Raw genomic sequence first — 53,866 nt, 5'->3', positions numbered from 1 at the left:
TTTAAACCGTTCGCTTCGCTCACTGGGACGGACTAAGGCCCGCCACTTAACCAAACGTCACACCGAGAAGGAAACCCCATGAGAATCATACTTCTTGGAAATGCAGGCTCAGGAAAGAGCACGCTCTCTAAAAGAATCATCGACAGAGAACCCGCTGCGCGATTATCACTGGATGAAGTGGCATTTCATCACGGCGCAGAGCGACGCCCACTTCAAGAAAGCATTGCTGATGTTAAGAGTTTTATACAGTCACATGACAAATGGGTCATCGAGGGCTGTTATGCCGACATAATCAAAGCCATTCTAGATGAATGCGAAGAGCTTATATTTCTAAACCCAGGAATAGATACATGCATAGCTCACTGTCGCTCAAGACCTTGGGAGCCTGAGAAGTTCAATTCCCTCGAAGAGCAAAATGACAACCTGAATAATCTAATCGAATGGGTTCGATCATATGAACATCGAACAGATGAATATGGCCTTGGCAGCCACAGACATTTATATGATTCATTCAACGGAAAGAAGCGTGAACTAAAAAACACAGCCGAGTATGAAAACGTATAACAATTGTTTCAAAACCGTTAATTTCACTCACTGAGACCAGCTAAACCCCGCGCCTTAGCAAAGGCTGAATAATTCGACCGCCGCACCCGCCCCAGGCTCATATTCAATGCCCACTCCCCAGCTCTTCACCCTGACCCTCCTCACCCTATTCGCCTTCGCCGGCAACTCGGTGCTGTGCCGCTTGGCGCTGGCGCAGAGCGCCATCGATGCCGCCAGCTTCACCGGCATTCGTCTGCTTGCCGGCGCGCTGGTGCTGGGGGTGTTGGTCAGGGCCAAGGCCAAGCATGGCCCTCGGCAAGGCAGCTGGCTGTCGGCGGCGATGCTGTTCCTGTATGCCGCGGGCTTTTCCTATGCCTATTTGAGCCTGCCGACCGGCACCGGGGCGTTGCTGTTGTTTGGTGCGGTACAGGCGACCATGCTCGGTTGGGCGATGTACCGCGGCGAGCGCATGCGGCCGTTGCAGCTGTGCGGCCTGGCGGTGGCGCTGGCGGGACTGGTCGGGTTGCTGTTGCCGGGGCTTTCCGCGCCGCCGCTGTTCGGCTCGCTGTTGATGCTGCTGGCCGGGGTGGCCTGGGGCGTGTATTCGCTGCGCGGCAAGGGCGCCAGCGACCCGACGGCGGTGACGGCAGGCAATTTCCTGCTGGCGGTGCCGTTCGCCGTGGTCTTAAGCCTGCTGATGTACCGCGACACGTCGCTGGACCTGGCCGGCGTCCTCTATGCCATCGCCTCGGGGGCGATCACCTCCGGGCTGGGCTACGCCCTGTGGTATCGCGTGCTGCCGCTGCTGCGATCCACCACGGCGGCCACCATCCAGCTGAGCGTGCCGGTGATCGCTGCGCTGGCCGGCGTGGTGTTTCTCGGCGAGGCCATCAGCCTGCGCCTGGCGCTGGCCTCGCTGGCCATCCTCGGCGGCATCGCGCTGGTGATTTTGAACAAGCAGAGCTGATTACGTAGGTTGGGTTGAGGCGCAAAGCGCCGAAGCCCAACGCGGGCCTCGTTGGGCTTCGCTGCGCTCAACCCAACCTACATGATCAACCTACGGCCTAGCCCTTCTGCTCGCGCTTCATCAGATGCAGGGTGACGATAAAGCGCGCCGGCACCAGGATCAGCACCGCGAGCCTGCCGAGTCCGGCCATCAGGAGGATACCTTCCGGGGTCTGGGTGAGGTGGGTAAACATGGCCAGCAGAATCGCCGCCAGCCCGAGCGCCACGCCCCGCCATAGCGGGTACTGCACCCAGCGAAACAGGGGATTCGAGGGTGTCGCGCGCCTCGCTCGGTGTGCATTTGCGGATAGGCGCCGATGGCGGATTGTCATAGCCTAGCCGGCCGCCACAGGAGCCCGCCCCATGTTCAGACGCAGCTTCAACTCCATCGCCACCACCTGGCTGGCCGGTTTGCTGGCCCTGTTGCCACTGGCCCTGTCGTTGGCCTTTCTGGCCTGGCTGGTGAGCCTGCTCAACACCCTGGTCGGCCCTGGCAGCTTTGTCGGCAGGCTGTTTGCCGAGCTGGGCCACCCCTTCGTCAACAGCCACCTGCTGGCCTGGCTGCTGGGCACCCTGGTGTTGCTGGCTGCGCTGTATCCGCTGGGGCTGGCCGTGCAGCTGGGGTTGAAGGGCCCGCTGCGTCGTTTGTTCGACCGCACGCTGCGGCGCATTCCGCTGCTGGGCAATCTGTATGGGCTGGCGGATCGCTTCGTCGGCCTGCTGGACCAGAAAGACAGCGCCGACCTGGCCGCCATGAGCCCGGTGTGGTGCTTCTTCGGTGGCGACGGTGCCGCTGTGCTGGCCCTGCGTCCCAACCCCGAGCCGCTACAGATCGACGGCCGCGATTACTACGCCATCCTGGTACCAAGCGCGCCGGTGCCGGTGGGCGGCGGCCTGCTGTATGTGCCGGTGGAATGGGTCAAGCCGGCGGAAATAGGCATGGACCGCTTCACCAGCATCTATGTGTCGATGGGCATTACTCCGCCCAAGCCCTGAAAATATTTTTCGCCGACTGCATCCAGATCGCCCCCTGGCGGGTAGTCAGTACAGCGACCGCGTGGTCGCCTGGCTGATTTCACTTTTCAGGAGCGAATCGAATGAACGCTAAATCTCTGCTTCGCCTTACCGGCACATCCCTGGCTGCGTCCTGCCTGCTGGCGGCGCTGCCAGTGGTCGCGATGGACGTGCCTGCCAGCATCCAGGTGCCCGAGGGCAACCAAGTGGCCCTGGAAACGGTCGGGGTCGGCGAAATCACCTACGAGTGCCGCTCCAAGGCCGACGCCGCCGACCAGACCGAATGGGTTTTCGTCGGCCCCAAAGCCGCGCTGAACGATCGCAGCGGCAAACAGGTCGGCACCTATTACGGCCCGCCGGCCACCTGGCAGGCACTGGATGGCTCGAAGATCACCGGCACCCAGCTCGCCGTGGCGCCCTCCTCGCCAGACAGCATTCCCTTCCAGCTGGTCAAGGCCAACCCCGCCGAGGGCAAGGGCGCGATGGAGGGCGTGACCTACATCCAGCGCGTGGCACTCAAGGGCGGCGTGGCGCCGGCCACCCCCTGCACCAGCGCCAACAAAGGTGAGTCGCAGGTGGTGAAGTACCAGGCGGACTACATCTTCTGGACGGCCAAATAGGCTGAAGCACCTGAGCCTGGGCGTCATGCTGCTCACACAAGCGGCAGCTGGCGCGAGCAGTCCCCTCTCTCCTTAGGGAGAGGGGAAATGCTGAGCGGTTTCTCGGCTTTCGGCTCTCTCCCCCACCCCCTCTCCCGTAAACGGGAGAGGGGAGATAAAGGTTGGTGCTGCATGACGGGCCTGGCCGACCTCGCGCGGGGTCATCTAAGCTCCTTTGACCCTTTGCCGGCGCATTGCCGAGCAACCTGAATGGCGACCCGAACTTGTCCCTGCCCGAGCCCGATCCGTTCGATTACGAAGCCTGCCTGGGCGCCTGCGCGCGCGGCGAGCTGCACGCACTCAAGCGCCTGTACGAGCATGAAGGCGGCCGCCTGCTGGGCGTGGCCAAGCGCATCGTGCGTGACCACGCGCTGGCCGAGGACATCGTGCACGACACCTTCATCAAGGTCTGGGCTGCCGCTGGCAGCTTCGACGCCAAACGCGGCAGCGCGCGCGGCTGGATCTACAGCATCGCCCGGCACCTGGCCCTGAACTTCGTGCGCGACCACGCCAGGGAGCTGCCGCCGGCCGACGACGAGGGACTGGCGCAGGCCGATGCCACGGAGGCGCTAATGCACAGCGGCCGCCTCGACGGTTGCCTGCAGCAACTTGAGCCCGAACGACGCGAGTGCATCGTGCACGCCTATGTCGAGGGTTACTCACACGCGGAAATCGCCCACAAACTGGGTACGCCACTGGGCACAGTGAAGGCCTGGATCAAGCGCAGCCTCACAGCACTGCGGGAGTGCATGGGATGAACACGTCACACCCCGATGACCGGCAACCGGACCTGGATGCGCTGGCCAGTGAATACGTACTGGGCACGCTGGAAGCGGAGCAGCGCCGCGAGGTACAGCGGCGTTTGGGGCAGGACTTGGCCCTGCGCGATGCCGTGGATGCCTGGGAACGACGCCTGCACCACCTCACCGAGCGGGTGCCGCCGCAAACGCCATCGCCCTATCTGTGGGCACGCATCGCCCGTAGCCTGGAAGCGACGACCAGCAACACTGCTACGCCCTGGTGGAATCTGCTCGGTTTCTGGCGCGGCCTGGCGGCAGCGGGCCTCGCGGCCAGCCTGGCGCTGCTGGTAACGATGCTGGCCTTGCCGCCCCAACCCGCTGCCCCGAGTTTTGTGGTGGTGCTGGTGGCGCCGCAGGACAAAGCGCCCGGCTGGGTCGTGCAGGCCAGCGATGATCGGCAGATTCAGCTGATCCCCCTGGCCAGCGCGGAAATCCCCGCCGACATGGCCCTGCAGTTCTGGACCAAGGCCGACAGCTGGCAAGGCCCGGTCTCCCTCGGCCTGGTGCAACCGGGCCAACGCCTGGAGGTGCCGCTGGATCAGCTGCCGCCGCTGGAGTCGAACCAATTGTTCGAGCTGACGCTGGAGAAGAGTACTGGCTCGCCCACCGGCAAGCCGACCGGGCCGATCCAGTTCATCGGCCGCGCGGTGAAAGTGATCTGAGTGGCGCCCGCGCTCAAAGCTTGCGCGCACAGCCATGCTCTGGCCGCGGGAGGGCTGGTCGGCAATCACCGTGAAGTCACCGAACTTGGCGTCGAGACGGAGGTTGTCGAGAAGTTGGCCCTGATGGCCATGGGGCCAGCGGGCGCAGACGAAACGAAAAGGTCGCCCTTATCCGGCTTTATGCGGGCAGCCTTGTGTCAGGCCATCAACACCGCCGGCCGGCATATTCCGTAACAGATTTGCTCACCGCACTTTCATCTTTCGTTAACCCCCGGCTGTCTAGAGTGGCCCGGGTTTGCGGCATTGCGCAGGGAATAGCTCCTGCCGCCCCTCGTTGATACTTTCTGGAGCGGCCGATGCCAATCATTCCTCATGCCAATGCAACCAAGGCTGCAACGTCTTTGCGCAAAAAACACCTGTTCATTCTCAGCGCCACCCTGGTGGCCCTGGGCGCTCTGATGAGTCTGTGGCTGCAGCGCGAGCCGCTGGAGAACCTGGGCGAAGAGAACCGCATGGGCAAATCCGGCCTGTTCGCCAACTGGGATGAGGGCGACGTGGTGGTGCTGGTACGCCATGCCGAGCGTTGCGACCGTTCCAGCGACCCCTGCCTGGGCGACAGGAGCGGTATTACCGTTTCGGGCAATGCAGCGGCCGATGGCGTGGGCAGCGCCTTCAAAGCCCTCGGCCTGGGCAATGTCGATATCTTCGCTAGCCCACGGCTGCGCACGGTGCAAACCGCCAACTCCATGTTCGACATCAGCATTGCCACCCGCGACTGGTTGGCCAACTGCCGCAGCACCCTGACGCAGAACATGCTCGACCATAAGCAGGCGCGCCGTAACCTGTTGCTGGTCACCCACAGCGGTTGCATCGAGGGCGTGGCCAAAGCCCTGGGTGACTCAAGGGCCGAACACGACAGCGAATACGCCAGTGCCCTGTTCGTCTTCGTCGACAGGGCCAGTGGCCGCCCGCGCCTGCTCGGCTACATGAATGCCGAAGACCTGCAGCGTTTTGTCGGGGAAACCCAAGGCTAGAGGGCGTTACAATGGCGACCCCGTCGCCCTGCCCGGAGCCCGCGTCCCGATGTTCACCCTCAGCCACCTGACCACCCCGCCGCCGGAATCGCTGAAGAGTCAGGTGCTGCAGATGGTGGTGGACTACTTCACCGACATCAGTCCGGCCCCGCTGACGCCGAGCAACCCGCTGTACCAGCTGTACCAGTACGTGATCGGCTTCGAGGTGCATCTGTATCTGCAAGCGATGGGCAGCGATGCCGCCAGCAGCGCCCGGCTGGTCCTGGCGCTGGACGATGAAGACCCGTCCCAGGTGCTGGGCTTCGCGCTCTACCTGCCCAGCCCGGATGATGCCGACGCCTGCACCCTGGTCTACCTCGCGGTAGTCGCCAGCCACCGCCGCCGGGGTATCGCCCGCGCCATGCTGGGGCTGATTCTACTGCTGCACCCGCATGCCGCACTGGCCTGCGTGGCCAGCCGGGTGCCGACCTTCGAAGCGCTCGGTTTCGGTGTGCTCGGCGCCCGCGGTCCGCAGGTCCTGATGAACACCCGCAACCACGCCTCCGACGGCTGGGTGGCGGTGCAGGATCTGGCGCCGATATTCCAGTCCAAGGAAGTCCGGCAGATCCATGCCTACCTGGTTAAACAGCACGGCGAAAAAGCCCTGCGCGATGCCGAGAAGCAGCGCGACTACCTGCTCGACCAGTTGGCGCGGCAGGCCGAGAGCCTGGCCAATGAGCGCCTCGGGGCACGCCAGCTGCATTGAACGAATCGCAGAACAGGAGCCTCAACGACTCCTTATTCTGACTTTTACGCTTGCATTTCAAGGCGTTGCCGCTAATGTGGCGACCGCTGGCACATTGATGGCATGCCAGTCATTACCAACACTCAGGAACGAGTCATTCATGTCCAAAAAATTGATGTGTGCAGCTGCGCTCGGCGTGGCGCTGCTGTCGGGTTGTGCATCCGTCCCCATGGAATCCAACGAGAAGGATCAGGCACTCAAGGCCTTCCCGAATCCGCCTCAGGACCAAGCCGGCCTCTATATCTTCCGCGACTCCTCCCTCGGCCCAGCGCTGAAGAAGACCGTCAAAGTGGACGGCGAAGTGATCGGCGAAACCGCGATCAACACCTATTTTTACCGCACCCTGACTCCAGGCGAGCACGTGCTGGCTACCGAGTCCGAGTTCAGCGACAACACCCTGACGCTGAACGCCGAAGCCGGTAAAAACCACTTCGTGCGGCAGTACATCAAGTTCGGTGTCTTCGTCGGTGGCGCCAACCTTGAGCAGGTTTCCGAAGCCGAAGGCCGCAAAGGCGTTCTGGAAACGGAACTGGCGCGCTAAGCCGCGCAGGGCGGGTTGGCGTGCAGCCACCCGCCACATTTTCTCGTGCAATTCCCTTGCTGCGCAGCGCACTGAGCATGGCTCCAGGCCGAGTCCCGCGGCCTTGGTGCATCCAGCCAGCGCCGTAATATGTGGTAACTGTTACTTGGTCACCTGCACATGCCGCCGCCAGGCGTTTGCGGTAAAAGGGGCGCCTGCCGCCTGCCAGTCGTTGTCCGTCATGCCACCTTTTCTCGCCCGCCACCTGCCCACCCGCGAACAGCTTGCCCGCAATCGTTTCCTGCGCTGGCTAGAGCCTTTCCTGCATCACACCCACCTGTGGGTGTGGTCGCGTCATGGCGTGGCGCTGGGGGTGAGCATCGGCATCTTCTTCGGCTTGTTGATCCCCATCGCGCAGATTCCCTTCTCGGTCGGTGCCGCCGTGGTACTGCGCGCCAACGTACCGGCCGCCGCGGCCAGTACCCTGGTCACCAACCCGGTGACCTTTGCCCCGGTCTATTACGCCGCCTACCGGGTCGGCGCCCGCCTCACCGGCGCCGAAGTCGAGGCCGCGCCAGACCTGCCGGTGCCGCTGGAGGCGGATACGGACAGCCGCTCGCTCTGGCAGCGGCTCAGCGATGTGGGTGCGCCACTGATCACCGGCCTGGCGCTGTTTGCCTGCATCGGTGGCCTGGGCATGTACCTGCTGATCAGCCTGATATGGGCGCTGGTCGAGCACCTGCGCGAACGGCGCCAGCGCCGGGCCTGAGCACCGCCCGGCACCTTCTGCTGCCACCCTCTGCTCAGGCCGCTACAATGCGCGCCTCACAGTGCCGCGCCTGATAAAGAAGAAACACCATGTCCCTGCCCAAGAATCATCTGGAACTGCTCAGCCCTGCCCGTGATGTGGCCATCGCCCGCGAGGCCATCCTGCATGGGGCCGATGCCATCTACATCGGCGGGCCGAGCTTTGGTGCGCGGCACAACGCCTGCAACGAGGTCAGCGATATCGCCGAGCTGGTGAAGTTCGCCCGCCGCTACCACGCGCGGGTGTTCACCACCCTCAACACCATCTTCCACGACGACGAACTGGAGCAGGTACGCACGCTGATCCACCAGCTCTACGACGCCGGCGTCGATGCGCTGATCGTGCAGGACATGGGGGTGATGGAGCTGGATATTCCGCCGATCGAGCTGCATGCCAGTACCCAGACCGATATCCGCACCCTGGACCGGGCCAAGTTCCTCGACCAGGCCGGCTTCTCCCAGCTGGTGCTGGCCCGCGAGCTGAACCTGCAGGAAATCCGCGCCATCGCCGATGCCACCGACGCGGCCATCGAGTTCTTCATCCACGGCGCGCTGTGCGTGGCCTTCTCCGGCCAGTGCAACATTTCCCACGCGCAGACCGGGCGCAGCGCCAACCGTGGCGACTGCTCGCAGGCCTGCCGCCTGCCCTACACCCTGAAGGACGAAAAAGGCGGCGTGATCGCCTACGAAAAGCACCTGCTGTCGATGAAGGACAACAACCAGAGCGCCAACCTGCGCGCGCTGGTCGAAGCCGGCGTGCGTTCGTTCAAGATCGAGGGGCGCTACAAGGACATGGGCTACGTGAAGAACATCACCGCCCACTACCGCCGCGAGCTCGACGCCATCCTCGAAGACCGCCCGGACCTGGCCCGCGCCTCCAGCGGCCGCACCGCACACTTCTTCGTGCCCGATCCGGACAAGACCTTCCACCGCGGCAGCACCGACTATTTCGTCCAGGACCGCAAGATCGACATCGGCGCCTTCGACTCGCCGACCTTCACCGGCCTGCCGGTAGGCCATGTCGAGAAGGTGGGCAAACGCGACCTGATCGCCGTCACCGACACACCGCTGTCCAACGGCGACGGCCTCAACGTGCTGGTCAAGCGCGAGGTGGTGGGCTTCCGCGCCAATATCGCCGAACTCAAGGGCGAATTCGAAGAAGACGGCAAGCAGCGCTACCGCTACCGCGTCGAACCCAACGAGATGCCCGAGGGCCTGTTCCGTTTGCGCCCAAACCACCCACTGAGCCGCAACCTGGATCACAACTGGCAGCAGGCGCTGCTCAAGACCAGCGCCGAGCGCCGCATCGGCGTGAGCTGGAAGGTTTCGCTACGCGAAGAGCAGCTCAAGCTGACCGCCACCAGCGAGGAAGGCATCGCCGTCGACGTCGCCCTGCCCGGCCCGTTCGGCGTGGCCAACAAGCCGGAGCAGGCGCTCGATGGCCTGCGCGACCTGCTGACCCAGCTCGGCACCACCGACTACCACGCGCTGGATGTGGCGCTGGACGCCCCGCAGGCCTTCTTCGTGCCCAACTCGCAGCTCAAGGCCCTGCGCCGCGAGGCCATCGAGAAACTGACCGAAGCACGCGTCGCGGCTCACCCACGCGGCAGCCGCAAGGCCGAGACCACCCCGCCGCCGGTGTATCCGGAGTCGCACCTGTCGTTCCTCTACAACGTCTACAACCAGAAGGCCCGCGACTTCTACCACCGCCACGGCGTGCAGCTGATCGACGCGGCCTACGAGGCCCACGAGGAAGCAGGCGAAGTGCCGGTGATGATCACCAAGCACTGCCTGCGCTTCTCCTTCAACCTGTGCCCCAAACAGGCCAAGGGCGTCACCGGGGTGAAGACCAAGGTCGCGCCCATGCAGTTAATCCAGGGCGACGAGGTACTGACCCTGAAGTTCGACTGCAAGCCGTGCGAGATGCACATCATCGGCAAGATGAAGGGCCATATCCTCAATCAGCCGCAGCCGGGCAGCGCGGCGCACAGCAAGATGGTCGCCAGCATCAGCCCGGAAGACCTGCTCAAGACCATCCGCCACAAACCAAGCGGCTACAGCCACTGAGGCACCCACCTGGAGCGCGCCGGCTCGACCGGTTATCCAGCGCCGCTCCGCAGCCTCCCGAAAGGCGTATGGTGAACCTACAGCCCAACGGAGGAATGCTCATGTTCCAGGTAACCCGTACCGGCGAAAACCGTCTCGACGTGGACTTCGCCGGCAAGCTCGACAGCACCGAGATGCGCAGCGCACTCGATGAGCTGGAGCAAAAGGCGCAAGGCATCGAACACGGTCGCATGCTCTACCGCATCGGCGAGTTCCAGTTGCCGACACTCGGCGCCATCGGCGTGGAAATGTCGCGCCTGCCGCAGATGCTCCGCTTCGCCCGGCGCTTCGAGCGCATGGCGGTGATCGCCGACAAGCCCTGGGTACGCAAGGCCAGCCAGATCGAAGGCGCGCTGATTCCCGGCCTGACGATCAAGGCCTTCGAGCGTGGCCAGGAAGCCAGTGCCGAAACCTGGCTGCTAAGCCCAATCAAATAGCGGCCTATGCACGGCAATACCCCCTAAACTCCTTCGCCAGGCTCTCTGGCGAAGGACGAGTGATGAACGCATCCGGGTATCTGGCCGCGCTACTGCTTGGCGGCATGTTGAGTGGCTGCACCAGCCAGCACCAAGGCGGCGCGGACAGTGCCGCGGTGCAACTCGTCGCCACCTCGCACAATGCCGGCAGGATCGGCCAGGCCACGCTCAGCGCGCGCGGCGAGCAGACCGATTTGTCGGCCTTCGTCAGCGGCGTGCCCTTCGGTATCACGCTGCCGCCGCGCCTGGCCGTCTACATCTACCCCGGCACCTGCGCGCAGCCGGGCGCCAACCCGACCTACGCACTGAACCGCACCCTGACGACCTCGCGTCTGGGCGCAGTCGATGGCTGGCGTTTGTCGCGCAGCGCCAACGTGACGCTAGCCACCCTGCGCACCACACCTCACGCGCTGGTACTGCGCACAGCCCCGGCCGATGGCGCACTGGACATCTTCTGTGGCGACATCAACTGACGCAGCCCAGGTGACTCAGCAACCAGCCCGAGAGATAGAGCCCCAGCCCGAACACCAGATGCGTCAGCAAGGCGCGACGCCGGGCCAGCCAGGGCTTGGGCGTACGCCTGGCGGCGATGCCCATGCCAAAACCCGGCTGCATCAGCAGCATGGGTAGCAACACCGTGACGGCACCAAAGCCCAGCGCAGGCAGCAGGTGCGGCTGGCACAGCCATGGCGCGCCGCTGAGCCAGACGAACAGCGCGGCAAACACCAGCCCGGTCAGGTAGTGAAACACCCAACCCAGCACCCGCTCGCCGGCCACCGGTCGCGCCTGGGCAATGGCCGGGTGACGAAAGCGCCCCGCCGGCATATGGCCCAGCCAACGCCCTACCAGCGCGTAGTCCAGCGATGCCAGCCCCCAGAGCCGCTTGCGCAGCAGCGCCCACGCATCCATCACCAGGGTGGCTCCCAGGCCCAGTAGAACTATCTGTAGCAGCATGATCAGACTCCTCGTAAAGTCAACGGAAAGCAGCCTGCCAGTTCAAGTCGACTTGAGGTCAAGGGATGAAAGAGTTGGATATCGGCAAGGTCGCGCACTGGTCCGGCCTGCCGGCCTCGACGCTGCGCTACTACGAGGAACGCGGGCTGATTCGCTCCATCGGCCGTAATGGCCTGCGCCGGGTATTCAACGAGTCGGTGCTGGAGCGCCTGTCACTGATTGCCCTGGGCCGGGCGGTGGGGTTTTCCCTGGACGATATCGCCAGCATGCTCGCCGCCGACGGTCAGCTGGCCATCGACCGCAGCCAGTTGCGGTCTCGCGCCGATGAACTGGACCGCACCATCCGCCGCCTCAGCGCCGTGCGCGACGGCTTGCGCCACGCGGCCGAATGCCCAGCGGAAAATCACCTGCAATGTGCCAAGTTCCAGCGCCTGATGAGCCTGGCCAGCAAAACGTCCAGCAGGCGCAAACCGACCGGCGGGCGCTGACGCCAGGCAGCACGCAGAACTTGATGTAGAGTTTCCCGGGTTCACTCACACGGAGCAGATGGACATGGCACTTCGCATCAACGACAGCGTTCCCGACTTCACCGCCGACACCGATCAGGGCAGCCTGAAGTTTCACGACTGGATTGGCGACAGCTGGGCAATCCTGTTCTCCCACCCCAAGGACTTCACCCCGGTGTGCACCACCGAATTTGCCGCCGTGGCCCAGCTGGCCGGTGAATGGCAGAAACGTCATACCAAGGTGATCGGTGTCTCGGTCGACGGCGTGGACGATCACCGTAAGTGGAAGGCCGATATCGAGCACTTCGGCGGCTGCGCGGCCGATTTTCCGATCATCGCCGATGACGACCTCAAGGTATCCAAGCTCTTCGACATGCTGCCGGCCGAGGCCTACCTGCCGGATGGCCGCACCCCGGCAGACAGCGCCACAGTGCGTTCGGTATTCATCATCGGCCCGGACAAGAAGCTCAAGCTGTCGATGACCTATCCCATGAGCGTGGGGCGCAACTTCGCCGAAGTGCTGCGCGCCCTGGATGCCCTGCAACTGACCTACAACGTACCACTGGCCACCCCGGCCAACTGGGCGGTGGGCCAGGACGTAATCGTCGCCCTGGCGCTGAACAACGAGCAGGCCGAACAGAAGTACGGCGCCCTCGACATCAAGCTGCCCTACCTGCGTACCGCCAAGGCGCCGACCTGAGCGTATGTCGTTCAGTTAGGCGCCAGCCCGTGTCTCCCCTCTCCCGTTTACGGGAGAGGGGCTGGGGGAGAGGACCGAACAATCGAGAAATAGCCCTGCCCCTCTCCCCACAGGGAGAGGGAGCAACCCGAGCCGGGTTTCGCTGATGTGAACAGCATTAGCGATCTGAGCAGTTGCCTCGCCCCACGAGCCGGCCCCCGCCTCACGGCGCGCCGAACAGTGCCGTCCAGTAGATCCCCGCGTTGCTCTTCGGGTCGACCGCATAGGCCGCGCCCAGCTCGCGGTACTGAGCATTCATCAGGTTGGCGCAGTGGCCGGGACTGGCCAGCCACCCGCTAACCACCTTCTCCACCTCATCCAGGCCGGCGGCAATGTTCTCGCCAATGAGCTGACCGCTGTAGCCCGCCAGTTCCGCCCGGTCACCCGGGGTGCGACCATCCGGGTCGCGATGATCGAAGAAATTGCCATTGGCCATGGCCCGGCTATGGCCCTCGGCCGTGCCCGCCAGGGTGGCGTTCCAGGTCAGCGCCGGAGCTGAAGGATAATCCTTGCCGCCGCACTGGCGGGCCTGACTGCGGGCGCGATTGACCCGTTCCAGCAGCTTCTCGCCCTCCGCCTGGCTGTTGCCCAGCCGCCCGCCGAGCAATGGCCGCGCCAGCACGATGCGCCAATCGCGCTCGGCGCGACTGACGCCGATGTCGACGAACTGCGGGTCCAGCACCACCTGGCAGAAGCTCTCCTGCAACGCCTGCATGGCCGCCGCCGCATCCCGCGGCCCGGACAGGGTGATGGCCTGCACATTGACCATGGGGTAGGCGGCGCGCGCCAGGGCATCCTGCAGGTCGATACCACCGCTGGCCGGCAGGATCAAACGCGCATCGACCGCCAGCGGCGGCAACTCCGGCGACGCCTGCTCGCCACAAGGCTGGGCCTGATTGCGGTAGGCATTGATCGCCTCGATCAGCTGCGCCTCATCGGCGGCCTGTACAGCCGAACTGAACAGGCCGAGCACGAGCAGTGCACAGCCCAAAACGGACGGGTTTGAATGCATTGAAATCCCCCAAATGTTTCTTATGAGCCATCATGCCGCGTACCAAGGCGACAGGAAATGCCGAGCTTGTCGGTTGAAGACCCACAGACTACCGTCTGCGTTCCCAAGCAATGGAGTGCCTACATGAACAGGTCTCAGGAATTGAACTCGTTCGCTCTGAATCGCGCCAACTGGGATGATCGCGCCGAGCTGCACGCCGCCTCACCGGATTACCAGGCCGAAGTCTTCGTCGCCGACCCCAGCCATCTCTCATCGGTGGTGCGCTTCGACCTGCCGCGCCTGGGGGATATCGCCAACCTGCGCGCCGTGCACCTGCAGTGCCATATCGGCACCGACACCCTGTCGCTGGCCCGCCTCGGCGCACGGATGAGCGGCCTGGACTTCTCCCCCGTCTCGCTGGCCCAAGCACGCACGCTGGCGCAGCGCTGCAATACGGCTATCGACTATGTCGAAGCCTCGGTCTATGACGCCGCCACGGCCCTGACACCAGCCAGCTTCGATCTGGTCTACACCGGCATCGGCGCGCTGAACTGGCTACCGCGCATCGACGATTGGGCGCGCAGCGTGGCCGCCCTGCTCAAGCCGGGCGGGCGCCTGTTCCTGCGTGAAGGGCATCCGCTGATGTTCAGCCTGGATGAAGAGCGCGCGGACGAGCTGGTGATTCGACACCCCTACTTCGAGCATGTCGCGCCGATGGTCTGGGACGACGCCCACACCTATGTGCAAACCACTCGCCCCTTGAGCGCCCGAACAACCCACGAGTGGAACCACGGACTTGGCGAGATCGTCACTGCCCTGCTCCGCCACGGCCTGGAGATCAGCGCACTGGAGGAGCACGACAGCCTGCCCTGGGAAGCGCTGCCAGGGCAGATGGAAATGGGACCGGACGAAGAATGGCGCCTGCGCAGCGGCCGCGAACGCGTGCCGCTCAGCTATACGCTGCAGGCAAGACGAACCCGTTAAGGGCCTTCTGTATCAGGGCCAGACAAGGCCTAGGCGACCCCACAAAAGCGGCTGAGGAAGCGCACTGGGCTCGCGGTTGTAAATGAGCATGACTCACTTCGCTCGCCCCTGCGGGCCGCGCTGAAGTGCGTTAGCCGCAAGCGGCTTGCCGAAGCCGCTTTTAACGCCGTATGGCCGACCGTCAGCAGAGCCTTAACGGGGTCTCAAACGTAGACGCTGATCCCGCCGCGCTCCTGCAGCCAGTCGCGGTAGGTCGCCAGCGAGTCGGTCTGCTGGCCATCGTTGAAGCCGACGAAGCGGGTGCTGTCGCCCAGGCCGGCATCGATCAACTTGTCGACCTGCACCAGCAGTTTGGCGGCATCGTCGCGATCCATGACCGAGACATCGGGCAGCTGGATCTGGGCGGATGAGCTGGTCAAACCGCTGCTCTGGTCGACCCGATCACTGCGCAAGGCTGAAGGCGACGCCTGATTGCTGCTGTTCAGCGCACGCAGCAGGCCACCCTCGCTGCGCGCCACCATCTGCGCAGCCAGGCGCCGCACCTCGGCAACCGGATCGCTGTTGGTATTGTCTTCGGCACTGCTCGAACTGCTGGCAGCCGACTTGCTGATGCCGGCCAGATAGCTGGTCAGCGGCGAAGTGCTGTTGATAGTGGTCATGGCCGAGTTCCTGAAAATTCAACGCATGCCTATCAAGCAGGATGCGCGCCACTTCTACGCAGGCCTTGAAAATACTGGGCCACAGCCATTACGCCAACTGTTTTCAAGGCAGTGTATTGCCGCTGGCGGGAAGGGCCTTGCCGCCCTGTCCGGAGTGCCCGTCCACCGGCGCCGTCCAATGGCATCGGTGCGAAATGCCAAGGGCCATACACCCGCCCCGCGCTGCCACAGGCCGTGGAAGACGCAACCTGACTAGACCACAAGGATGATTGCAACACGCGCTCTCATGACCACATGCCGTCAGGTGAACAGCAGCCATCAATGCGCCGGGCTGAGCATCTCGATCTCGCGGATCTCGAACTCGCGACTCAGGTACTCCATGCGCCGCTCATGGAACTCGCGCATATGCGGCAACGCACTGTGCTGCGCCAGATGCTCACGGGACTGCCAGACCTCGTAGAAGATGAACAGGTTGGGATCCTGGGCATCGCGCAGCATGTGGTAGGCAATGCAGCCTTCCTCAGCTCGGCTGGGCGCCACATAGGCCAGGAACAGTTCGGCGAAGGCCTCGGCCATCTCCGGACGGACGTGGGCGTGCAGGATGAAGCCATAGGGCATGGTCATGACGGACTCCATTAAGGTTTTTATCAACCCTAGCGCAAGTCAATTCTTCGAATTCATGCTTTATCGGCAAATATCATTTGCCACTGCCTGGGTTTTTCTGTGCCCGCCGAATCCGTAGCCTGCCGTCCATTGTTTACGGAGGCCCATGCCATGAAGAAAATCCTGCTCCTCAACGGCGGCAAACAGTTCGCCCACTCCGACGGCCGCTACAACGCGACATTGCACGAGGCTGCTCTCGCCCACCTCGACCGCGCCGGCTTCGAACTCAAGCAGACCTTTATCAATGGCGGCTACGACGTTGCCGAAGAGGTCGAGAAATTCCTCTGGGCCGACGTGGTCATCTACCAGATGCCCGGCTGGTGGATGGGCACCCCCTGGACAGTGAAGAAATACATCGACGAAGTGTTTACCGCTGGTCATGGCAGCCTGTACGCCAACGATGGCCGCACCCGCTCCGATGCCTCGCAGAAATACGGCAGCGGCGGCCTGGTGCATGGCAAGCAGTACATGCTGTCGCTGACCTGGAATGCCCCGCAGCAGGCCTTCGACGACCCCACCGACTTCTTCGAGGCCAAGGGCGTGGACGCGGTCTACTTCCCCTTCCACAAGGCCAATCAGTTCCTCGGCATGAGCGCGCTGCCGACCTTCCTCTGCGTCGACGTGATGAAGCGCCCGAACATCGAGGCGGATGTACAGCGCTACCAGCAGCACCTGAGCCAGGTACTCGGTAAGCAGGCCTGACAATCATCCTTGAGCGGCCAGCCCTCGGCATCTAGATTGGGCCCCTTGCCACGGATAGGCCCCGCCTCAAGGAAAGACCATGCACCTCCCCACCTTCAGCACCGCGCGGCTGCTCCTGCAACCGCTGGAGTTGGCCGACGCCCCGGCCATCCAGCGCATCTTTGCGCAGTGGCAAATCGTCCGCTACCTGGCCAACCGGGTGCCTTGGCCCTAACCCGCCGACGGTGCGCTGAAGTATGTGCGTGACATGGCACTGCCTGGAATGGAGCGCGGCAGCGAGTGGCACTGGACCCTGCGCCCGCTGGAGCAGCCCGAACAACTGATCGGCCTGATCAGCCTGTACGAAGAAGCCGGCAACAACCGCGGCTTCTGGCTCGACCCGCAGTGGCAAGGCCGGGGCCTGATGCAGGAGGCCTGCACGGCGGTCACCGACTACTGGTTCGAGACGCTGCAAAAACCCTTGCTGCAAGCCCCGAAAGCTGTGGCCAACGCCGCCTCGCAGCGCCTGTCCGAGCGTAGCGGCATGCGCCTGGTGGCCACCGGCGAGAGCAATTATGTCTGCGGCCGCTTGCCCAGCCAGGTATGGGAGATCAGCCGGGAAGAGTGGCAAAAGCAACGCCAGCAGACGGAGTTAGATGCAGCGAGGCTCGCCCTGAGCTAGTCTCTGCACCTTTCTTCAAAGGAGATACTCCCATGCCACGCGCCTCTGCCCGTCACATCCTGGTTGCCAGCGAAGCCAAGTGCAACGAACTGAAAGCCGCCATCGAAGGTGGCGCCGACTTCGCCCAGGTCGCCAAGGACAACTCCACCTGCCCGTCCAGCCGTGACGGCGGCAACCTCGGCTCCTTCGGCCCCGGCCAGATGGTCCGCGAATTCGACCAGGTGGTCTTCAGCGCCCCGGTCGGCGTGGTGCAAGGTCCGGTGAAAACCCAGTTCGGTTACCACTTGGTGGAAGTTACCAGCCGCCAGGACTGATAGCCGCCCAACAAAAAGCCGCCGGTAGCAGAGCCACCGGCGGCTTTTTTATGCCTTTGAAATAGTTAGGCGCTACGTTGCAGCTGCTGGGTCATGAAGTCTTCTTCCAGCATCTGGTCCTGGGCGCTGCTGTTGCCGCCCTCCAGCGTATCGCGGTGACTCGGCCCGCGCCGCTGGCGCAGCTTGCCGATCTGGTGTTCGAGGGCGTGGGTGAGTTTTTCCATGGCGCCATCGAGAGCGTGCTCAAGGGATGCGGCATGGTGGGTCACCGAGATCGGCGCCAGGCCCTTGGGCCGCGCTTCGATCTGGCAGCGCTTGTCGTGGCTGCCGGTCTTGTGGCCATTCTCGTCGTTGAAGTGAACGACGATGCGAGTCAGTTCCTCTTCGAAGCGTTGCAGTTGGCTGTTGATGGTGGCGCTGACCCAGCTGACGAGACGGGCGCTGCCTTCGATGTGGTTATCGCTATGAACCTGGATTTGCATAAAGCCTTCCTTATTCAAACGTTCAGCCATGTGTCGCCTTGCAGCGACGACTCCAGCCTACGCCTCCTCGCAGCAAAATGGATAGCCCGAAGCACCGAGAAACACTCTTGACTGAGCCAGGTCAATATTCCACAGCCACCTGAAGAGAGCTTCCCGGTCGACAGCAGCCGCTCTATCTGGCATCTTCCAGCCTCATCGAGTCATCCATGCAAGGAATGCAGATGAAAGGACTCACCGCATCCATGCTCCTGGCCAGCACCCTGCTCGGCGGCTGCGAGCAGCCAGGCGAGCAATACCTCGGCACCTGGCAGGACACCCGCTCGACCACTATCACCCTGAATATCGTGCGCAACGAAGATCAGTTCATGGTCAACGAAACCCGCTTCACCATGAGCGACGATCAACCCGAAACCAGACAGATCCCCGCGCTCTATCGCCATGGCACGCTGATCCTGCGCAACGGCCAAAGCCCGTCGCGGCTAAATATCGACCAGGCCAGTGGCCACCTGAGCAACGGTCTGGATGAATTCCGCCGCATCAACTGATGACTACAGCACCATGAACTAAGCTCCCCTTCCACATCATGACAATGGAGGGAACCCCCATGGGCCTGTTCAACAAGATTCTGCAAGTGCTTGGCTTTGGCGACGAAGCGCAAGCGGCCCCCACCTCAAGCGCAGCCCCCGCGCCCGATGCACCCAGCGCAGCGCCGGCGCCACAGGCCATCGCGGTAGTCGATGTGGTGACCAAGCTCGAAGGACTGGCCGCCAGCCACCCGGAAAAACTCAACTGGAAAGTCTCCATCGTCGACCTGCTCAAATTGCTCGGCCTGGACAGCAGCCTGGGCGCTCGCAAGGAACTGGCCACTGAGCTGGGTTGCCCCGCCGAGAAAATGGGTGACTCGGCGCAGATGAACATGTGGCTGCACAAAACCGTATTGCAGAAACTGGCCGACAACGGCGGCAATGTGCCGGCCGACCTGCTCGATTGAGGTAATACCGGGAAAGGCGCACCTGCGCCTTTCTCCGATAAGCGCCTGCTCAGGCGCCGTTCGGTGTTACTGTCGATAAGCACGGGCGCGGTGACCGGCAAGGGTTTCTGCGCCGCAAAGTCGCGAGAGCCCCTGCCGGCCTCTACCTGCCAATGTCCACCATCGCCCTCTGAAAGCAGACCCGTTAGAATCGGCTCCCTTTAGTTCGCCTCGCCTGTGCGGGGCTCCGTTAGACGCAACCTGCGAGAACACCGCCATGGGCGCACAGTGGAAAGCCAAACCTAAAGAAGCCGCAGCCAACGCCAGAGGCAAGATCTTCGGCCGCCTGGTCAAGGAGATCATGGTCGCTGCACGTAACGGCGCCGACCCGGACACCAACGCCAAGCTGCGCGTGGCCGTGCATGCCGCGAAAAAGGCCTCGATGCCCAAGGACACCCTGGAGCGCGCTATCAAGAAAGGTGCGGGCCTGCTGGGTGAGACCGTCAACTTCGAGCGCACCACCTACGAAGGCTTCGCCCCACACCAGGTGCCGGTCATCGTCGAATGCCTGACCGACAACCTGAACCGCACCGTGGCCGAGATCCGCGTGCTGTTCCGCAAGGGCCAGATGGGTGCCTCGGGCTCGGTGAGCTGGGACTTCAACCACGTCGGCCTGATCGAGGCCTCCACCGACAGTGGCGCCGACCCGGAACTGGCCGCCATCGAAGCCGGTGCCCAGGACTTCGAGCCGGCCGAGGAAGGCGACACCCTGTTCATCACCGACATGACCGACCTCGACGCCGTGTGCAAGGCCCTGCCGGAGCATGGCTTCACCGTCAACTCGGCGAAGATCGGCTACGTGCCGAAGAACCCGGTGAGCGGCCTGAGCGACGCGCAGATGGAGGAAGTCGAAGCCTTCCTCGAAGCCCTCGACAACCACGACGACGTGCAAAACGTCTACGTCGGCCTGGCCGGCTAAGCCATCGGCGTGAGCCGCAGCCAGTTCCACCAGCAGCACGCTGCACGCGCCGAGGCGGAAGCCCGGCGCCTGCTGGCCGAGCGCGCCAACCTTGGCGCGCGCTGGCTGGACTGGGTGGCCGCCGAGCTGTACCGCCTTTCCCCGCCCGAATACGCAGCCATGGTGCGCCGCGATCTGCAGCGCCTGAGCGACACATGACCTTGCTGACCATCACCGCCGCCTGCCTGCTGGATCAGGACGGTCGCCTGCTCCTGGTGCGCAAGCGTGACACACAAGCCTTCATGCTGCCCGGCGGCAAGCTGGAGCCTGGTGAGTCGGCCATCGCCGGCCTGCTGCGCGAACTGCATGAGGAGTTGCAGCTGAGTCTGCCCAGCGACCAGTTGCAGCCACTGGGCAACTTCCGCGCGCCTGCCGCCAACGAAGCCGACACCGAGATTCAGGCTCAGGTATTCATCGCCGCCCTTCCCCACGCAGTAGCCCCCGCCGCCGAGTTGGAGGAACTGCGCTGGCATTGCCCCGCCAGCCATGACAGCGACGACCTGGCACCTCTGCTGCGACGGCATGTACTGCCCAGGCTGCGCGAACTGACACGCGGCTGAACCCTTCGCCCCGTGCGGAGCTATGCTGCAAACAGTACGCAACGCAGGCTGGCGCAGTCTGGGAGGTGGTGATGACCGTTGAAAAACGCTGTTTCTGCTGAATCTTCAATGCGGAGGACATCACCATGAGCAAAGGTCTGGACAGGCACAAGGAGGCGAAGAAAAAGCCCCTGAAAAGCGCCCAGGAAAAACGCATGGCCAAGCGCAACAAGAAGTCCGGCAGCACCTTGCTGGGCAGCCATGCTCCCTCACCTTGACCCAAACCCGCACCCGGCTCCCGCCGGGTGCTTTGTTTCAGCCTGGCCCCCCCAGACTGCCGGTATTCACACCGGCAAAGTGACAGCAGTGCACGCCAGTAGGGCCCCGTGACCGGCTCACATTCGGAAAACGCCCGCTGGTGCTACACGCCGCTCGCCTTAAAGGCCGGCGCTTGTGTTCAGAACAACAGCCGCAGCTAAGACGGCAGCGCCACCTTCTCCCCCCTTGATCCCCCTCATACCCTCGCCTGATCGGCCGCTTGATCCAGAGCAACACGCCCAGAAACGGGCATGCCTAGGATGGCCGGCAAACAAGATGTGCCTGGCGTGTAGCCCCACTCACCAACAGGAGGTTCGTATGAGCATTACATCGTCCACCATCTGCTGCGCCGCCGATGCGCTGCAGGGCCTGGTCGGCTACCACAGCAAACAGCAGCAACATATCGTGCGTTTCAGTGAGGACTCCTTCGGCCTGGACGTTGAAGAAGACAGTATCCAGCCCTGTAGCGAATTCGTCTGGCAACCACTCCAGGGGGACTTGATGACCCTTAGCCGGGTAAGGCTGGGCCTGCTGCTTGAGCAAAGGGTCGATGAGCGCCTGAACATCTCCGAACCGCTGCGGGTATACCTGCAGCGCAGCGACCTGCCAGAAATCATCGCCGAACGACGCAAGGCAGGGATCGTACGGAGCTAATGCACGGCAACAGCAGCTGGGAGACTGGCATAATGCGCGCCTCGGCGCGCCACGCCACGATTGAAAGGATTGCAATCGATGCTCCTGCGGCTCTCTCACTGGCTGCTCATTCTGTCCCTGAGTGCGACCTCCTGCCTGGCGGCTACAGGCGAACTGCGCTATCCGCGCGCGCCACTGGGCGAAGAGTTTCGCCCGCGCTATCCGCTGGCACTGCTGCAACTGGCGCTGGACAAGGCCGGCAGCCCTCTGCGCATCAAACCCTCGCGCCACCACATGGAGCAGGATCGTGCCCTGCTTAACCTGGAGCAAGGCACTGCAGTCGATGTGGTCTGGACCATGACCAGCATCGAGCGTGAGCAGCGTCTGCTGCCGGTGCGCATCCCCATCGACAAGGGCCTGTACGGCTGGCGTATCGCCTTCGTGCGCAAAACCCGCAGCGAGCTGTTGAACAACATCGACAGCCTGGCCGAACTACGCCAATTGCGTGCCGGCCAGGGGCACGACTGGCCTGATACGGACATCCTGCGCCACCATGGCCTGCCGGTGGAGGTGAGTTCCAGCTACGACAGCCTGTTCCTGATGCTGCGCGCCGATCGCTTCGACTACTTTCCCAGGGCGGTGCTGGAAGCGCGCGATGAACTGGCCCACATCAACGCCAGCGATCTGGTCATGGACCGCCACCTGGTCCTGCACTACCCCACAGCCCTGTACTTCTTCTTCGCCCGCGAGCGTCCGGAACTGGCTGAAACGGTGCGCCAGGGCCTCGAACTGGCCATTGCCGATGGCAGTTTCGAAGCGCTGTTCCAGCGCTATCACGCAGCCGACCTGGCCCTGGCCCACCTGCAACAACGCCAGGTCATCGAACTGAGCAACCCCTTGCTGCCACCACTGACGCCCCTGCAGCGCCCGGAGCTGTGGTATCGCCCCTGAGCCTCAGTCTGCGCCAAGGGTTCCACGCAAGGCATTACGGCTGTGGCTGCCGAAGTGCCGAAAGAACTCGACCAGCAAGGCATCCAGTGCAGGGTCAGGCGTTACCGGCCGCAGCTGATTGCCCTCGCTGAAACCCTGACCGGCCACGCCACGTGCCAGCCATTGACCGATCACGGCATCGAATTCATCGGCACGCGCATTGGACTCGGCAGCCACCACATCGGCGGCGTAGTCCACATCGAACACTGGATACCCGGCATCTCTCTCCGGCTCGGCATAGGCCGCCAACAAAGGTACGCGCAGCTGTCCACGTGCCAGCAAAGCCTGCATGCGCTCGAACTGATACTGCTCGACCGCCGTGTGCCGGTCGGCGACACGCTTGATCGCCGCCTCACGCGCCTCACTCAGCCCCACCAGGGCCTTCGCCTCAATCAACACCATGCCAGCCAGATCGACACCCGGCAGCACGCGGCTGTGATAGGGCTGGGTCAGATCCTGCAGGTAGTGCATGGCCCAGCCGAGGAAGCGGTAACCCCAATAGTCATGCCCCCTGCTGAAGGCCAGTCGCGCCAGGCCGGTGTACTGATAGATGCGCCAGTGCGGCAGGGTCTGCCCCAGGTAAGGCGCCGCTGCGTACACCAGCGCCGACTCGTGGTAGTAGCCGATATGGAAAGGCGCCTGCGAGGAGTACTCGAAGCGTGCATCGCCAAAAGGCTGCGGGCCGAAGTTGTAACGCTGGCCGGCCTCGCCGGGATTGTCGTTGAACAGATTGATGTCATGGCCGTAGTCAGGTTCGTCGGCCGCGCTGGCCAGCACCTGCAGGGCCGCAACCTGCTCTCCGGGCTGCAACGCCAGATAGCGCCAGTGCGTCCAGGGACCGACCTTGCGAAACACCAGTACCTGCTCGCTGGGCAGCACCGGGCGTCCGCCTGCATCCTGCCCCGGTAGCTGCTGGATGAAACTGGCCAGGCGTATCTCGGGGTTGATGCGCAGCGCGGCGAGGAAGGCCGCTCGCCGGTCGACCTTGGCATCAGCCCGCCAGCGCAGCGCCTCAGGGCGCGGCGGATAGTAGACAAAATGCTCGCGGGCGTAGCGCTCCTGCTCATCCAGCAACTGCTCGATGGCAGGCGCCTGTCGCTCGAGAAAGGCCTCCAGGGGTTCCACCGTTACCGCCTTGCGCAGCTGCGGCTGATCGCGCAGAGCCAGCAGACTGCCCAGGGAATGATTGGACCAGGCCAGTGCCTGGCAGGACAGGGCCAGCAGGCCGATGCCGGCCAGCAATACGGAAGCTCTCACGCAGACATCTCAAATGGCACGAAGAGCAGCAAGCCTAACGAGACAACGCGCGCCCGACACTGTCAGGTCGCGCCAGAGACATTCACCAATCGGGTAACCGCGGGTTCAGGCGAGAAACACCAGACCTGCCGCGATGACCAGCACCAGCCCCAGCGCCACAGCCGCAGCGCGTAACAGACTGTTGCGCGCTGGCGTGGCAGCGGTTTGTGCCTGCGCCTGAGCCGCCGCATGCAGGGGGTTGATGGTAGGTGCTGCCGCCACCCCTGAGCGCGGCGGCTTGGCCGGCTTGGGTAGCGGCAGATCGACGGCGCGCACGAACAGGGTTGCGTCTTCGTCGACGTGCTCCACGGGCTCGATCTCGACCTTGGGCCCGATCACCAGCAGGGTCACCGAACCCATGCGCAGCTGGTCGCCCGGCTTGAGCTGCGCATGACTGACTTTCTCGCCATTGACCAGCAGGCCATTGGCTGAGGCCAGGTCCTTCACTTCCAGTACATCGTCGCGCAGAAAGAATTCACAGTGCCGGCGCGACAGCTGTGCATCGCTGAAGCACAGTTCGCAGCGCGTCGAGCGGCCAAAGGTCATTGCGCCGCTGACGTGGAATTTCTTGCCTTCGTGCTCGCCCTGCATCACCTGCAGAAACCAGCGCTGCGTAGCCTCATCACGCGCCTGGGTGCGGCTGGGGTCGCTCAGCGACAACTCCACGCTGCCCAGGCGCAGGTGGTCACCATGGCGTAACTGGTAACGCGCCGTGATGCGCTCGTCGTTAACGAATGTACCCTGTTCGCTGTCGCAATCAGCGATGAAGTAGAGCCCGTCTTCCTGGCGAATTTCGGCATGGAAGGCACCGATGCCGGCGTCGTGCAGGACCAGCTGGTTGCGCCGGTCGCGCCCTAGGGTAATGCGTTCCTCGACCAGCCAGACCGGGGCCTGTCGCCCGTCCTTGAAATGCAGTTTGAGCATGATGCGGATCCTGTCGATCAACGACCGAAGATGTTGTTCCACGCGCGCTTGAGGGGGTTGCCTTCACGCTCCTCGCGGGCGGCGGCACGCGCCCTGGAGGCTCGGGCAGCGTCGAGCAATTGCTGATGCTCGGCCTGCATGTTCAGTAATTCCGGGTTATTCGGCTCGGCCTCCAGGCCACGCTCGATCATCGCCAGCGCGCCGGGAAAGTCGCTGCGCCGATACTCGGCTTTGGCCATGTCGCGATACAGCAACGCCACGCGGTTGAGACCCTCGATGGCCGCCGGATTATCCGGCGCCCAACCGAGAATCTGCCGGTAATAATGCACCGCACTGTCCTCTTCGGGCAGCAGCAGGCGCTTGTCGGCGATGCTCTGCTCGGCCAGTTGCAGGTAGCGCTCGATGCGCGCATCCAGTACCCGCTGCAAGCCCGCCAGCGCGGCCGCATGCTGCTCGTCGATGGCCAGGGCCTGGCGATAGTAATAGTCGGCATTATCGCTTGCCGGTTCGGTCAGCAGACCATCGGCCAGACGCTGCTCGGCCAGAGCGATAAAAGCCTCGATGCGCGTCGTGCGGATGCGCTGCAAACCGGCCAGCGCCTCCTGACTGTCGTCATCGAGCTGCAGTACCTGGTTGAAGTAATGCTCGGCGCTGTCCTGCGCAGGCTCGATCAATTGCCCCGTCGCAAAACGCTGCTCGGCCTGGGCCAGCAGCGCCTCGATCTGTCGGCGTTCCTTGAGGTAAAGCACGGTCGAGGTCAGCGTCCCCATCAACACCAGCACGCTAAGGCCCAGCAACCAGGGCATGACTGAGCGGCGACGACGCGGCGCGGGCTCAGGCACAGCCACCGGTACAGCGGGGCGCAGCTGGGTCTCGTCCAGATCGCTCAGCTCCACCTCATCCAGGGCCACCAGCAGCTCACGACAATCGTTAAAACGCTGCTCCGGCGCCTTGGCCAGCATGCGCGCCAGCAGGCTCTGGAACGCCACGAGGCTGACCGGCAGAGGCGGCAGTTCCATCTGCACATGATTGACCACGGTCTGGGTGTAGTTGCCGCCCCGGAAAGGATTGGTCCCGGTCAGCATCTCCAGCAGGATCACGCCCAGGCTGTAGATGTCGCTGCGCGCATCCAGCGCCTGGCATTGGGCCTGTTCCGGGCTGCTGTACGCCGGGCTGCCAACGGCCACACCGAACTGGGTCAGCTCGCTGTCGATGTCCAGATCCTTGGCCACGCCGAAATCGGTCAGCACGGCCGTGCCGTCTTCGCGGAACAGGATGTTGGCCGGCTTCACATCACGGTGCACCAGGCCCTTGTCGTGCACCACGGCCAGGCCGCTGGCCACCTGGCGAACGATCTGCAGCGCCCGCTCCGGCGCGAACAGCTCGCCCTTGTGCCGCGCCAGATCCCCTCCGGAGAGAAACTCCATGGCCAGGTAGTCGCGACCATCGGGCAGACGGTCGACGTCATAGATGGTGATGATCGACGGATGAGTGAGTGAGGCGACTATGTGCGCCTCACGCACGAAACGCTTGCTGAAGGCTTCGTCCTCGGCGTTACGCAGCACCTTGATCGCCACCTTGCGATGCAGGGATTGCTGGGTTGCCAGATAAACCTCGGCCATCCCCCCTTTGCCCAGTTGCCCGTGTACGCGATAACCAGGTATTTCAAGCAGAGTGTTGCTCATCGAGTCGATCTGTCAGTGCTTGCGGGAGGTGAGCCAGCGGCTAATGAAATTGCGCGATTTGGTGGCGATTTGCGCGGAATCGGCCGGCGTGTGAGCCAGTGCGATGCAGGAGATATTGTCTCTGCCGCCCAGCTGATTGGCTAGCCCCACCAGCTGCTCGACCAGCTCGTCGAGGGTGGCCGCGCCGGCACAGACCGCCTGGATCTGCTCATCGCTTAATTCGCCGGTCAGGCCATCACTGCACAACAGCAGCAACTCACCAGCTTGCAGGCTGCCACGCACTCGTCCGACCTCAAGCTCCTGCTCACCCAGGCCCAGGCACTGAGTGACGATATTGCGCCGCGGATGCTCGCGCGCCTGCTCGGCGCTCAGCTCACCGGCATCAACCATCGCCTGTACCCAGCTATGGTCGCGGGTCAGCCGTACGATGCCTTCCAGGCTCACGCGGTAGGCCCGGCTGTCACCAACCCAGGCCACCTCGAACTCGCCGTCGACAAACTGTACGGCCACCACCGTGCTGCCCATGGCGCGTCCGTCTGTATCCCTGCTGGCAGCCAATACCTGACGATGGGCACTGAGAATCGCCTGATCCAGCGCCATGCCGGTTGCGACCTCACGCCCCAGGGTCTCGATCACCAGCGCGCTGGCCACCTCGCCGCACTGATGCCCACCCATGCCATCGGCCACCGCCCATAACCCCAGCTGGGGCTGACACAGCACGGCATCTTCGTTGTGCCCGCGCACCTGACCGGCGACGCTCTGCGCCGAATAACCGAGGGACTGCTGAGTGAGCGACAGGCTCATGGGGCGAACGACCTCCTGACTACATGAGCGCATGATGCGGCGCCAGCTCACGCCTGTCAGCCCGGACCAGTCGAACTGTTAAGCAGTCGGCGCTTGCTCTGCTGCTGCAAGCCCATCGCCAGCATGGCGCCAGGTATGATGCCGCGCTTTTCCGGGATGCCGTATCCATGCCCCTGCGCTGTACCCTGCTATTGCTGCTCTGCATCACCCTGCCCGCCCTCGCCGCCCCACCGCGCACCTTCAGCGAAGCCAAGAAGATCGCCTGGCGGCTCTACGCCCAGCAGTCGATCGAGTTTTATTGTGGCTGCCGTTACCAGGACAACCGAGTGGATTTGCAGAGCTGCGGTTACCAGCCACGCAAAAATCCCAGGCGCGCCGCACGCATCGAATGGGAGCATGTGGTGCCTGCCTGGGTCATCGGCCATCAGCGTCGTTGCTGGCAACAAGGTGGCAGACAGAACTGCGCCCGCAACGACGAAACCTTCCGCCGCGCCGAAGCCGATCTATTCAACCTGGTACCGGCGATTGGCGAGGTCAATGGTGACCGCAGCAACTACGCCTTTGCCTGGCTGCCACAGCAACCCCATCAGTACGGGGCCTGCCCCATGGTGGTCGACTTCAAGGCACGCAAGGCCATGCCTCGGGCACGTGTACGCGGCATGATCGCACGTACCTACTTCTACATGAGCCAACGCTATGGGCTGCGCCTGTCGAAGCAGGAGCGCCAGCTATTCGAAGCCTGGAACCGCGCATATCCAGCGCAGCGCTGGGAGCGCCAACGCAATCAGCGCATCGCCTGCATCATGGGCTGGGGAAACGCCTTTGTGAGCGAGGTTGACCTGCGCCAATGCCGTTAACTTCGACCGCCATGCCACTCCGCACCCAGACCGCCCGCCAGAAAAAAGCAGAAACCATTAGGTAAAAACCAGCTTTACCTGTAGGGTGATCGCACTGTGCTGCATGTGTCACCGCAAATCGACCGGTTTAGATCTCGGTCCGACCCACCTCGGTTTCTTTACTCTTTGCACTCAGTCATGGCCTGGGCTGTTCCAGTGCTATGTTCACTTTGTTCAAGGAGATATCCCATGTCCGTACGTCAAACTGGCACCGTCAAGTGGTTCAACGACGAGAAAGGCTTCGGCTTCATCACCCCGGAAAGCGGTGCTGACCTGTTCGTTCACTACCGCTCCATCCAGAGCACCGGTTTCAAGAGCCTGCAGGAAGGCCAGAAGGTTTCCTTCATCGCCGTCCAGGGCCAGAAAGGCATGCAAGCCGACGAAGTTCAGGCAATCTGACCTTCCCGGCTCCAAGAGAACCGGCCCACGGGCCGGTTTTTTTATCTCTGAATTCTCCCAACGAGGTAACCCATGAGAGCCAAGAAAGCCACCCCGCAAGCCAAGCCAGCACCGGCCGTGGAAACCCGCGAGTCTCTGGAGGCACAGGTTGCCGCCTTCCTCAAATCCGGCGGAGAAATTGAGCAGATTGCCAAAGGCGTCAGCGGCCAGTCCTGGTCCGCTCCCTCGCGCCACATCAGCCTGGGCAAGAAGTAGGCTAAAGCGCCGCGCGGCGGAAATACTGGCACTTTGCCAAGCACTTCCTTGCCGCGCCCGCCAAAGCCCTGCATGCTTGCGCTCATAAGAACTATGAGCCCGTGCGGATGTTCAAACGTCTACGCAACGACTTCCAGCTATCCATCATTGCCCTGATGGGCATCATCGGCGTACTTGGCATCAGCCCCTACGCCATCTACCGCCTGCTCCACGGCAACTACCTGGTTGGCATTGCCGACTGCATTATCGTGTTCTCCACGATTGCCGCCGTGATCTACGCCTGGCGCACCGGAGACACAGACAAACCAGGCCTTTACCTCTGCGCCGTATTCTCCGTGGGCGCAACCCTGATCGCCATCAACCTTGGGGTCAACGGCCTGTTCTGGATCTATCCACTGATCCTCTTCAACTTCTTCATGGTCTCGCCAGGCAAAGCGATAGTAGCCAGCCTGCTCGTGCTGACGAGCCTGGTCGCCCACTCAATCTGGGTTCCGGGCAGCGTGTTCGATAGCCATTACCAGATGGTGTCTTTCCTGGTCACCAATGCAATGGCCGGCGTTCTGACCTTCATCTTCGCCTACCGTACGCGGACACAACGCGATCAGTTGCAGGTACTGGCCATCCACGACCCGCTGACGGGGGCTCGCAATCGCCGCGCCATGAACGAAGAGCTGAAAATCGCCGTGTCCAGCCAGCGCCGCCACGGGCGCCAGTACGGCGTGCTTGTGCTGGACCTGGATCACTTCAAGCAGATCAATGACCAGCACGGCCACCACACAGGCGATCTGGTGCTGGTCGAGTTCGTCGAACTGATCAAAAACCACTCTCGCAAAGAGGATCGCCTTTTCCGCTTCGGCGGCGAAGAATTCCTCCTGCTCCTGCCGGATACCGATCCACAGGGGCTGAAAACCGCTGCAGACCATCTGCGCGAATGCATCCGCAGCCATCTGCGAAGCCCAGGTGGCACGGTCACCGTCTCAATAGGTGGCGCTATGCTGCGCCGCGACGAAACCTGGAGCCACTGGCTGCAACGCGCCGACCAGTGCCTTTACCAAGCCAAGAGCAGCGGACGCAACCGCTGCATCATCGACAGCACTCAGGAAGCCCCAAACGCTGTAGCAGTCGGCAAATAGCTCCAGATCAGCGCTGTGTAGCAGCCTGAATGATCAGCTGCTTCATCTCCGCCACAGCCTCCTTGAAGCCGACGAACAAAGCATGTGCCACGATGGCGTGACCGATATTCAGCTCGTTTACGCCAGCAATCGCGGCAACCGGCTCGACGTTGTGGTAGTGCAGGCCGTGACCGGCGTTAACGATCAAACCCTGGGCCAAACCGCAGGCCACGCCTTCGCGGATCCGCGCCAGCTCATGAGCAGCCTCCTCGGGCGTGCGGGCATCAGCGTAGCGGCCGGTATGCAGCTCGATAGCCGGCGCACCAATGCGGCGGGCCGCCTCGATCTGTCGCGCCTCGGCATCAATGAAGAGCGACACCTCACAGCCCAGCTTGGCCAGGCGCTCTACGGCAGCCTTGATCCGCTCTTCCTGTCCCGCCACGTCCAGACCGCCTTCAGTGGTCAGTTCCTGGCGAGTCTCCGGAACCAGGCAGACGTGCTCGGGACGAATCTGCTCGGCGAAATCGAGCATGAAGTCGGTCACGCCCATCTCGAAGTTCATGCGTGTCTGCAACACGTCCTTGAGCAAGCGCACATCGCGCTCCTGGATATGTCGCCGATCCTCACGCAAGTGCACGGTGATACCGTCAGCACCTGCCTCCTCGGCATCCAGAGCAGCCTTGACCGGATCCGGATAACGAGTGCCGCGAGCCTGACGTAGGGTCGCAACGTGGTCGATGTTGACGCCGAGCAGAATACGAGTGGCTTCAGTCACGGGCAGGTTCCTTGAAAGTCATGAAAAGTTCGCGGCTGGCCAGTGGTCGACCACCCAGATGAGGGGCCAGAGCCTGACGCATCAGGCGCTTGGCTGCGGCCAGAGCGCCCGGAGAAGACCAGTCGGCCTCGGCCATCGCCAACAGGTCGGCGCCCTGAAAAAGACCGGGCTGTAAATGCGCCACGGGTTCCAAGCCAGCATCCGGCTGCAGGCGATAGAGTCCGTCAGCGGTTATCGGCTGGCCAGCTATATCGAAGGCAAGGGCGAAACCATAGCCCAGCTCGTCCAATAAACGCCACTCGAAAGCACGCAACAGCGGCTCCAGCGGGGGGTTGGCCGCCAGCGCCTGCAGCGTCAGAGCGTAATATTCGAACAACGCGGGATGCGGATCTTCCCCCGGCAATAGGCGCAACAGCAGCTCATTGAGATACATGGCACTGTATAGGACCTGCCCCTGAAACCAGTGGGAGACACCATCAGGTTCAAGCCGCCCGACATTGCGCAACTCGCTACGACCGCGCAGCTCAAGCTCCAGCGGCACAAACGGTCGTGCCAGGCTGCCTGCCTTGCCTCGCGCATTGCGCAATACGGCGCGCAGGCGCCCTCGGGGAGTAAGAAAATCGACCAGCGCGCTGGTTTCCTTGTAGGGCCGACTGTGCAGGACGAAGGCCGGAAGCGCGCCGGAAAGCATGGATCAGAAGTCGGTGTAGCCCAGCGAGCGTAGGGCTCGCTCGTCGTCGGACCAACCACCCTTCACCTTGACCCAGAGGTTGAGCATGATCTTGGAGTCGAACAGCACTTCCATATCCTTGCGCGCTTCCTGACCAATGCGCTTGATCCGCTCACCCTTGTCGCCAATGATGATTTTTTTCTGCCCATCACGCTCGACCAGAATCAGGCCGTGAATGTGGAGCACACGCCCTTCCTGCTTGAACTCCTCGATCTCAACGGTGATCTGGTAGGGCAACTCGGCACCAAGCTGACGCATGATCTTTTCGCGAATGAGTTCGGCAGCCAGGAAGCGGCTGGAGCGATCGGTAATCTGGTCTTCCGGGTAGAAGTGCTCCGACTCCGGCAGGTTGTCTGCCACCAAGCGCTCCAGGGTATCGAGGTTCTGCCCATGCAGAGCGGAGATCGGCACTACCTCGGCCTGCGGCAGCTGGCCGGCCAGCCACTCCAGGTGCGGCAATAACTCGCTCTTGTCTTCCAGACGATCAGCTTTGTTCACCGCCAACAGAATCGGGCATTTCACATGCTGGACTTTCTCCAGCACCATCTGATCCTCGTCGGTCCAGCGCGTACGGTCCACCACGAACACCACCACATCGACATCCTTAAGGGCGGTCGAAGCACTGCGATTCATATAGCGATTAAGCGCTTTGTCGTTATGTTTGTGCAGGCCAGGAGTGTCGACATACACGGCCTGCACCTCACCCTCAGTCTTGATACCGAGCATGTTGTGACGCGTGGTTTGCGGCTTGCGCGAAGTGATCGCCAGCTTCTGCCCTAGGATATGGTTCAGCAGAGTCGACTTACCCACATTGGGGCGGCCGACGATGGCGACGTAGCCGCAACGAGTAGGAATATCAGTCATGGCTGTTCTCCACGCCCAGGGCCACCAGCGCGGCAGCAGCGGCTACTTGTTCGGCGATACGGCGACTGGCGCCCTGCCCTTGGGTCTTGTCGGTAAGCAGCGCGACTTCACACTGCACGAAGAAAGTACGGCAATGCGGCTCGCCCTGAATATCCACCACCTCGTAGCGCGGTAACTCCGCGCCACGCGACTGCAGGAACTCCTGCAGGCGGGTCTTGGGATCCTTGTTGGTGTCAACCAAGGTGAGCCCATCAAGCTCACCCGCTAACCAGGCCAGCACCCGGTCACGCGCCACATCCATACCAGCGTCTAGATAAATGGCACCGATCAGGGCCTCCAGCGCATCGGCCAAAATCGACTCCCGCCGAAACCCGCCACTCTTGAGCTCACCGGAGCCAAGACGCAAGTAATCGCCGAGATCGAAACCGCGCGCGAGTATTGCCAAAGTCTCGCCTTTGACCAGACGAGCGCGCAAGCGCGAGAGCTGCCCTTCGCGCGCCTGCGGGAAACGCTCGAACAGGGCCTCGCCCGCCACAAAATTGAGAATGGCATCGCCAAGAAATTCCAGACGCTCATTATTGCGTCCGGCAAAACTACGGTGGGTAAGTGCCAGGAGCATCAGCTCCTGGTTCTGGAAGACATGGCCGAGCTGACGCTCTAGACGAGAAAGGGACTGGCTCACTGGGCTCTGATTCGGAATTCTTTATCGAAATTGGCAACAAGGTCGAGGTTTTCGATCAGATGCTCACGCTTCTCGTACTGAAGGTGAACCAGAAAATCACCCCCATCTAGCTTGATATCCAACACATCCTCAAGCTTGAGATCACGGATACCGTTAACTGCCATCCCTTTCTCAACATGCTCATAAAAATCTCGGGTAGTTCTGATCCCTAGCGACGGATCAGTTTCGACTTTCTCGATCATGCCTTCCAAGGTCATGTAATCCATATAGTGCGGAAGCACCTTGAAGCCTGTACTAGCAAAGAAGGCGACCAAAGCCAGCACCACCATCCACCCCAGCATAGACATGCCCTTCTGCGAGCGCGCAAGTGTCATGATCAACCTCAATTATCAGTGTTGTTTTCAATGCCCGTAGGCGAAGGGCATGACTATATATAAGCAGGCGGTTCGGGATTGAACAGCACGCCACAGAATCACGGATTCAATGAATCAGACCAACCCGCGAAAGATTCGGCAAATGGTTCAGCTTGGGGTCAGGCCAGCTCAGCCAGACAGCAAAGGCCTTACCGACAATGTTCTGGTCAGGAACCATGCCCCACAGCTCTTGGGGGATATGAGTATCGTGCCAATAGCGACTGTCATTGGAGTCGTCGCGATTATCGCCCATCATGAAGTAATGCCCCTGCGGGACAGTCCACTGGCGCCCCGGCATGATGTTGCGACGCAACTGCTTGCGGATCATGTGCTCGATCTCACCCAGCTTTTCCTTGTAGAGAAGGCTGCGCCCTAGCGAACCCTCCTCTTCCCCCAGGAACTGCTCGGCTACTGGCTGGCCATTGACCAATAGACGCTTGTCAGCGGTATAGGTGACGGTATCGCCCGGCAACCCTACGACGCGCTTGATGTAATTGATGCTCGGATTACTGGGATAGCGGAACACCATCACATCGCCGCGCTGAGGGTTACCCACTTCAATGATCTTGGTATCGATTACAGGCAAACGGATACCGTAGGCAAACTTGTTGACCAGAATGAAATCACCCACTTCCAGAGTCGGCTTCATCGAGCCTGATGGAATCTGAAAGGGCTCCAGAAGAAAAGAGCGCAACACCAGAACAATCGCCAACACAGGGAAGAACGACTTACCGTACTCCACCAGCAGCGGCTCCCGATTGAGTCCTTGCAGAACCTGCTCATCAGGCTCGCCTACCTGGCCCTCGTAGGCAGCGATAGCTGCTCGTCGGCGCGGGGCCAATACCAGCAGATCCAACAGAGCCAGAGCGCCGCACACTGCAACGGCGATCACCAGAATCAACGGGAAATTGAACGACATAGGACTTAACTATCCACCTTGAGTACGGCAAGGAAGGCTTCCTGGGGAATTTCCACGCTGCCGACCTGCTTCATCCGCTTCTTACCGGCCTTCTGCTTCTCCAGCAGCTTTTTCTTACGACTCACGTCACCGCCGTAGCACTTGGCCAATACGTTCTTGCGCAGCGCCTTGACCGTGGTCCGGGCGATGATCTGGCCACCAATGGCCGCCTGGATAGCCACGTCGAACATCTGCCGCGGAATCAGTTCTTTCATCTTCTCGGTCAGCACACGGCCTTTCTGGTGAGCACGATCACGATGCACGATCAGCGCCAGCGCATCGACCTTCTCGCCGTTGATCATCACGTCCAGGCGCACCAGGTTGGCCGACTGGAAGCGATCGAAACTGTAGTCCAGCGAGGCATAGCCACGGCTCACCGACTTCAGACGGTCGAAGAAGTCCAGCACCACTTCGTTCATCGGCAAATCGTAGGAGACCTGCACCTGGCTGCTGAGGAACTGCAGGTCACGCTGGACTCCGCGTTTCTCGATGCACAGGGTGATGACGTTGCCCAGGTGTTCCTGCGGCACCAGGATATTGGCACGCACGATCGGCTCGCGCATATCGAGGATGCCGGCCGGATCGGGCAGTTTGGACGGGTTGTCGACGTAGATCGTCTCGCCGTTCTTCATCTCCACTTCGAAGATCACGGTCGGCGCGGTGGTGATCAGGTCCAGGTCATATTCGCGCTCCAGGCGCTCCTGGATGATCTCCATGTGCAGCATGCCGAGGAAACCAATGCGGAAACCGAAGCCCAGGGCATCGGAGCTTTCCGGCTCGTACTGCAGGGCGGCGTCGTTGAGAGTCAGCTTCTGCAGGGCCTCGCGGAAGTCCTCGAAGTCGTCGGAGCTTACTGGGAACAGGCCTGCGTAGACCTGCGGCTTGACGCGCTTGAACCCCGGCAGCACATCGACGTCCGGCGAGGTGGACAGGGTCAGGGTATCGCCCACCGGCGCGCCATGAATGTCCTTGATGCCGGCGATGATGAAGCCCACCTCACCCGCCTTGAGGTCTGCAGTCTCGGTGTGTTTCGGCGTGAATACGCCGACGCTGTCGACCTGGTGCAGCTTGCCGGTCGACTTGACCAGGATCTTGTCACCCTTCTTCACCCGTCCGTGCTTGACCCGTACCAGAGAAACCACGCCCAGGTAGTTGTCGAACCAGGAGTCGATGATCAGCGCCTGTAGCGGCGCATCAATTTCGCCTTCCGGCGCAGGAATCACCTTGACCAGATGCTCGAGCACGTCAATCACGCCCATGCCGCTCTTGGCGCTGCACGGCACCGCGTCGGTAGCATCGATGCCGATGATGTGCTCGATCTCGTCCTTGACGCGCTCCGGCTCAGCCTGGGGCAGGTCCATTTTGTTCAGCACTGGCATGACCTCAAGGCCCTGCTCAATAGCGGTGTAGCAGTTGGCCACGGACTGAGCCTCAACGCCCTGACCTGCATCCACCACCAGGATCGCGCCCTCACAGGCCGCCAGCGAGCGGCTGACCTCGTAAGTGAAGTCGACGTGACCGGGTGTATCGATGAAATTCAACTGGTAGGTCTTACCGTCCTGCGCCGGATAGTGCAGGGTCACACTGTGCGCCTTGATGGTAATGCCGCGCTCGCGCTCCAGGTCCATGGAATCAAGAACCTGGGCCTCCATCTCGCGATCGGAAAGACCGCCACAGATCTGGATGAAGCGGTCAGCCAGGGTCGACTTGCCATGATCGATGTGGGCGATGATGGAGAAATTGCGGATATGACTCAGGTCACTCACGGATCAACACTCAAAAATGCGCAGGCAGGCTGCCCGCCGAAAAATAGCCGGGAATTCTACCCGATCGACGACTTGGCCGTCACGCACACCGCGCATCCTGCGCGCACAAAAAAGGGCGACCGTAGTCGCCCTCTGGAGATAGCCCAGGCTACTCAGCCAGCTTGAAGGTGATGAAACTCGCACGCCCCTGACGCAGCACACGCATCGATACGGAACGGTTGGCAGGTAGCTTGCTAGCAACCTGATCGAAGGCCTTGGCCGAATCGATAGCCTGATTGTTCAGATGCGTAATGACATCACCAGGACGCAGACCAATCAGCGCAGCCGGCCCATTCTGCACCTCTTTAATCACCACACCACCACGAAGATCGAGCGCCTTCTTCTGCTCGGCACTCAACTCCACGACCGACACCCCTAGACGATTGCTGCTGCGCTCGACACCAGAGGCGTCTCCGATGGCGATTTCATCGCCATCCTCCGGCAAAGCACCGATTTCCAGCTTGATGGTTTTACGATCACCATCGCGGACCACCTCCAGCTCGGCCCGACTGCCGGGTTTCAACGCGCCCACCAAGTGCGGCAAGTCTGCCGACATGATGATCGGCTGATCGTTGAGGTTGAGAATCACATCGCCTACCTGCAGACCGCCCTTCGCCGCCGGCCCACCCTCCAAGACCTGAGCCACCAGAGCGCCTGCGGGTTTATCCAGGCCAAAAGACTCCGCCAGGTCCTTGTTTACTTCCTGAATCACTACCCCCAGCCAACCGCGACTGACCTTGCCATCGGCCTTGAGCTGATTGGCGACATCCATCGCTACGCTGATTGGAATGGCGAACGAAAGCCCCATGAAGCCACCGGAGCGGGTGAAAATCTGCGAATTGATGCCTACCACCTCACCCTCCAGATTGAACAGCGGACCACCGGAGTTACCCGGATTGATCGCCACATCGGTCTGAATGAACGGCACATAATTCTCATTAGGCAGGCTGCGCCCCTTGGCCGAAACGATGCCGGCCGTCACCGAATGATCGAAACCAAATGGCGAGCCAATCGCCAGCACCCACTCGCCAACCTTTAGCTCGTCGGATTTACCTAACTTGACGGTCGGCAAACCCTTGCCGTCCACCTTGAGCAGGGCGACATCCGTGCGCGGATCAGCACCGATCAGCTTGGCCTCCAGCTCACTGCGATCCGACAGACGCACGATAATTTCGTCAGCATCAGCCACCACATGATTGTTGGTCAGCACGTAGCCATCATCGGAAATAATGAACCCGGACCCCAGAGATTGAGCTTCACGCTGGCGACCGCCCGGACTACGCGGCATCTGCGGAATGCTGCGCTCAAAAAACTCGCGGAACATGGGCGGCAACCCTTCCAGATCGGGAATCTGCCCCTGCACAGCCACGTCACGCTGAGGCAATTTCTGCCGCGTACTGATATTGACGACTGCCGGCGAGGCCTGTTCAACCAGCTCAGTGAACTCCGGCAACTCGGCCCTGGCCAGAGACACCTGCCCAAGAAGCAACAACGCCAACAGACCGGACAACGGGGATTTCAGGCTCAACATCGACTTCAGCTCCATCCACTCAGAACACTTGAATTCACTCGACCGCCAGCAGCGCTCGCAGTACCACAGGCTGCGAGTCTGGGTCGTCCACAGTTTGCCGACTGCGCCAGCGCACCAGAGCCCACCCCAACGCCAACCCAGACAGTCCCGCCACGATGATGCCAGGCTCACTGGCACCAAGTGCCTGCACCAACAGAGCCATAGTGAAGAGGCCAGCAAGAGGCAGCAGGTATAGGAGCAGCGATCCGCGCACCAGCAGGTCCTCGCGAACACCGATAATCACGGCATCGCCGACCTGAAGCTGAAGCCCGCACAGCGCGCGCACCAAGCCGCGACCACGACCAACGCCTAGCTTGTCCATCAGACCCTGGCCACAACCCGCACTGGCCGAACAACTGGAACAGGTCGTTTGACGCAAGGTTTCTACCCAGACAGCGCCTGCCTCGACAGCGACCACACGCCCCTGCTCCTCGATCACTGAGCGGGCTCCTGCATGGAAAGAGCCACACGCTCAGCAGTACCCATAGGTACCTCCCCCACCACGGTGACCATCATGTCACCACTGCCGGTACTGATTCGCCTAGACACCACGGCAGTCGGCCCCAACTGGGTACGTGCATCCTCCACACCCGCACCATCGAGCGGCTCGATAAATACGGTAAAGCGGGCCAAACCATCCTCGTACAAGAGACTGACCAGTGACTGGGAGGAATCCAAGGCCGTTCGCTGCAATGCCCGATTGAGCTGAAAACCCGGGGGAACCCAGCCGGCCTTCCACACAGAAGCCGGCACCTCAACCTTGCTGTAACGCACCGACTGGCATGCATTACTGGGCTTCAGCATCGCCGCATCGAAGTCATCACCCGACTTCAGCGTAACGAACTGGAAACGCTCGAGCAGCTGCCCCTTTTCGCTTATCAACAGGGACTTGAGCGGCAGCGCCGTTTCTTCATCAAGATGCAGCTCAAAGGCGTAGCGATACTGGTCGCGCGGAATCAGGGCCAAAACCTCAGACGCCCGACCTGCCACACGCGAGCGACCGAGCATGCGCATTTCGTAATGCCGCCCTAACTGCGTAGCGTCCAAATGCCGTGCCGGCCACTGCACATCAGCGACCTGATCAGCAAGAGCGCCACTTACGCATTGCGGCCGCCCATCGACACGCACCACCTCATGAGCAGCGCCATCAAGTTGCAGCAATCGCTCAGTTACCGATGTCCCACCACCCTGATGCCAGATCGCATGGGTGGAGAAGCTGCCGTTGCGTTCGTAGACAAAGGTGCCGTGAAAGCTCTGCTTATCGACCGCAGCCAAACGACCTAACCACACCTGGGGTTCGGCTGCATACGCGGGAATCACCAGGCAGCTGCTGAGCAAAGCAAATAGTGGAAGGACGCGCATGTAACCTCTCAGCGACTTTCCAGACTGGCTGCACGAGCGTAGGGCAAAGCGGAGTCAGCACCACTCGCGGCCGCCTGCTGTGCGTGTTGGCGCAGATAGATAGGCAGACGCTGCTCGTGCCATCCAGAGCCTGACTGCTCGACAAACGACTGCTGCGGCATGCCACTGCCGCTCGAACTGTAACCAGCCAGAACCGCAGGCCCCTGGACCTGAGGCAAAGCCAGCCCCGGAACCGGCGACTGTTGAGCCAACTGCGGCCCGGCGAGTTCGTCCTGATTGTAGAAACGCACGCCAGCTAGAACAGCCAGAGTCACCGACGCGGCCACCGCGACACGCCCCAACGTGCGCCAGGGGCGAGCCGCACGCACAGGAGGCGCCTCGTCAGCCAGAGCGGCGGATACCGCGGCGGCAATATCCAGGCGCGGCTCCAGCAACTCTTTGTGCATGACAGCCCGAGCCATCTGGTAGCGCGACCAGGTGGCACGCAGCTCGGCGTCATCGCTGGCAGCCAGCACTCGACGCAATTCCAATTCGTCCGCTTCGTTATCCATCACCGCGGACAGCGATTCCTGCAGGGCTTCACGACTCATGGTGGTTCCTCTCTTGGCTGTCGCCGCTGTCTCAGGCTTCCTGCAGCAAAGGCTGCAGGGACTTGTCGATGGCCTCACGCGCCCGGAATATCCGCGACCGCACCGTGCCAACAGGGCATTGCATGACGCTGGCAATGTCCTCGTAACTCAACCCCTCGAACTCACGCAGGGTCAATGCCGTACGCAGGTCTTCAGGTAGTTGCTGGATGGTCCGATGCACTGTGGCTTCGATCTCATCCTTCAGCATCACGCGCTCCGGTGATTCGATGTCCTTGAGGCCATGATCGCCATCGTAGAACTCCGCATCCTCGGCACTGACATCACTGTCCGGTGGCCGTCGACCGCGCGACACCAGGTAATTTTTCGCCGTATTGATGGCGATGCGGTACAGCCAGGTATAGAAAGCGCTGTCGCCGCGAAAATTACCTAGCGCCCGGTACGCCTTGATAAAGGCTTCCTGCGCCACATCCTGAGCCTCATGACTGTCGTGCACGAAACGCACAATCAATCCGAGGATCTTGTGCTGGTACTTCAGCACCAGCAAATCGAAGGCCCGCTTGTCGCCGCGCTGCACCCGCTCGACCAGCTGCTGATCGTCTTCCTGGGTTAGCATCGATACTCCTCATTTGCCTCGGAGGAGATCGCTAGCGGCCAGTCCACTTGCCTGCCTGGATAGACTCGGGCTCTGCGCAAAAGTTCTCCCCTCCGAACACGTTTCGCACCGCCTCTCGGCTCTGGCGAAAAACTGCAGCGGCTTCTCGCCACCGCCTGATTATTCTGCAGCCAAGCAGCAGCCATGCACGCTCTCGGCAACTCCCGTTGGAACCTGATCAACTAAGAAAGTTCCAAGACATCTCTCTCAGTCATAAGGCAGCTATTGTGCTGAACACCCCGTCTATATACTAGGCAGCGCAACTCGATAGCGACCTGAAGAGAAACCACAGTCGATGAGCCAACACTTCCAGCATGATGTTCTGATCATCGGCAGCGGTGCCGCCGGCCTGACGCTGGCCCTTACTCTGCCTGATCATCTGAGCATCGCCGTGCTGAGCAAAGGCGATCTTGCCAACGGCTCCACCTATTGGGCGCAAGGTGGTGTCGCTGCCGTGCTGGATGATAGCGATACGGTCGAGTCTCACGTCGGCGACACCCTGAATGCCGGAGGCGGCCTGTGCCGCGAGGACGCCGTGCGCTTTACCGTCGAGCACAGCCGTGAAGCCATCCAGTGGCTGATTGAGCAAGGCGTGCCCTTCACTCGCGACGAAGAACCCGACCGCGAAGACGGCGGCTTCGAGTTTCACCTTACCCGCGAGGGCGGACACAGCCATCGCCGCATCATCCACGCCGCCGACGCCACCGGCGCCGCGATATTCAACACCCTGCTGGCACGAGCCAGCCAGCGCGACAACATCGAGCTGCTCGAACAGCGCGTAGCAGTCGACCTCATCACCGAACGCAAGCTCGGCCTGGCTAGCGATCGCTGCCTGGGCGCCTATGTACTGAACCGCGCCAGTGGGGAAGTGGATACCCATAGCGCCCGCTTCGTCGTTCTCGCCACCGGCGGCGCCGCCAAGGTCTACCTTTATACCAGCAACTCCGACGGCGCTTGCGGAGACGGCATCGCTATGGCCTGGCGCGCCGGCTGCCGCGTGGGCAACCTGGAATTCAACCAGTTCCACCCGACCTGCCTGTACCACCCACAGGCCAAGAACTTCCTGATTACCGAGGCCCTGCGTGGCGAAGGAGCCCTACTTCGCCTGCCCAATGGCGAGCGTTTCATGCAGCGTTTTGACGAGCGCGCCGAGCTGGCCCCGCGCGATATCGTCGCCCGCGCCATCGACCACGAGATGAAGCGCTTGGGCATCGACTGCGTCTATCTGGACATCAGCCACCAGCCGGAAGACTTCATCAAGAGCCATTTCCCCACCGTCTATGAGCGCTGCCTGGGCTTTGGCATCGACATCACCCGCCAGCCCATCCCAGTCGTTCCAGCCGCTCATTACACCTGCGGTGGTGTCGTCATCGACCAAAACGGCCGGACCGACGTGCCGGGGCTCTACGCCATCGGCGAAACCAGTTTCACCGGTCTGCATGGCGCCAATCGCCTGGCCAGCAACTCGCTGCTGGAATGTTTTGTCTATGCCCGCTCCGCCGCCGACGACATTCTCGCCCAGCTGGAGCAGGTCGAACTGCCCGGCCAGCTCCCCGCCTGGGACGCCAGCCAGGTGACCGACTCGGATGAAGACGTGATCATTGCGCACAACTGGGACGAGCTACGGCGCTTCATGTGGGACTACGTGGGCATCGTGCGCACCAACAAACGTCTGCAGCGCGCCCAGCACCGCGTGCGTCTGCTGCTGGACGAGATCGACGAGTTCTATTCGAACTACAAGGTCAGTCGCGACCTGATCGAGCTAAGAAACCTGGCCCTGGTAGCCGAGCTGATGATCGAGTCAGCCATGCAACGCCGCGAAAGCCGGGGCCTGCACTACACCCTGGACTACCCGGATCTGCTGACAGAGGCACAGGACACTATCCTGGCGCCGCCCACCTACGCCGGCTGAACTTAAGACGCGTACGCAAGCGCCGATGCACCTCACGGGGCAGCGCATCACGCGCAATACACAGGCTGCGCACGCGGTACTCGCCCGACAGGCGGAAATACAGCACGACGATCAGAGGCAGGGCCAGACTGTGCGGACGCAGCTGCACGGCTTGCCAGCCGCCAGACTTACTGTAGAGCTGCCATCCCTGCCCGTCCCGACGCAACCCGGTGAAAGCCCCCGAGTGACGCAGCAAAATCTGCCGAGGCACTACCCAGACTGCATGAGCCAGACATAACGCAGCGCCACCGGCACGAAGCCATGGGGGTATATCGATCAGCAAAAGCGTGAGCAGCGCCAGAGACAGCGTCGCCAGATAGAACGCCAACAGCAGGCGCGAAGCCTGCCAGTGGCACTCGAAGTGATCACTTGGGCTGGACACGATCCAGAATCATGCGAACCATGCGCCGCAGGTCAGCATCCTCCGGCTCGCCACGCTGCATGAACCAGCCGAACATGTCCTGATCCTCACACTCCAGCAACTTGCGGTAGCGGGCCTGATCCTCCGCATCCAGCGAGGAATAAACCTCGCGGACAAAGGGCACCAGCAACACATCCAGCTCCAGCATGCCGCGGCGGCTGTGCCAGAAGAGTCGGTTCAGTTCGGTTTCGTCGGCCATGCGCAGGCTCCTATACAAAGGTGCGCAGTATAACGATGCGCCCGCCGCTGGGCACGCTGACAAGGCGACGGGCGATCTCTATGATGACGCCCTAACCTGAACAACCTGCGAGCGTCCATGGCCGACTCCGCCTTTTTTACCCTGTTGAATCACGAAGCCCTCCTTGCCGTGCGCGGCCCTGATGCCGGCAAATTTCTCCAGGGCCAGCTCACCTGCAACCTCAACTATCTCAATGAAAGCACCTGTAGCCTGGGTGCCCGCTGCACGCCCAAGGGGCGCATGACCTCCAGCTTCCGCATCCTGCAGGAGGGCGACGGCTACCTGCTTGCAATGGCCAACGAGTTGCTGGAAGCCCAGTTGGCTGACCTAAAAAAATATGCCGTGTTTTCCAAATCAACCCTGGCCGATGAAACCAGCGCCTGGGTACGCTTTGGCCTAAGCGGTGGCGACGCCGCTCTCCAGAGGCTTGGCCTGGAGCTACCGCAAACCGCTGGCAGCCTGGTACGCGCCAATGACTTGCTTGCCCTGCGCGTCAGCGACGTGCGTGCAGAGCTTTGGGCACCAGCCGCACAAGGCGAATCCCTGCGCAGTCTGCTGGCTGCCCAGCTTAATGAGGCACCTCTCAACGACTGGCTGCTCGGCCAGGTGCGTGACGGCATCGGCCAGGTGTTCGGCGAGACGCGCGAGCTGTTCATACCGCAGATGATCAACCTGCAGGCCTTGGGCGGCGTCAGTTTCAAGAAAGGTTGTTACACCGGCCAGGAAATCGTCGCGCGCATGCAGTACCTGGGCAAGCTCAAGCGCCGTCTCTACCGCTTCAGTCTGACTGCAGACACGTTACCTGTGCCGGGCAGCGAGCTATTCTCACCCGTGCACGGTTCAAGCGTCGGTGAGGTCGTACTGGCCGCCCAGGCCCGCCAGGGCATCGAGTTGCTGGCCGTGCTTCAGGAAGACGCCAAGAATGATGGTCGCGTGAGCCTCGGCAGCACCGAAGGCCCAAGCCTGCAGCTGCTCGATTTGCCCTATGAACTGAACTCAGATCGTGAAATCCAGCGCTAGATGAAAAAGCGGGTGCATCAGCCCCTGCAAACGCGGTAAAAACCGGACATCCCGAACAGCGTTTGCCTCAGCACCTAAACTGAAGCAACCGAATGCCCCGAGAAATGAAATGAGCAAGCTTGCCGAAAAAGTCCAAGAGGAACTCATCCAGGCCATCGAGAATGATGAACTGGTGCTGCCGACCCTACCCGAAGTCGCCCTGAAGGTGCGCGAGGCCGCAGAAGATCCGGATATCAGCATTCCCGCCCTGAGCAAAGTGATCGGCAACGATGCTGCACTGACTGCGCGCATCATCAAGGTGGTGAACAGCCCCCTGCTACGTACCAACAAGGAAATCACCGACCTGCAGATGGCCGTCGGCCGTCTCGGCATCAACTACACCTGTAACCTGGCCACCGGCCTGGCCATGGAGCAGATGTTCCAGGCCACCAGCGACGTGGTCGACCGCAAAATGCGTGAAGTGTGGAACAAAAGCACCGAAATCGCCGGCATCTGCCACGTTCTGTGCCGCCACTACACCCGCCTTATGCCGGATCAGGCCACCCTCGCCGGCCTGGTACACCAGATCGGCGTGCTGCCGATCCTGACCTACGCCGAAGAGCACAACGCCCTGCTGGCCGACTCCATCAGCCTCAACCATGTGATCGAGCGCATCCACCCGATCATCGGCGACAAGATCCTGCGCTCCTGGGACTTCCCCGAGCCAATCGCCATCGTGCCGAGCCAGCATCTGGATTTCAGCCGCGACTCGGCCAAGGCTGATTATGTCGACATCGTGCAAGTCGCCACCCTGCAGAGCTACCTGGGCAGCGAGCACCCCTATACCCAGCTGGACTGGAGCAAGATTCCGGCCTTCGCCAAGCTCGGCCTCGACCCTAATGTCGACATGCAGGCCGACGAAGACCTCTCCGCAGCCATGGAAGCCGCCGCCAGCATGCTGCAATAAATACGCAGCCACGCAGCTTCATCCTGACTAGACTTGCAACGAACCCGGCCACAGGCCGGGGGCGATCCGCGAAGTACGCCGCGCGAGACCGATGGATACGGTCCTCGCTTGCGAAGCTCTGGATGAGGATGCGCTCATGCCTGCGTTCCTGCTGGTTCTGCTATTTCTCGCACTCCCTGCTCAAGCCATTGAAGACATCCGCCTGACCAATGGCGAGTGGAGTCCCTATCTTGGCCAGGATCTGCCCCACCACGGTGTCGCCTCGCGCATCGTCGAGGAAGCCTTCGCCCTGGAAGGTATACGCGTGCGCTGGCAGTTTTACCCATGGGCCCGCGCGTTGCAGCATGCCGAGAGCGGCAAGAGTGACGGCAGCGCCATCTGGCTGCGCAGCCCTGAACGCGAACAAGCCTTCTATGTCAGCGAGCCCGTGGTGGACAGCGGCTACTACCTGTTTCACCGCAAGGACCACCCCATCGACTGGCGCGAGGTCGGCGATCTAGAGCCGCTGCGTCTCGGCGCAGCCATCGACTACGATTACGGCCCGGCCTTTCAACAGGCCGAGCAGCAGGGACGGCTTCAGGTGCAACGCCTGAGCAGTGAGGAACAGGGCCTGCGCATGCTGTTGGCGAAGCGACTGGATGCCTTCCCGATAGACAAGGTGGTGGCCTTCGACCTGCTCTACAGCCAATTCAGCCGTGAAGAACGCGAACAGCTTAGCTTTCACCCCGTGCCGCTGCGCAGCGATAGCCTGCACCTGCTGTTATCGCGCAAGGTACCGGGCAATGCCGAGCGCATGGCACGCTTCAATCGCGGCCTCAAGGCACTGCAGAACAGCGGCAAGGTCAGCCAGTACCTGCTGGAGATTCAGCAGCCCATGAGTCTGGCGCATTAGCCAGATGGATCGGCAACCGCTAAGCCGTCGGGAAGCTCACCCGCACCCGCAACCCACCTAGCGCGCCCCGCCCCAACTCGATCTCCGCGCGATGAGCACGGCAGATCTCACCGACAATCGCCAGTCCCAACCCGGCCCCGGAACCCTGCGGATTGCGTCGGTAGAAGCGCTCGAACACCCGTTCGCGCTCCTGTGGCGGGATGCCCGGACCATCGTCCTCCACCTCCAGCACAGCCGGAGCCTGCACCCGCAGGATGACATTGCCCCCTGCCGAGGTATGCGCCAGAGCGTTGTCCACCAGGTTGTAGATCAGCTCGTGCAGCAACATCGGCTCGCCGCTCAACAACACCTCGGCCTCCGCCTCCAGTGCCAGGGCGACACCGCGCTGGTGCGCCAAAGGCGCCAGGGCCATGCCGAGCTCGCGGGCCAGTTGCGCAAGCTCGACCTGCTGCGCGCCACCTTCCTCCACCGCCCGCGCCGCGCGCTCGATGCGTGCCAGCGACAGCAGCTGATTGGCCAGGTGGGTCAGACGATCGGTGCTCTGCGCGGCCTTTTCCAGCGTGCCGTACCAGGCGTCGGGCTCGCGCTCGCGCAGGCCCAGCTCGATGCGCGCCTTGAGCGCCGCCAACGGCGTGCGCAGCTCATGGGAGGCATCGGCGATGAACTGCGCCTGGCGCTCGAACTGCTGACGCAGGCGCTCGGTGAAGTGGTTGAGCGAGGCCACCAGCGGGCGCAGCTCGTCCTGCACCTGCACCATCGGCAACGCGCTCAGATCGTCCGGACGACGCTCCTCGACCGCCGTGCGCAGCCGTTCCAGCGGGCGCAGCGCGGCACTCACCGCCAGCCAGACCAGCGCCAGGCTGACCAGTGCCAGCAAGCCCATGCGCCACAGGGTATCGAGCAGCAGGCCGCGGGCCATGCGCACCCGAGCCACATCGGTCTCGGCCACGCGGATCTCGGCCATGCCGTTCATGCCAGGCTCGCTGACCGGCTGCAGCAGGCTGACCACGCGTACGCCGAAGCCCTGATATTCGCCGTCGTAGAAACGTGCCAGCGCCGGGTAGTCGTCGGTTCGCGGGGTGTCCGCCGCTGGCGCCGGCAGCCCCTCGTAGCCGGAAACCAGGTGCCCGTCGAGATCGCTGACCTGGTAGAAGATACGCCCCTGGCTGTCGTAGGCGAACACGTCCAGCGCCACGTAGGGCACGTCGGCGCGCAGCTTGCCCTCGTCGGTATACAGGCCGTCGGCGATGGCCCGCGCCGAGGCCAGCAGAGTGCGGTCATAGGCGGCGTCGGCTGCGGCCCGACCGTTCCAGTAGGCGCTCAGACTGCCCAGCAGCAGTGGAATAGCCAGCAACGCGGCGAGTCGCCAGAGCAGTCGCCCACGCAGGCTGCCGACGCGCTGCTCAGCCATCGGCCGCCTCCAGCAGATAGCCCAGGCCACGGAAGGTGACAATGCGTACGCCGCCGCCTTCGAGCTTCTTGCGCAGGCGGTGGATGTAGATCTCGATGGCATCGGGGCTGGCGTCCTGATCCAGGCCGAACAGCTGGTCGGCCAGCTGCTCCTTGCTCATGACCCGCCCGGGCCTGGCGATCAGCGCCTCCAGCACGCCCTGTTCGCGCGAGGTCAGGTTCAGCGGCTGCCCGGCCAGGCTGAAGCGCCGGGTGCCCAGATCATAGAGCAGCTCGCCGCAGCGCTGTTGTTGTTCACCACCCAGCACGCTGCGGCGCAGCAGTGCCTTGACCCGCGCTTCCAGTTCGCTCAGCTCGAAGGGTTTGGCCAGGTAATCATCGGCACCCAGGTTGAGGCCATGTACCCGATCCTTTACTTCGCCGCGTGCGGTCAGCATCAGCACCGGCAGCACCTTGCCGCGCGCGCGGGTGTGCGCCAGCACCTCGAAACCATCACGTCGCGGCAGGCCGACGTCGAGGATCGCCAGGGCGTAGTCCTCGCTGGCCAGGGCATGCTCGGCGGCGACGCCATCGTGCAGCACATCGACGGTCAGGCCCGCGCCGCGCAGGGCCTGGGCCACGCTCTCGGCCAGGGGCAGATGGTCTTCGACCAGCAGGATTCGCACGGCAGTCGCTCCGGATTCTTGTCGTTGTGCCGCCGAGTTTAACGGCCGCGCCGCACCTGTGAAGGGCGCCGACGATTTCTTTCAGCCTGAAAGCCTGGTGAAAGTTTCGCGCCTTAGGATCGCCGACAGGGTGGCAAGAACCACCCACTGAGTGCCGGACGCGTGGTTGCTCCGGCACAACAAAAACAACAATCGGAGACCACCCGCAATGCGCATTGCACTGCCTGCCTCACGCCTCTCTCTGGCCATCCTGGCCGCCAGCGCCGCCACCAACAGCCAGGCCGCCTTCATCGAAGACAGCAGCGCCAGCCTGACCGCCACCAACATTTACCTGAACCGCGACTTCCGTGAAGACGCCGGGCAGAACAAGCGCGAAGAGTGGGGCCAGGGCTTTCTGCTCGACATCCAGTCCGGCTACACCGACGGCACCGTCGGCTTCGGCGTCGACGCCCTCGGCATGCTCGGGGTCAAGCTCGACTCTGGCGGCGGCCGCACCGGCACCGACCTGCTGCCGGTACAGGACGACGGCGGTACCCCAGACGAATTCGGCCGCCTCGGCCTGACCGGCAAAGTGAAAGTCTCGCAGAGCGAACTGCGCTACGGATCACACATCCCCGAACTGCCGGTGGTCAAGGCCAGCGATAGCCGCCTGCTGCCGCAGGTATTCGAAGGCGGCCTGCTGACCTCCCAGGAAATCAGCGACCTGACCTTCACCGGCGCGCGCTTCAACCAGGTGATCGACCGCGCCTCGACCAACTCCGAAGACCTGGTGCTGAACAGCAAGAACAAGCGCTTCGCCAGCGGCGTGAGCGGCGACCACCTCAACCTCGCCGGCCTCGACTACCAGTTCGCCAAGGGCCTGACCGGCCGCTACTTCTATGGCGAACTGGAAGACGTCTACCGCCAGCACTTCCTCGGCCTGCTGGCCAGCCAGCCGCTGGGCGGCGGCACTTTCAGCGCCGACCTGCGCCTGTCGATCAGCGACGACAGCGGCTCGGCCGACGCCGGTAAGGTCGACAACCAGGCCTGGAACGGCATGCTCGGCTATGCCCACAGCGGCCACAAGGTCAGCTTCGGCTACCAGCAGATGAACGGCGACACCGGCTTCGCCTACCTCGATGGCAGCGATCCGTTCCTGGTCAACTTCGTGCAGATCAACGACTTCGCCAACGCCGACGAGCGCTCCTGGCAGGCTCGCTATGACTACAACTTCGCCGCCATCGGCCTGCCCGGCCTGAGCTTCCTGACCCGCTACATCAAAGGCGATAACGCCGAGGTGGCTGGCAGCACGGAAGAAGGCCGCGAGTGGGAACGCGACATCGAGTTCAAGTACGTGGTGCAGACAGGCCCACTGAAAGACCTCTACGTGCGCATGCGCAACGCCAGCTTCCGCTCCAGCTTCGCCCGTGATGCCGACGAGAACCGCCTGATCGTCGGTTACTCCCTGCCCATCTGGTAAGCCACAATAAAACTCCACAGGAGAGAGATAATGAAAACTGCCCTGTCCCGTATCGCCCTGGCCCTCGGCACCCTGGCGCTTTCCAGCCAGCTGCTGGCCGAGCCCAAGCGCCCCGAATGCATCGCCCCGGCCAAACCCGGCGGCGGCTTCGACCTGACCTGCAAACTGGCCCAGAGCGGCCTCAAAGATACCGGTCTGCTCAAGGCGCCGATGCGCGTCACCTACATGCCCGGCGGCGTCGGCGCGGTGGCCTACAACGCGGTGATCGCCCAGCGAGCCGATGCACCGGGCACAATCACCGCGTTTTCCAGCGGCTCCCTGCTCAACCTGGCGCAGGGCAAGTTCGGCCGCTATGACGAAACCGCCGTTCGCTGGCTGGCCGCTGTGGGCACCGACTACGGCGCGATCACAGTGCGCGCAGACTCGCCCTATCAGAACCTGGACGATCTGGTTCAAGCGCTGAAAAAAGACCCGACCAGCATTGTCTTCGGCGCCGGCGCCACCATCGGTGGCCAGGACTGGATGCAAACCGCGCTGATCACCCGCTTCGCGGGTATCGACCCGAAAAACCTGCGCTACGTAGCTTTCGAAGGCGGCGGCGAAACCCTCACTGCCATGCTCGGCGGCCACGTCCAGGTCACCTCCAGCGGTCTCGGTGAAGTCACCCCGCAACTGGCCGCTGGCAAGGTCCGCGTGCTGGCCGTGCTCGCCGAAGAGCGCCTCCCGGGCAAGCTGAGCAACCTGCCGACCGCCAAGGAGCAGGGTTATGACATCAGCTGGCCAGTGATTCGCGGCTTCTATATGGGCCCGGAAGTCAGCGACGAGCAGTACAACTGGTGGAAACAGCAGTTCGACAGCCTGCTCGCCAGCGAGGATTTCGCCAAGCTGCGTGAACAGCGCGACCTGCTGCCGCTGGCGATGACCGGCGATGAGCTGAAGACCTTCGTCTTCAAGCAAGTCGAAGAGTACAAGGCGCTGGCCAGCGAGTTCGGCCTGGTTCAGTAATCCGCCTGCCACCCCGCCCCGGCCCCAGCTCCCAGGGCCGGGCGCATCCGAGGTAATTCACCATGTATGTTCGCCTGTTCGCCGCGAGCTGGCTGCTGCTGTGCGCCATTCTCGCCGTCCTTGCCTGGGGGTTCCAGGCACCCTTCTCCTACGACCCGGTCGGCCCACGCGCCTATCCCTTGCTGCTGCTCAGCCTGATGGCCGCCGCCAGCCTGTGGCTGATCTACAAGCCCGGCATGGTGGAACAACATCTCAACCTGCAATCGGTCAAGCGGGCGCTGCTGTGCATCTTCGCGCTGCTCGCTTACGCCCTGCTGTTCGAGACCCTCGGTTTTGTCATCAGCACCGCCCTGGGCACTTTTGTCCTCGGCCTTTTGTTTACCGGCCGCCCGCTGCCCTGCGCCATCAGCGGTGTGCTGATGGGCGTCGTGCTCTACAGCCTGTTCGACCTGCTGCTGGATGTACCCCTGCCCCTGGGCCTGTTTGAAGCCTTTGTGGAGAGCTGAAATGGAAACCCTGAATTTTTTGCTGCAAGGCTTTGATGTCGCCACCCGCCCAACCAACCTGCTGGTGGCGCTGTTCGGTGCCTTTGTCGGCACCATAGTCGGCATGCTGCCGGGCCTGGGCCCGATCAACGGCGTAGCGCTGCTGCTGCCGCTGGCCTTCGCCCTCGGTCTACCGCCGGAAACCGCACTGATCCTGCTGGCCGCCGTGTACCTGGGCTGCGAATACGGCGGGCGTATCTCTGCGATCCTGCTCAACGTGCCGGGCTGCGCCGCCTCGGTGATGACCTCCCTGGACGGCAACCCCCTGGCCCGTCAGGGCAAGGCCGGTATCGCTCTGTCGCTGTCGGCGATGAGCTCCTTCGTCGGCAGCATGATCGCCACCTGCGGCGTCATTCTATTCGCCCCGCTGCTGGCCAAATGGGCGGTAGCCTTCGGCCCGGCGGAGTACTTCGTGATGATGATCTTCGCCATCGCCTGCCTCGGCGGCATGGTCGGCGACAAGCCGGTGAAGACACTGATGGCGGCGCTGATCGGCCTGGGCTTGGCTACCGTGGGAGTGGACTCGACCACCGGGGTGTATCGTTTCACCTTCGGCAGCGTCAGCCTGTCCGACGGTATTCAGTTCATCATCGTGGTGATCGGCTTCTTCAGCGTCAGTGAAGTGCTGTTGATGCTGGAGAAAACCCACAATGGCCAGAAGGCAGTGAAGGCCGGCGGCCGCCTGCTGTTCAACTTCAAGGAGTTCTGCTTCACCTTCGGCACCATGGTGCGCAGTGGCCTGGCCGGTTTCGTCATCGGTGTATTGCCGGGTGCCGGCGCCACCATCGCCAGCGCCATGACCTATATGAGCGAGAAGCGCCTGGCCGGCAGCAACGGCAAGTTCGGCGAGGGCGACCTGCGCGGCCTGGCCGCCCCGGAAGCGGCCAACAACGCCTCGGCCTGCGGCTCGCTGATCCCCATGCTGACCCTCGGCGTACCCGGCTCCGGCACCACCGCAGTGATGATCGGTGCCCTGACGCTGTACAACATCACCCCTGGCCCCCTGCTATTCGAACAGCAACCGGACGTGGTCTGGGGCCTGATCGCCTCGCTGCTGATCGGCAACGTGATCCTGCTGGCGATGAACATTCCGCTGGTCGGACTGTTCTCCAAGATGCTCAGCCTACCCAACTGGATCCTGGTGCCGGCGATCACCGCCATCAGCATGGTTGGCGTGTACGCGGTGCACAGCACCACCTTCGACCTGGTGCTGATGATTGGTCTGGGCGTGTTCGGCTATATCTTGCGCAAGCTGGATTTCCCGCTGTCGGCGATCATCCTCGGCTTCGTCCTCGGCGAGTTGATGGAAGACAACCTGCGCCGCGCGCTGTCGATCTCCGCCGGCGAGCTCGGCATCCTCTGGAGCAGCCCGATCAGCCTGACCCTCTGGGCACTCACCGCACTGATGCTGGGAATGCCGGGCCTGCGTTGGTGGCGCAACCGCCGTCGCCTGCAGACCGCGAATGCCTAACTGGCTGCTCACCCCGGTCGCCGGCGCCGCCGGCGGCTACCTGGCCAGCCTGATCGGCTGGCCTTTGCCGTGGATGGTCGGTTCGCTGCTGGCGGTGATTCTGCTGCGCTGCCTGGCCGGGCTCGACCTGCGCGAAGTGCCGGGCGCGCGCAAGACCGGGCAGTGGCTGGTCGGCACCGGCATCGGCCTGCACTTCAGCCCGGCCGTGCTGGAACAAGTGCTACAACACGGCGGCCTGCTGGTCGCCGGCGCCCTGCTCACCAGCCTCACCTGCCTGATCGGCATCGCGTTGTTGCGCAGTGCCGGCGTTGAGCGCGCTACCGCCTTCTTCGCCAGCATGCCCGGCGGCGCCAGCGAAATGGTCAACCTGGGCCTGCGCAATGGTGCCAATGCCGGGCAGGTCGCAGCCGCACAGAGCCTGCGTCTGTTGCTGGTGGTGCTTTGCGTACCGGCGTTGTTTCAGTGGTGGCTGGGCGTACCGCCAGCGCTGGAACAGCAGCTGGTGAACAGCGATCCGCTCGCCCTGGCCGTGCTGTTGGCCGGTGGGGTGCTGTTCGCCCTGTTCTGGCAGCGCCTGTGCCAACCCAACCCCTGGCTACTCGGGCCGATCCTGTTCAGCGCGGCCGGCACAATGCTGCTGGACCGACCGCTGAGTCTGCTACCCGGCACCAGCGAGCTGGGCCAATGGCTGATTGGTAGCGCCCTGGGCTGTCATTTCAGCCGCGAGTTCTTCCGCGGCGCCCCGCGCTTCGTCGGCCTGGTGGTGCTGGCTACCGGCTTGGCCATGCTCGCTTCGGCACTGGCCGCCAAGGGTCTGAGCTGGCTCGGTGAGCTCGACCCACGCTCGCTGATGCTGGGCATGATGCCCGGCGGCATCGCCGAGCTGAGCCTGACCGCCGAAGCCCTGGCCCTTTCGGTACCGCTGATCACCGGGCTGCAGGTGCTGCGCCTGATGTGTGTGCTGTTCTTCGCCGAGCCGCTGTTCCGCCTCTGGCAACGACAGACTCGCTGACCACGTCTTGACCCGCTTCGGCGGGTCTTTTTTGCCTGTCTATGCCGTGACGGCCCGCCAATACGGCAGCCAATCCAGGCCTGCCGGGGTTGGCCCGGACGGCTTGTACTCCGCCCCCAGCCAGCCCTGATAGCCTGTGTCCTTGAGCCGGCGCAGCAGCGGCTCGAAGTCCAGCGTGCCCGCACCCGGCGCACCACGCCCCGGGCAATCGGCAAACTGCACATGGCCGATACGCCCAGCCAGCAGGTCGATTCCCGCCGCAATATCCAAACCTTGCCGGGCCATATGGTAGAGATCGAATTGCGCCTGGCAGTTGGGGTGATCGACCCGACGCAGCAGCTGGTCGAGATCCTCAGGGGTATTGATCAGAAAGCCCGGCATGTCCAGCGGATTGATGGCCTCGCACAGCACCCGAATACCCAGCAACGAAAAGGCTTCTGCAGTCTTCTTCAGGTTGGCGGCCAGGCACTCCAGCGCCTGTTCCCGCGCCACACTTTCCAGCAAACGGCCCGGCAATACATTGACG

General features: G+C 62.7%; 66 protein-coding genes and 1 pseudogene (1 of these 67 only partly in view). 40 read left to right on the top strand and 27 right to left on the bottom strand.

The features are described from left to right. The first annotated feature begins 78 nt into the window (after positions 1-78). Complete coding sequence (locus tag ACF8C6_RS02510) at positions 79-564, top strand: hypothetical protein (RefSeq protein WP_392497845.1); 486 nt, start codon at positions 79-81, stop codon at positions 562-564. 106 nt (positions 565-670) lie between these two features. Next, entirely contained in the window at positions 671-1,510 is an 840-nt protein-coding gene (locus ACF8C6_RS02505) for a DMT family transporter (protein WP_392497844.1), read from the top strand. 97 nt (positions 1,511-1,607) lie between these two features. Here ACF8C6_RS02505 and ACF8C6_RS02500 read toward each other — a convergent pair whose 3' ends face one another. After that, positions 1,608-1,799 carry a hypothetical protein gene (locus ACF8C6_RS02500; RefSeq protein ID WP_392497843.1) on the bottom strand — a complete coding sequence of 64 codons (192 nt, stop codon included), beginning with the start codon at positions 1,797-1,799 and terminating at the stop codon, positions 1,608-1,610. 112 nt (positions 1,800-1,911) lie between these two features. Here ACF8C6_RS02500 and ACF8C6_RS02495 point away from each other — a divergent pair, with 112 nt between their 5' ends. The 11 genes from ACF8C6_RS02495 (at position 1,912) to ACF8C6_RS02445 (ending at position 10,883) form a co-directional block, all read left to right on the top strand. After that, positions 1,912-2,544: a DUF502 domain-containing protein gene (locus ACF8C6_RS02495; RefSeq protein ID WP_392497842.1), complete on the top strand. Its 633-nt coding sequence runs from the start codon at positions 1,912-1,914 to the stop codon at positions 2,542-2,544. A 101-nt stretch (positions 2,545-2,645) separates the two neighbouring features. Next, a complete protein-coding gene (locus ACF8C6_RS02490) occupies positions 2,646-3,182 on the top strand; it encodes a DUF3455 domain-containing protein (protein WP_392497841.1) in 537 nt (178 codons plus the stop codon). A gap of 263 nt (positions 3,183-3,445) precedes the next feature. Further along, a complete protein-coding gene (locus tag ACF8C6_RS02485) occupies positions 3,446-3,979 on the top strand; it encodes a sigma-70 family RNA polymerase sigma factor (RefSeq protein ID WP_392497840.1) in 534 nt (177 codons plus the stop codon). After that, on the top strand, positions 3,976-4,683 hold the full coding sequence (locus ACF8C6_RS02480) for an anti-sigma factor domain-containing protein (protein ID WP_392497839.1): 708 nt from the start codon (positions 3,976-3,978) through the stop codon (positions 4,681-4,683). Before ACF8C6_RS02485 ends, ACF8C6_RS02480 begins: the two co-directional genes overlap by 4 nt. A 356-nt stretch (positions 4,684-5,039) precedes the next feature. After that, entirely contained in the window at positions 5,040-5,717 is a 678-nt protein-coding gene (locus tag ACF8C6_RS02475) for a histidine phosphatase family protein (protein WP_392497838.1), read from the top strand. Between the two features lie 49 nt (positions 5,718-5,766). After that, positions 5,767-6,462 (top strand): GNAT family N-acetyltransferase, encoded by a 696-nt coding sequence (locus tag ACF8C6_RS02470; RefSeq protein ID WP_392497837.1) that lies wholly within the window; start codon positions 5,767-5,769, stop codon positions 6,460-6,462. 139 nt (positions 6,463-6,601) lie between these two features. Beyond that, positions 6,602-7,042: a DUF2846 domain-containing protein gene (locus ACF8C6_RS02465; protein ID WP_392497836.1), complete on the top strand. Its 441-nt coding sequence runs from the start codon at positions 6,602-6,604 to the stop codon at positions 7,040-7,042. A gap of 220 nt (positions 7,043-7,262) precedes the next feature. Continuing rightward, positions 7,263-7,790: a DUF2062 domain-containing protein gene (locus ACF8C6_RS02460; RefSeq protein ID WP_392497835.1), complete on the top strand. Its 528-nt coding sequence runs from the start codon at positions 7,263-7,265 to the stop codon at positions 7,788-7,790. Positions 7,791-7,879: 89 nt separating this feature from the next. Then, positions 7,880-9,895 carry a U32 family peptidase gene (locus ACF8C6_RS02455; protein ID WP_392497834.1) on the top strand — a complete coding sequence of 672 codons (2,016 nt, stop codon included), beginning with the start codon at positions 7,880-7,882 and terminating at the stop codon, positions 9,893-9,895. A 101-nt stretch (positions 9,896-9,996) separates the two neighbouring features. Beyond that, complete coding sequence (locus tag ACF8C6_RS02450; protein ID WP_392497833.1) at positions 9,997-10,371, top strand: STAS/SEC14 domain-containing protein; 375 nt, start codon at positions 9,997-9,999, stop codon at positions 10,369-10,371. 62 nt (positions 10,372-10,433) lie between these two features. Further along, positions 10,434-10,883 carry a hypothetical protein gene (locus ACF8C6_RS02445; RefSeq protein WP_392497832.1) on the top strand — a complete coding sequence of 150 codons (450 nt, stop codon included), beginning with the start codon at positions 10,434-10,436 and terminating at the stop codon, positions 10,881-10,883. On the opposite strand, the gene ACF8C6_RS02440 is transcribed toward ACF8C6_RS02445, so the two are convergent. Further along, positions 10,876-11,364, bottom strand: a complete 489-nt coding sequence (locus ACF8C6_RS02440) for a DUF2938 domain-containing protein (RefSeq protein WP_392497831.1) — start codon at positions 11,362-11,364, stop codon at positions 10,876-10,878. The two genes, ACF8C6_RS02445 and ACF8C6_RS02440, sit on opposite strands and share 8 nt — an antisense overlap. A gap of 65 nt (positions 11,365-11,429) precedes the next feature. On the opposite strand from ACF8C6_RS02440, the gene ACF8C6_RS02435 reads away from it, so the two are divergent. Together ACF8C6_RS02435 and ACF8C6_RS02430 are read left to right on the top strand one after the other, a co-directional pair. Continuing rightward, complete coding sequence (locus ACF8C6_RS02435) at positions 11,430-11,852, top strand: helix-turn-helix domain-containing protein (RefSeq protein ID WP_392497830.1); 423 nt, start codon at positions 11,430-11,432, stop codon at positions 11,850-11,852. A 64-nt stretch (positions 11,853-11,916) separates the two neighbouring features. Further along, positions 11,917-12,570, top strand: coding sequence for a peroxiredoxin (locus ACF8C6_RS02430; protein WP_392497829.1), 654 nt, complete (start codon positions 11,917-11,919; stop codon positions 12,568-12,570). 202 nt (positions 12,571-12,772) lie between these two features. On the opposite strand, the gene ACF8C6_RS02425 is transcribed toward ACF8C6_RS02430, so the two are convergent. Continuing rightward, on the bottom strand, positions 12,773-13,621 hold the full coding sequence (locus tag ACF8C6_RS02425) for a CAP domain-containing protein (RefSeq protein WP_392497828.1): 849 nt from the start codon (positions 13,619-13,621) through the stop codon (positions 12,773-12,775). A gap of 123 nt (positions 13,622-13,744) precedes the next feature. Between ACF8C6_RS02425 and ACF8C6_RS02420 the strand changes: the two genes are divergently transcribed. Beyond that, positions 13,745-14,584, top strand: a complete 840-nt coding sequence (locus tag ACF8C6_RS02420) for a class I SAM-dependent methyltransferase (protein ID WP_392497827.1) — start codon at positions 13,745-13,747, stop codon at positions 14,582-14,584. 203 nt (positions 14,585-14,787) lie between these two features. On the opposite strand, the gene ACF8C6_RS02415 is transcribed toward ACF8C6_RS02420, so the two are convergent. Together ACF8C6_RS02415 and ACF8C6_RS02410 are read right to left on the bottom strand one after the other, a co-directional pair. After that, complete coding sequence (locus ACF8C6_RS02415) at positions 14,788-15,243, bottom strand: hypothetical protein (RefSeq protein ID WP_392497826.1); 456 nt, start codon at positions 15,241-15,243, stop codon at positions 14,788-14,790. A gap of 318 nt (positions 15,244-15,561) precedes the next feature. Continuing rightward, complete coding sequence (locus ACF8C6_RS02410) at positions 15,562-15,867, bottom strand: putative quinol monooxygenase (RefSeq protein ID WP_392497825.1); 306 nt, start codon at positions 15,865-15,867, stop codon at positions 15,562-15,564. Between the two features lie 150 nt (positions 15,868-16,017). Here ACF8C6_RS02410 and ACF8C6_RS02405 point away from each other — a divergent pair, with 150 nt between their 5' ends. The 3 genes and pseudogenes from ACF8C6_RS02405 (at position 16,018) to ACF8C6_RS02395 (ending at position 17,583) form a co-directional block, all read left to right on the top strand. Beyond that, a complete protein-coding gene (locus ACF8C6_RS02405; protein WP_392497824.1) occupies positions 16,018-16,608 on the top strand; it encodes an NAD(P)H-dependent oxidoreductase in 591 nt (196 codons plus the stop codon). A gap of 79 nt (positions 16,609-16,687) precedes the next feature. Further along, positions 16,688-17,269: pseudogene (locus ACF8C6_RS02400) on the top strand (GNAT family N-acetyltransferase). Positions 17,270-17,301: 32 nt separating this feature from the next. Then, positions 17,302-17,583 carry a peptidylprolyl isomerase gene (locus ACF8C6_RS02395; protein WP_273812676.1) on the top strand — a complete coding sequence of 94 codons (282 nt, stop codon included), beginning with the start codon at positions 17,302-17,304 and terminating at the stop codon, positions 17,581-17,583. Positions 17,584-17,648: 65 nt separating this feature from the next. On the opposite strand, the gene ACF8C6_RS02390 is transcribed toward ACF8C6_RS02395, so the two are convergent. Continuing rightward, on the bottom strand, positions 17,649-18,065 hold the full coding sequence (locus tag ACF8C6_RS02390; RefSeq protein ID WP_277690157.1) for an HPF/RaiA family ribosome-associated protein: 417 nt from the start codon (positions 18,063-18,065) through the stop codon (positions 17,649-17,651). Between the two features lie 221 nt (positions 18,066-18,286). On the opposite strand from ACF8C6_RS02390, the gene ACF8C6_RS02385 reads away from it, so the two are divergent. From ACF8C6_RS02385 to ACF8C6_RS02350, 8 genes are all read left to right on the top strand, one after another. Beyond that, positions 18,287-18,610, top strand: coding sequence for a hypothetical protein (locus tag ACF8C6_RS02385; protein WP_392497823.1), 324 nt, complete (start codon positions 18,287-18,289; stop codon positions 18,608-18,610). 59 nt (positions 18,611-18,669) lie between these two features. Then, positions 18,670-19,056, top strand: a complete 387-nt coding sequence (locus tag ACF8C6_RS02380; protein WP_277690155.1) for a DUF3597 domain-containing protein — start codon at positions 18,670-18,672, stop codon at positions 19,054-19,056. 256 nt (positions 19,057-19,312) lie between these two features. After that, on the top strand, positions 19,313-20,014 hold the full coding sequence (locus ACF8C6_RS02375; RefSeq protein ID WP_277690154.1) for a YebC/PmpR family DNA-binding transcriptional regulator: 702 nt from the start codon (positions 19,313-19,315) through the stop codon (positions 20,012-20,014). Positions 20,015-20,023: 9 nt separating this feature from the next. After that, positions 20,024-20,212, top strand: a complete 189-nt coding sequence (locus ACF8C6_RS02370) for a hypothetical protein (RefSeq protein ID WP_392497822.1) — start codon at positions 20,024-20,026, stop codon at positions 20,210-20,212. Further along, positions 20,209-20,613 carry an NUDIX domain-containing protein gene (locus ACF8C6_RS02365; RefSeq protein ID WP_392497821.1) on the top strand — a complete coding sequence of 135 codons (405 nt, stop codon included), beginning with the start codon at positions 20,209-20,211 and terminating at the stop codon, positions 20,611-20,613. Before ACF8C6_RS02370 ends, ACF8C6_RS02365 begins: the two co-directional genes overlap by 4 nt. Before the next feature lie 125 nt (positions 20,614-20,738). Then, a complete protein-coding gene (locus ACF8C6_RS02360) occupies positions 20,739-20,870 on the top strand; it encodes a hypothetical protein (RefSeq protein WP_277690151.1) in 132 nt (43 codons plus the stop codon). 358 nt (positions 20,871-21,228) lie between these two features. Beyond that, entirely contained in the window at positions 21,229-21,564 is a 336-nt protein-coding gene (locus ACF8C6_RS02355; RefSeq protein ID WP_392497820.1) for a DUF2025 family protein, read from the top strand. A gap of 78 nt (positions 21,565-21,642) precedes the next feature. Next, positions 21,643-22,494 (top strand): substrate-binding periplasmic protein, encoded by an 852-nt coding sequence (locus ACF8C6_RS02350; protein ID WP_392497819.1) that lies wholly within the window; start codon positions 21,643-21,645, stop codon positions 22,492-22,494. Between the two features lie 3 nt (positions 22,495-22,497). On the opposite strand, the gene ACF8C6_RS02345 is transcribed toward ACF8C6_RS02350, so the two are convergent. From ACF8C6_RS02345 to ACF8C6_RS02330, 4 genes are all read right to left on the bottom strand, one after another. Beyond that, a complete protein-coding gene (locus ACF8C6_RS02345; protein ID WP_392497818.1) occupies positions 22,498-23,790 on the bottom strand; it encodes a phospholipase in 1,293 nt (430 codons plus the stop codon). Positions 23,791-23,895: 105 nt separating this feature from the next. Next, positions 23,896-24,753 carry an FHA domain-containing protein gene (locus ACF8C6_RS02340; RefSeq protein WP_392497817.1) on the bottom strand — a complete coding sequence of 286 codons (858 nt, stop codon included), beginning with the start codon at positions 24,751-24,753 and terminating at the stop codon, positions 23,896-23,898. Positions 24,754-24,770: 17 nt separating this feature from the next. Next, on the bottom strand, positions 24,771-26,438 hold the full coding sequence (locus ACF8C6_RS02335; protein ID WP_392497816.1) for a protein kinase: 1,668 nt from the start codon (positions 26,436-26,438) through the stop codon (positions 24,771-24,773). 12 nt (positions 26,439-26,450) lie between these two features. Continuing rightward, complete coding sequence (locus tag ACF8C6_RS02330) at positions 26,451-27,242, bottom strand: PP2C family protein-serine/threonine phosphatase (protein WP_392497815.1); 792 nt, start codon at positions 27,240-27,242, stop codon at positions 26,451-26,453. A 167-nt stretch (positions 27,243-27,409) separates the two neighbouring features. Here ACF8C6_RS02330 and ACF8C6_RS02325 point away from each other — a divergent pair, with 167 nt between their 5' ends. The 4 genes from ACF8C6_RS02325 to ACF8C6_RS02310 all read left to right on the top strand — a co-directional run bounded on the left by ACF8C6_RS02325 (position 27,410) and on the right by ACF8C6_RS02310 (position 29,925). Beyond that, complete coding sequence (locus tag ACF8C6_RS02325) at positions 27,410-28,099, top strand: endonuclease (protein WP_392497814.1); 690 nt, start codon at positions 27,410-27,412, stop codon at positions 28,097-28,099. A 228-nt stretch (positions 28,100-28,327) separates the two neighbouring features. Then, positions 28,328-28,537, top strand: a complete 210-nt coding sequence (locus ACF8C6_RS02320) for a cold-shock protein (protein WP_277690143.1) — start codon at positions 28,328-28,330, stop codon at positions 28,535-28,537. A gap of 72 nt (positions 28,538-28,609) precedes the next feature. Then, complete coding sequence (locus tag ACF8C6_RS02315; RefSeq protein ID WP_277690142.1) at positions 28,610-28,792, top strand: hypothetical protein; 183 nt, start codon at positions 28,610-28,612, stop codon at positions 28,790-28,792. Positions 28,793-28,899: 107 nt separating this feature from the next. After that, positions 28,900-29,925, top strand: a complete 1,026-nt coding sequence (locus ACF8C6_RS02310; RefSeq protein ID WP_392497813.1) for a GGDEF domain-containing protein — start codon at positions 28,900-28,902, stop codon at positions 29,923-29,925. A gap of 7 nt (positions 29,926-29,932) precedes the next feature. Here ACF8C6_RS02310 and pdxJ read toward each other — a convergent pair whose 3' ends face one another. The 12 genes from pdxJ to rpoE all read right to left on the bottom strand — a co-directional run bounded on the left by pdxJ (position 29,933) and on the right by rpoE (position 40,266). After that, entirely contained in the window at positions 29,933-30,679 is a 747-nt protein-coding gene (gene pdxJ, locus ACF8C6_RS02305; RefSeq protein ID WP_392497812.1) for a pyridoxine 5'-phosphate synthase, read from the bottom strand. After that, on the bottom strand, positions 30,672-31,370 hold the full coding sequence (gene recO / locus ACF8C6_RS02300; protein WP_392497811.1) for a DNA repair protein RecO: 699 nt from the start codon (positions 31,368-31,370) through the stop codon (positions 30,672-30,674). The genes pdxJ and recO overlap by 8 nt, the downstream gene beginning before the upstream one ends. A gap of 3 nt (positions 31,371-31,373) precedes the next feature. Next, positions 31,374-32,273: a GTPase Era gene (era, locus tag ACF8C6_RS02295; protein ID WP_277690138.1), complete on the bottom strand. Its 900-nt coding sequence runs from the start codon at positions 32,271-32,273 to the stop codon at positions 31,374-31,376. Beyond that, a complete protein-coding gene (rnc, locus tag ACF8C6_RS02290) occupies positions 32,266-32,955 on the bottom strand; it encodes a ribonuclease III (RefSeq protein ID WP_392497810.1) in 690 nt (229 codons plus the stop codon). The genes era and rnc overlap by 8 nt, the downstream gene beginning before the upstream one ends. Further along, positions 32,952-33,329, bottom strand: coding sequence for a DUF4845 domain-containing protein (locus ACF8C6_RS02285; protein WP_392497809.1), 378 nt, complete (start codon positions 33,327-33,329; stop codon positions 32,952-32,954). The genes rnc and ACF8C6_RS02285 overlap by 4 nt, the downstream gene beginning before the upstream one ends. 106 nt (positions 33,330-33,435) lie before the next feature. Continuing rightward, the gene (gene lepB / locus ACF8C6_RS02280) at positions 33,436-34,287 is read right to left on the bottom strand and encodes a signal peptidase I (RefSeq protein WP_392497808.1); all 852 of its coding nucleotides are present in this window, start codon (positions 34,285-34,287) and stop codon (positions 33,436-33,438) included. 5 nt (positions 34,288-34,292) lie between these two features. Further along, a complete protein-coding gene (gene lepA, locus ACF8C6_RS02275; protein ID WP_277690134.1) occupies positions 34,293-36,092 on the bottom strand; it encodes a translation elongation factor 4 in 1,800 nt (599 codons plus the stop codon). Between the two features lie 148 nt (positions 36,093-36,240). Further along, entirely contained in the window at positions 36,241-37,662 is a 1,422-nt protein-coding gene (locus tag ACF8C6_RS02270) for a DegQ family serine endoprotease (RefSeq protein WP_392497807.1), read from the bottom strand. Positions 37,663-37,696: 34 nt separating this feature from the next. Then, the gene (locus tag ACF8C6_RS02265) at positions 37,697-38,140 is read right to left on the bottom strand and encodes a SoxR reducing system RseC family protein (RefSeq protein WP_392497806.1); all 444 of its coding nucleotides are present in this window, start codon (positions 38,138-38,140) and stop codon (positions 37,697-37,699) included. Further along, positions 38,137-39,063: a MucB/RseB C-terminal domain-containing protein gene (locus ACF8C6_RS02260; RefSeq protein WP_392497805.1), complete on the bottom strand. Its 927-nt coding sequence runs from the start codon at positions 39,061-39,063 to the stop codon at positions 38,137-38,139. The genes ACF8C6_RS02265 and ACF8C6_RS02260 overlap by 4 nt, the downstream gene beginning before the upstream one ends. Positions 39,064-39,071: 8 nt before the next feature. Continuing rightward, positions 39,072-39,653 (bottom strand): sigma-E factor negative regulatory protein, encoded by a 582-nt coding sequence (locus ACF8C6_RS02255; RefSeq protein WP_392497804.1) that lies wholly within the window; start codon positions 39,651-39,653, stop codon positions 39,072-39,074. Positions 39,654-39,684: 31 nt separating this feature from the next. After that, the gene (gene rpoE, locus ACF8C6_RS02250) at positions 39,685-40,266 is read right to left on the bottom strand and encodes an RNA polymerase sigma factor RpoE (RefSeq protein ID WP_277690129.1); all 582 of its coding nucleotides are present in this window, start codon (positions 40,264-40,266) and stop codon (positions 39,685-39,687) included. 334 nt (positions 40,267-40,600) lie between these two features. Here rpoE and nadB point away from each other — a divergent pair, with 334 nt between their 5' ends. After that, positions 40,601-42,217: an L-aspartate oxidase gene (nadB, locus tag ACF8C6_RS02245; protein WP_392497803.1), complete on the top strand. Its 1,617-nt coding sequence runs from the start codon at positions 40,601-40,603 to the stop codon at positions 42,215-42,217. Here nadB and ACF8C6_RS02240 read toward each other — a convergent pair. Both ACF8C6_RS02240 and ACF8C6_RS02235 read right to left on the bottom strand, forming a co-directional pair. Then, positions 42,186-42,638, bottom strand: a complete 453-nt coding sequence (locus tag ACF8C6_RS02240) for a protein YgfX (protein ID WP_392497802.1) — start codon at positions 42,636-42,638, stop codon at positions 42,186-42,188. The genes nadB and ACF8C6_RS02240 overlap by 32 nt on opposite strands. After that, positions 42,622-42,876 carry a succinate dehydrogenase assembly factor 2 gene (locus ACF8C6_RS02235; protein ID WP_277690126.1) on the bottom strand — a complete coding sequence of 85 codons (255 nt, stop codon included), beginning with the start codon at positions 42,874-42,876 and terminating at the stop codon, positions 42,622-42,624. The genes ACF8C6_RS02240 and ACF8C6_RS02235 overlap by 17 nt, the downstream gene beginning before the upstream one ends. 117 nt (positions 42,877-42,993) lie before the next feature. On the opposite strand from ACF8C6_RS02235, the gene ACF8C6_RS02230 reads away from it, so the two are divergent. From ACF8C6_RS02230 to ACF8C6_RS02220, 3 genes are all read left to right on the top strand, one after another. Next, entirely contained in the window at positions 42,994-43,935 is a 942-nt protein-coding gene (locus tag ACF8C6_RS02230) for a YgfZ/GcvT domain-containing protein (protein ID WP_392497801.1), read from the top strand. A 109-nt stretch (positions 43,936-44,044) separates the two neighbouring features. Continuing rightward, positions 44,045-44,881, top strand: a complete 837-nt coding sequence (locus tag ACF8C6_RS02225; protein ID WP_392497800.1) for an HDOD domain-containing protein — start codon at positions 44,045-44,047, stop codon at positions 44,879-44,881. 136 nt (positions 44,882-45,017) lie between these two features. Continuing rightward, positions 45,018-45,773 (top strand): substrate-binding periplasmic protein, encoded by a 756-nt coding sequence (locus tag ACF8C6_RS02220; protein ID WP_392497799.1) that lies wholly within the window; start codon positions 45,018-45,020, stop codon positions 45,771-45,773. Between the two features lie 19 nt (positions 45,774-45,792). Here ACF8C6_RS02220 and ACF8C6_RS02215 read toward each other — a convergent pair whose 3' ends face one another. Together ACF8C6_RS02215 and ACF8C6_RS02210 are read right to left on the bottom strand one after the other, a co-directional pair. Then, the gene (locus ACF8C6_RS02215) at positions 45,793-47,184 is read right to left on the bottom strand and encodes a sensor histidine kinase (RefSeq protein WP_392497798.1); all 1,392 of its coding nucleotides are present in this window, start codon (positions 47,182-47,184) and stop codon (positions 45,793-45,795) included. After that, the gene (locus tag ACF8C6_RS02210) at positions 47,177-47,848 is read right to left on the bottom strand and encodes a response regulator (protein ID WP_392497797.1); all 672 of its coding nucleotides are present in this window, start codon (positions 47,846-47,848) and stop codon (positions 47,177-47,179) included. The genes ACF8C6_RS02215 and ACF8C6_RS02210 overlap by 8 nt, the downstream gene beginning before the upstream one ends. A 208-nt stretch (positions 47,849-48,056) precedes the next feature. Between ACF8C6_RS02210 and ACF8C6_RS02205 the strand changes: the two genes are divergently transcribed. The 5 genes from ACF8C6_RS02205 to ACF8C6_RS02185 all read left to right on the top strand — a co-directional run bounded on the left by ACF8C6_RS02205 (position 48,057) and on the right by ACF8C6_RS02185 (position 53,340). Further along, entirely contained in the window at positions 48,057-49,307 is a 1,251-nt protein-coding gene (locus ACF8C6_RS02205) for an OprD family porin (protein ID WP_392497796.1), read from the top strand. 30 nt (positions 49,308-49,337) lie between these two features. Next, on the top strand, positions 49,338-50,312 hold the full coding sequence (locus ACF8C6_RS02200; RefSeq protein WP_392497795.1) for a Bug family tripartite tricarboxylate transporter substrate binding protein: 975 nt from the start codon (positions 49,338-49,340) through the stop codon (positions 50,310-50,312). Between the two features lie 62 nt (positions 50,313-50,374). Beyond that, positions 50,375-50,818 carry a tripartite tricarboxylate transporter TctB family protein gene (locus tag ACF8C6_RS02195; protein ID WP_392497794.1) on the top strand — a complete coding sequence of 148 codons (444 nt, stop codon included), beginning with the start codon at positions 50,375-50,377 and terminating at the stop codon, positions 50,816-50,818. Between the two features lies 1 nt (position 50,819). Continuing rightward, entirely contained in the window at positions 50,820-52,328 is a 1,509-nt protein-coding gene (locus ACF8C6_RS02190; protein ID WP_392497793.1) for a tripartite tricarboxylate transporter permease, read from the top strand. Further along, positions 52,321-53,340, top strand: coding sequence for an AbrB family transcriptional regulator (locus ACF8C6_RS02185; protein WP_392497792.1), 1,020 nt, complete (start codon positions 52,321-52,323; stop codon positions 53,338-53,340). The genes ACF8C6_RS02190 and ACF8C6_RS02185 overlap by 8 nt, the downstream gene beginning before the upstream one ends. Before the next feature lie 39 nt (positions 53,341-53,379). Here the strand turns inward: ACF8C6_RS02185 and ACF8C6_RS02180 are convergent, their stop codons facing one another. After that, positions 53,380-53,866 carry the 3' portion of a hydroxypyruvate isomerase family protein gene (locus ACF8C6_RS02180; protein ID WP_392497791.1) on the bottom strand. The gene runs 299 nt beyond the window's last position, so the window shows 487 of its 786 coding nt (coding positions 300-786); its start codon lies beyond the right edge, outside the window — the gene reads right to left on this strand; it ends in the stop codon at positions 53,380-53,382.

It is taken from the genome of Pseudomonas sp. zbq_18, assembly GCF_043102245.1.
GTDB lineage: Bacteria > Pseudomonadota > Gammaproteobacteria > Pseudomonadales > Pseudomonadaceae > Aquipseudomonas.
Note: the sequence above shows the minus strand (reverse complement) of the source record. Positions and strands in the feature narration are given on the sequence as shown.

Coding starts and splice junctions, on each gene's coding strand:
- ACF8C6_RS02330 (WP_392497815.1), bottom strand. CDS start 27,242: ATGAGCCTGTCGCTCACTCAGCAGTCCCTCGGTTATTCGGCGCAGAGC.
- ACF8C6_RS02380 (WP_277690155.1), top strand. CDS start 18,670: ATGGGCCTGTTCAACAAGATTCTGCAAGTGCTTGGCTTTGGCGACGAA.
- ACF8C6_RS02225 (WP_392497800.1), top strand. CDS start 44,045: ATGAGCAAGCTTGCCGAAAAAGTCCAAGAGGAACTCATCCAGGCCATC.
- nadB (WP_392497803.1), top strand. CDS start 40,601: ATGAGCCAACACTTCCAGCATGATGTTCTGATCATCGGCAGCGGTGCC.
- ACF8C6_RS02235 (WP_277690126.1), bottom strand. CDS start 42,876: ATGGCCGACGAAACCGAACTGAACCGACTCTTCTGGCACAGCCGCCGC.
- ACF8C6_RS02420 (WP_392497827.1), top strand. CDS start 13,745: ATGAACAGGTCTCAGGAATTGAACTCGTTCGCTCTGAATCGCGCCAAC.
- ACF8C6_RS02415 (WP_392497826.1), bottom strand. CDS start 15,243: ATGACCACTATCAACAGCACTTCGCCGCTGACCAGCTATCTGGCCGGC.
- ACF8C6_RS02445 (WP_392497832.1), top strand. CDS start 10,434: ATGAACGCATCCGGGTATCTGGCCGCGCTACTGCTTGGCGGCATGTTG.
- ACF8C6_RS02495 (WP_392497842.1), top strand. CDS start 1,912: ATGTTCAGACGCAGCTTCAACTCCATCGCCACCACCTGGCTGGCCGGT.
- ACF8C6_RS02455 (WP_392497834.1), top strand. CDS start 7,880: ATGTCCCTGCCCAAGAATCATCTGGAACTGCTCAGCCCTGCCCGTGAT.
- ACF8C6_RS02480 (WP_392497839.1), top strand. CDS start 3,976: ATGAACACGTCACACCCCGATGACCGGCAACCGGACCTGGATGCGCTG.
- ACF8C6_RS02320 (WP_277690143.1), top strand. CDS start 28,328: ATGTCCGTACGTCAAACTGGCACCGTCAAGTGGTTCAACGACGAGAAA.
- ACF8C6_RS02355 (WP_392497820.1), top strand. CDS start 21,229: ATGAGCATTACATCGTCCACCATCTGCTGCGCCGCCGATGCGCTGCAG.
- ACF8C6_RS02405 (WP_392497824.1), top strand. CDS start 16,018: ATGAAGAAAATCCTGCTCCTCAACGGCGGCAAACAGTTCGCCCACTCC.
- rpoE (WP_277690129.1), bottom strand. CDS start 40,266: ATGCTAACCCAGGAAGACGATCAGCAGCTGGTCGAGCGGGTGCAGCGC.
- ACF8C6_RS02430 (WP_392497829.1), top strand. CDS start 11,917: ATGGCACTTCGCATCAACGACAGCGTTCCCGACTTCACCGCCGACACC.
- ACF8C6_RS02475 (WP_392497838.1), top strand. CDS start 5,040: ATGCCAATCATTCCTCATGCCAATGCAACCAAGGCTGCAACGTCTTTG.
- ACF8C6_RS02470 (WP_392497837.1), top strand. CDS start 5,767: ATGTTCACCCTCAGCCACCTGACCACCCCGCCGCCGGAATCGCTGAAG.
- ACF8C6_RS02310 (WP_392497813.1), top strand. CDS start 28,900: ATGTTCAAACGTCTACGCAACGACTTCCAGCTATCCATCATTGCCCTG.
- ACF8C6_RS02505 (WP_392497844.1), top strand. CDS start 671: ATGCCCACTCCCCAGCTCTTCACCCTGACCCTCCTCACCCTATTCGCC.
- ACF8C6_RS02335 (WP_392497816.1), bottom strand. CDS start 26,438: ATGAGCAACACTCTGCTTGAAATACCTGGTTATCGCGTACACGGGCAA.
- ACF8C6_RS02195 (WP_392497794.1), top strand. CDS start 50,375: ATGTATGTTCGCCTGTTCGCCGCGAGCTGGCTGCTGCTGTGCGCCATT.
- ACF8C6_RS02350 (WP_392497819.1), top strand. CDS start 21,643: ATGCTCCTGCGGCTCTCTCACTGGCTGCTCATTCTGTCCCTGAGTGCG.
- ACF8C6_RS02285 (WP_392497809.1), bottom strand. CDS start 33,329: ATGACACTTGCGCGCTCGCAGAAGGGCATGTCTATGCTGGGGTGGATG.
- ACF8C6_RS02255 (WP_392497804.1), bottom strand. CDS start 39,653: ATGAGTCGTGAAGCCCTGCAGGAATCGCTGTCCGCGGTGATGGATAAC.
- era (WP_277690138.1), bottom strand. CDS start 32,273: ATGACTGATATTCCTACTCGTTGCGGCTACGTCGCCATCGTCGGCCGC.
- ACF8C6_RS02385 (WP_392497823.1), top strand. CDS start 18,287: ATGAAAGGACTCACCGCATCCATGCTCCTGGCCAGCACCCTGCTCGGC.
- recO (WP_392497811.1), bottom strand. CDS start 31,370: ATGCTTTCCGGCGCGCTTCCGGCCTTCGTCCTGCACAGTCGGCCCTAC.
- ACF8C6_RS02425 (WP_392497828.1), bottom strand. CDS start 13,621: ATGCATTCAAACCCGTCCGTTTTGGGCTGTGCACTGCTCGTGCTCGGC.
- ACF8C6_RS02220 (WP_392497799.1), top strand. CDS start 45,018: ATGCCTGCGTTCCTGCTGGTTCTGCTATTTCTCGCACTCCCTGCTCAA.
- ACF8C6_RS02440 (WP_392497831.1), bottom strand. CDS start 11,364: ATGCTGCTACAGATAGTTCTACTGGGCCTGGGAGCCACCCTGGTGATG.
- ACF8C6_RS02450 (WP_392497833.1), top strand. CDS start 9,997: ATGTTCCAGGTAACCCGTACCGGCGAAAACCGTCTCGACGTGGACTTC.
- ACF8C6_RS02190 (WP_392497793.1), top strand. CDS start 50,820: ATGGAAACCCTGAATTTTTTGCTGCAAGGCTTTGATGTCGCCACCCGC.
- ACF8C6_RS02510 (WP_392497845.1), top strand. CDS start 79: ATGAGAATCATACTTCTTGGAAATGCAGGCTCAGGAAAGAGCACGCTC.
- ACF8C6_RS02365 (WP_392497821.1), top strand. CDS start 20,209: ATGACCTTGCTGACCATCACCGCCGCCTGCCTGCTGGATCAGGACGGT.
- ACF8C6_RS02185 (WP_392497792.1), top strand. CDS start 52,321: ATGCCTAACTGGCTGCTCACCCCGGTCGCCGGCGCCGCCGGCGGCTAC.
- ACF8C6_RS02200 (WP_392497795.1), top strand. CDS start 49,338: ATGAAAACTGCCCTGTCCCGTATCGCCCTGGCCCTCGGCACCCTGGCG.
- ACF8C6_RS02270 (WP_392497807.1), bottom strand. CDS start 37,662: ATGTTGAGCCTGAAATCCCCGTTGTCCGGTCTGTTGGCGTTGTTGCTT.
- ACF8C6_RS02395 (WP_273812676.1), top strand. CDS start 17,302: ATGCCACGCGCCTCTGCCCGTCACATCCTGGTTGCCAGCGAAGCCAAG.
- ACF8C6_RS02460 (WP_392497835.1), top strand. CDS start 7,263: ATGCCACCTTTTCTCGCCCGCCACCTGCCCACCCGCGAACAGCTTGCC.
- ACF8C6_RS02360 (WP_277690151.1), top strand. CDS start 20,739: ATGAGCAAAGGTCTGGACAGGCACAAGGAGGCGAAGAAAAAGCCCCTG.
- ACF8C6_RS02375 (WP_277690154.1), top strand. CDS start 19,313: ATGGGCGCACAGTGGAAAGCCAAACCTAAAGAAGCCGCAGCCAACGCC.
- ACF8C6_RS02315 (WP_277690142.1), top strand. CDS start 28,610: ATGAGAGCCAAGAAAGCCACCCCGCAAGCCAAGCCAGCACCGGCCGTG.
- ACF8C6_RS02435 (WP_392497830.1), top strand. CDS start 11,430: ATGAAAGAGTTGGATATCGGCAAGGTCGCGCACTGGTCCGGCCTGCCG.
- ACF8C6_RS02215 (WP_392497798.1), bottom strand. CDS start 47,184: ATGGCTGAGCAGCGCGTCGGCAGCCTGCGTGGGCGACTGCTCTGGCGA.
- ACF8C6_RS02325 (WP_392497814.1), top strand. CDS start 27,410: ATGCCCCTGCGCTGTACCCTGCTATTGCTGCTCTGCATCACCCTGCCC.
- ACF8C6_RS02205 (WP_392497796.1), top strand. CDS start 48,057: ATGCGCATTGCACTGCCTGCCTCACGCCTCTCTCTGGCCATCCTGGCC.
- ACF8C6_RS02410 (WP_392497825.1), bottom strand. CDS start 15,867: ATGACCATGCCCTATGGCTTCATCCTGCACGCCCACGTCCGTCCGGAG.
- ACF8C6_RS02340 (WP_392497817.1), bottom strand. CDS start 24,753: ATGCTCAAACTGCATTTCAAGGACGGGCGACAGGCCCCGGTCTGGCTG.
- ACF8C6_RS02490 (WP_392497841.1), top strand. CDS start 2,646: ATGAACGCTAAATCTCTGCTTCGCCTTACCGGCACATCCCTGGCTGCG.
- ACF8C6_RS02260 (WP_392497805.1), bottom strand. CDS start 39,063: ATGCGCGTCCTTCCACTATTTGCTTTGCTCAGCAGCTGCCTGGTGATT.
- lepB (WP_392497808.1), bottom strand. CDS start 34,287: ATGTCGTTCAATTTCCCGTTGATTCTGGTGATCGCCGTTGCAGTGTGC.
- ACF8C6_RS02230 (WP_392497801.1), top strand. CDS start 42,994: ATGGCCGACTCCGCCTTTTTTACCCTGTTGAATCACGAAGCCCTCCTT.
- ACF8C6_RS02390 (WP_277690157.1), bottom strand. CDS start 18,065: ATGCAAATCCAGGTTCATAGCGATAACCACATCGAAGGCAGCGCCCGT.
- ACF8C6_RS02465 (WP_392497836.1), top strand. CDS start 6,602: ATGTCCAAAAAATTGATGTGTGCAGCTGCGCTCGGCGTGGCGCTGCTG.